Genomic DNA, 57,671 nt, shown 5'->3' with positions numbered 1-57,671 from the left:
ATGTTAAGCGGTATCTCAGGTAAAAAGTTCTCATAACGGTCACTGATAAAATGAGCGCATAAGCCCACCAATATCACCATTACCAGATCGAACCTTACTTTTTTAACTATGTATCCCAACGGAAATTTTTTTTCTAAAAGCATACCTGTTGATTTTTACACCTGATTTTCCGCATTGCAAACGGTGGGCCGGGGACAGCACTGGCGGGAAATGCTGAAAAATTTTCTTGTTCCATTGACAGGCCTGCAAATTTTTCACCCGGCAGTAATGTCATCCAACCCATCCTTTTTCAATGGCTTGTGTTTTGCATACTATATCCTGCCTCTACAATGTCCCCGTAAATAAATGCGATGAGAAACGGTACAATGATGCAATTCTTTTACTTCCACTGGCCGGCAGATGGAAGCTTGTGGAACCATGCCAGCGAAAAGGCTTCGGAACTAAAGGAGCTTGGCGTAACGGCTGTGTGGTTGCCGCCTGCCTGTAAAGGCAGTGAGGGTGCGTTCGCCAGCGGCTACGATGCATACGACCTGTACGATCTGGGCGAATTCGATCAAAAGGGTTCTGTACGTACAAGGTATGGCACCAAACAGGAATTACAGAACGCTATCCGCACGCTTAAAGAGAAAGGTATTGGCGTTTACGCCGATGTAGTATTAAATCACAAATCAGGCGCCGATGAAAAAGAAAGGATCAAGGTGTACAGAGTGAACCCTGAAAACCGGAAAGAGCTGCTGGGCGAACCCATCGAGATCGATGCCTATACCCGTTTCACTTTTCCCGGCCGCAAGGGCAAATATTCCGCTTTTATCTGGGATCACCGCTGCTTCTCAGGCGTTGACTACGCCGATAACCTGAATGAAGAGGCCATCTATAGTATAGCCAATGAATATGGAGATGGCTGGCAGCCGGTGGTGGCCAGGGAAAAAGGTAACTATGATTACCTGATGGGTGCGGATATCGAGTTCCGTAACCCGGCCGTGCGGGAAGAGCTCAGGAACTGGGGCGCCTGGTATTTCCGGGAGGCGCCCTTCGATGGGGTACGACTGGATGCAGTGAAACATATGACGCCCGGTTTCATTGCTGAATGGATCGATTATATGCGCACCCTGAAACCAGACCTTTTCGCCGTGGGCGAATACTGGGCGCCCGAAGACCTGTCCATTATGCTGCAATTCATGGAAGCAACGGGAGCCCGTTTGTCCTTGTTCGATGCGCCCCTTCAAAGAAACTTCTATCTGGCGGGAAACCAGGGAAAGGAGTATGACCTGCGTCAGGTGCTCACCAACTGCATCCTGGAGAAAAAACCGGAGCTGGCTGTTACCATTGTAAGCAATCATGATACACAACCTCTGGAACTGCTCGAAGCCCCTGTTCAAACCTGGTTCAAGCCGCTGGCTTACGCGTTGATCCTGCTGCGCGAACAAGGTTATCCCTGTGTGTTCTACGCCGATCTTTATGGGGGCCATTATTTCGGGAAAGCACCCGATGGCAGCGAGCACGAGATCTGGCTGGAAAAATGTGCCAACCTCGATAAATTACTTACCGCACGGCGCCGCTATGCCTACGGGTTTCAGCGTGACTACTTTGATGATCCTAATTGTATCGGCTTTACAAGAGCGGGGGATCCGGCGCATGCGGGATCAGGATGTGCGGTAATACTCAGCAACGGCGACGGCAAAACGAAGCGGATGGAAATGGGCGCTTCCCATGCCGGCCGGCAGTTTACAGACCTGCTGGGCAACCATCCGGCGTTAATTACGATCGGAGATGATGGGTGGGCTGAATTTCCCGTGAACCCGGGCTCGGTATCGGTTTGGGTGCAGGCTGACCAACAGCAGTAAATGTTTATTTAAAATTCCTGGCCTCGCCAAATAGTTTTCCTGGCGGCCGCTCATCACCGCGAGACAAGGTCAATAAAGCAGCCTGCTCTTTTTGGGAGGCAGTTAACTGTTTTAACAGCTTTGAAAAATTATAACAGGCGGAAACCACTACATGGATCACATCTCCTTCAATTTGTAATTTACCTTCCACCATAATAAGCCGCGATTGCAGGATCTCTTTTCGGTATTGATCGAACAGCTGTTGAAAGATCACCAGGTTCGCCCACCCTGTTTCATCTTCAATGGTCATAAAACAAACGCCACTTGCAGTTCCCGGCCGTTGCCGAACCAGTACTAATCCTGAAACTTTAACCAGGTCGCCATCTTTCAGACCCGCCAGCTGATCAACCGGCGTTATATGTAACTGGTCGAGTTTACTGCGGATGAAACTTACGGGATGGGCCTTCAATGAAAGTGATAAAGCAGCGTAATCCTGTACCACATGTTCCGAAATACTCATTTCCGGCAATTGTACATTTTCATTGGCGGCTTCCGCAGGTTGCTGGCCTTTGAACAATTGTATGGAAGTATCTTTTGCCGAAATTTCCCATAAGGCCTGGCGCCGGTCGAGCCCCAGCGAACGGAAGGCATCTGCATCAGCCAGCAATTCCAAACAGCTATTGGATAATCCGGTGTCCCTACACTCATGAATGCTTCTATAACCTCCGTTTCTTTTACTAACCAGTATGTGCACATCTTCTTTGCGCAACCCTTTTATCTGCCTGAAACCGAGCCGTAAAGCGCAATGGGCGCCTGCTTTCTCTTCGAGGGTATTATCCCAATCCGAAAAATTTATATCTACGGGTCTAACGTCTACCCCATGATTCCTGGCATCAATAACGATCTGCGCCGGCTGGTAAAAACCCATCGGCATACTGTTCAGTAAGGCACCGGCAAAAACATCGGGATAATAACATTTGAGCCAGCTGCTCACGTACACCAGCAAAGCGAAGCTGGCCGCATGGCTCTCGGGGAAACCATAGGAGCCAAAACCTTCCAGCTGTTTAAATACCCTTTGTGCAAATTCCAGCGGATAACCTCTTTCTGTCATACCCCTGACCAGTTTTTCCTGGAACTTCGTGATCATGCCCTGGGACTTGAAAGTAGCCATACTTCTGCGCAATGCGTCTGCTTCGGATGGCGTAAAACCTGCCGCAACTATGGCAATTTTCATAGCCTGTTCCTGGAATAAGGGAACGCCCAGGGTACGCCCTAATATTTCCTCGAGTTCTTTCGATGGATAAACCACCGGCTCTTCGCCATTCCGGCGGCGCAGATAAGGATGCACCATATCTCCCTGTATGGGTCCCGGCCGCACAATGGCCACCTCAATTACCAGGTCATAAAAGGTCTTTGGCTTTAAACGCGGCAGCATACTTTGCTGCGCCCTGCTTTCTATCTGGAATACGCCGATGGTATCGGCACGCGAGATCATTTCATAAACTGCCGGGTCATCCTGCGGAATATTGGCCAGCGTGAGATCCAGGTTATAATGCTGCTTTGCCAGATCAAACGCTTTACGAATGCAGGTCAGCATGCCTAATGCCAGTACATCCACCTTCATAAATCCAAGTGCGTCGATATCGTCTTTATTCCATTCTATACAGGTGCGGTTCTCCATCCGGGCATTGAGCACCGGGCACAGATCGGTCAATTTACCTTTGGTAATGACGAAGCCGCCTGTATGTTGTCCCAACTGCCGGGGAAAGCCCATGAATGCATTGGTGAGCTGCAATACCTTCAGCAAATGTTTATCACCGGGATCAAGTCCCTGCTGCCGGATCGTTCTTTCTTCTATCCGTTCGGTGACGGAATCCCAGATGGAACCGGATAACTGATTAATGGTATCAACAGAAATACCCATTGCCTTGGCAACATCCCGTAACGCCCCTTTCTGGTGTTGCTGGGTAACCGTGGCTACTATCGCTGCACGGTCGCGCCCGTACTTTTCATAAACATACTGGATCACTTCTTCCCTTCGTTCATGTTCAAAGTCCACATCAATATCAGGCGGCTCATTGCGGGCCGAACTGATAAACCGCTCAAACAACAGATCGAATTTCGTGGGGTTTACACTCGTAATGCCCAAACAATAACAAACGGTAGAATTGGCGGCAGAACCCCTGCCCTGGCACAGGATATTTTTCGAGCGTGCAAAACGAACGATATCATACACCGTTAAAAAATACGAGGCATAATTCATCTGCTCAATAAAGTCGAGCTCATACTTAATAGCAGCTATTGTTTTTTCGGGGATAACTTCCCCAAAACGTTCATGTGCTCCCTGCCAGGCAAGCAATGTAAGTTCTTCCTGTGGGGTGCGGCCCTCGCTGGTAATTTCCTGGGGGTATTCATAGGTAAGTGAATCAAGATTGAACTGACAGGCTTCGGCTATCTTTTGCGTATTAGCTATAGCTTCCGGGTATTGCCTGAACAGCCGCATCATTTCAGCAGCCGGTTTCAGGTACCGTTCTGCATTGGCATGTAACCTGTACCCTGCGGTATAGATCGTACATTTCTCCCTGATGCAGGTAACAATATCCTGGAGCTCCCGCCGGGCCGGTTCATGAAAATGTACATCATTCACAGCTACCAATGGCACCTGCACCTGTTGTGATACTTGCGCGAGCCTGAATATATATTTTGTATCGTGTGCATAATACTGGCGGGATACAGCTATATACAGTTGTTCTTTAAATACCTGTTTGTATTCTTCAAGCACCGCTATAAACAGCTCATCGAAACGGAACTGCTCATTTAATTTTTCCGGCGGAACAACAATCAACAGCATCCCTGCGGCCAGCTCATATACATCAGACCGGTATAAATGACATTCTCCTTTATCTGCACGCAGGTTACCACGGGTCAGTAACTGGCAAAGGCGGGCATAGGCTGCTTTATCGGTTGGATAAACCAACAGGGATGGGCCGTCCTGCAAGTCGAGCCGGCAACCAACGATCAATCGCACCCCGGATTTTTTAGCGGCAGCATGTGCGCGTACGATCCCGGCCAGTGTATTGCGATCGGTAATGGCGATCTCTTTATAACCCAAAGCCGCCGCATACTCCATCATTTCCTCCGGATGACTGGCGCCCCGTAAAAAACTAAAGTTACTGGTTACCTGTAGTTCCGTATACTCCATAACACCTGTTTTATCATGCAAAAAATCCATGCAGGAACCAACCAACCGTTTTATCCGCCTCATAATGACCGGCGCGGAACAGCCAGAAACGTTGCCCTTTCTCATCTTCAACGCAGTAATAATCGCGATGCTCTCCTTCTGTTATCCACCATTCCTGCTCGATCCGTTCCGGCCCATCGGCTTTTACTATTTTATGTAACTGGCCTTTATATCGAAACAACATGGGTGGGTAGTCTGGAATAGGTGCGGTTACCTGTATGGGTTGTGGTTGCGGAAGTAGATGTAAAGGCCTTGGCACATCTTTTCGCCAGGCAGTAGTTACTGGCTCTTCCAATGATTGTGACAACCTGATGCTTCGCTCGGGCCAGTAGTGCTCATCGGGCAGATACCGGTAGAAACAATGGGCGCCGAAGCGGTCGGTATAGCGGTCTAACAACTCAGCCAATGGGGTATCCTGCAAGCCGCTTCTTTTTTCCCATAACTTTTCCTGTACCGGTGAATGATCCTGTACTTTTACCGCTTCCAGCAAAAATAATTCAATGCCTGATGCAGGTTCAATTGTAGGTAGTTTGTTCTCAAATAATTTAAAAAGGTGTTCCCTGTTTCGCGAAGGTTGATTGGTTCCAATGCCCACAGTGAGAATTCTATCATCTACCCGGTGGCACTGCAGGCGAAGCGTTCTTATGCCTTTCTGTTCCAACTCGAGCCGCTTGCATAAATTATCCAGCAGCTGCTGTAAGGCGATCTCGATGCCGGCGAGGGTAACGATCGGCTCCAGGCAGGGCAATCGTTCCTGGTAAGGTTCTACCGGCTGAACCGGTTCTATAAATTCGGGTTCATTGCCAAGGGCCTGGTGCAGCCTTTGCAAAAAAGCGTGGCCGAAACGACGCCGCAAGGAGCTTTGCGGCATACTGATAAAATCCTTTATTTGATGTAAGCCTAATTTATACAACCGCTCCACCAGTTCCTGTTCAATGCGAAGCGAAGCGGGTGGCAAAGGGAGTAAAACGGTTGATTGCATACCCGGTTCAATCACCGGCGAAGATCTTCCATACCGCGCAATGGCCCAGGCGGCGCCAATGGTATCAGCCATTCCCACCCGAACCTGATAACCCCGGCCATTCAGCCGCTTTATAATGGTTGACAGGTAGTCTATATCGCCGCCCCATAAATAAGCACAACCCGTGGCATCGAAGATCAATCCATCCGGCGCATCGATAGCTATGCAGGGAGAGAAGCGGATACACCATTCAGCCAGCTTGAATAATAATTTTTCATGAAGGCCGGGAATATGGTCCAGCACTTCCAGTGAAGGCAGCAGCATCCGGGCGTCTGCTACTACCATCCCTTTTCTTATGCCCTGTTCTTCTGCCCGGGTGCTGGCGGCAGTAATTACCAACCGGCCATGGTCTTTCACGGCAAGCACAAAGGGAACCGTTCTTAATGCGGGCTGCCGCACGATAAACCAATCCGTTTCCAGGTGATGGAACCACACGGCCACAAAACGCTTTTTCATATCACCCTGTTTTTTTGTGCAATTCCTGAATCAATACCGGGGTATCATTGGCCACAGCAAACTGTCCGTTTATCCAGGCGATCTCCCAGGAGCCTGGCCGGCCGTTACGAACCTTTAACAGGTCTACCTTCCAACAGGGATAACCAATACCAGGCAGATCATCGATGGGGATACTGGGTGCAGCCGTTATCTGCCAACGGCAAAGAGCCGCGTTGGTGTTTGTTTTCTTTTTACTGTGATTAAGCAAGAATCCGGTGACGCGGCTTTTTTCTACAGCCAGCTGTAAACGTCTGCTCGTGATAAAATCCAGTTCGCGCATTTCACCGATCACTGCAGCAAGCCCCTGTAATTTCAACGCTTCCTCTACGGCCCAGGCTACCTCCCGCTGATTACGCGGATCAATAAAAATGATCCGGTGAGGATCGATGTTGAAAAAACCAAAGGCTGGCGGGAAAATGGCAGGCTCAGCACTGATCCATAAAACAACGCCTTCTTCTTTCATTAAAAAGGAGATGATACCAGCAATGAATCCTGATGTCGCCGCCTTTCCCTGCGCGCTGTTCACCATAAATTCATGTATAGCTCCCGTTGGAAATATGGCATTCGGGAATGCGGTATTAATGATATTGAGATCAATTTTCACAGCGGATTCACCCAATACAGATCTGTATCCCTGAAGGGGCAGGATCTCATGCTGAAGTTGCCTGATTATATCTGACGCTGGTTGTGCCATTCAGAGGCAAAACTACTAAATTACTTAGCATTGGAAACTAAATCAATTAGCCAGCAATATGAATTATTGATTAAGCGGATGATAAACTATTGGAAAATAAATTGCTTACAAAACAAAAAAAGGACATATCATCCTAAGAAAATGATGATCTGATACTAATAAAATTACGAACTGTACTTTTTACGTTAATTATTGTGTAAGCTCTTTTTTGATAGCGGCTACTTCTTTAAGCAACAAGGGAAAGGCGGGCTGTGCCATGCCGCCATGATCAAACCCGTCCAATTCATACAATCTTGTTTTGGTATGTCCGGCCAGTTTCATCATGCGCCACAGATAAGCGTTCTCTTCATACCGCCCCAGCAGTTCCTTCTCGCGGTCGCCGGTGATCAGCAGCATGGGCGGTGCATTGTTTCGAACATGGAACAAAGGCGCGTATTCATCGATAACAGGTTGTGTACCCTTGATGCCTCTTTCCGTACGGATAGTAAAGTGGGTGATCGCTTGACCACTGAAGGGAATAAGCCCGGCAATACTGTCTGCATCGATGCCGTACCTGTTCAAATATTTTTTATCAAGCCCGATCATCATGCCCAGGTAGGCGCCTGCCGAATGACCAGACACGAAAATAAGCCGGGTATTACCGCCATAGCTTTGAATGTGTTGGTATACCCATGCTACGGCAGCTGCTGCATCCTCAATATAAGCCGGGGCTTTAACCTTAGGCGACAACCGGTAACCGACGCCTACGACTGCATACCCTTTCTCCATCAGGGCAGCAGGAATTTCTTTTCGCCCGCCGGTTATACCGCCGCCATGAAACCACACGATCGTTGCAAAGTTTTTCGAGCCTTTTGGATAGTAAAGATCCAGTTTGCATTGTGAACTCAGGTACGCATCCTTTTCAGCCACCGGTGCAGGATAATAGGCAAGATCTTTTGCAGTAACATAGGTTTGCTGTGCCTGTATATAGGTTACCTGCAGAAGTAGGAAAATCAGTGATACGCTTATGCGATTATATATCATAGTGAAGCTTTGTTTTGCCATGGCAGGAACAATATTACTGATTTCAGCACATTGCTTCGCAAAAACGCCGTTTTTTCTCCGACCGGAGCTATCTAAAAAAGAGGTTAGCATTACCCTGAGGTTTATGTGGCCTTTGTTATTTATCTTTGAAACTGCGAAAAACCGGATAACTAATAATATGTCGAAATTATCATTAAATATACCGCATTCACAAACACAGGAAGAAGCATTACGCCGCATTAAACAACTGCTGGGCCGCCTACAGGAAGAACAAAAAGGCACAGTTACGAATGTTCAGGAAAACTGGGACGGTCCTAATGGCAGCTTCAGTTTCTCCGCCAAGGGTTTTAATATTGCCGGCACTATTGCCGTGAAAGATAAGGAAGTGAACCTGGAGTCGGACCTGCCTTTTGCCGTTGCGCTGTTCAAAGGACAAATTGCGTCGCTTATCACTGAAAAAGCAAAGACATTGCTGGCGTAGTTTATTCATTTACTGTAGACATTCTTCTACAAAGGAAGTGACAACGGATAACGGTTACCTATAGGGAGAGGGAATATTGCGAACGGATAATGTCATACCATCGGTATAATTATTTCTATACCTTATGTATGACCAACAGGCAATTATTGAAACCCGCACTTGTTTTAAGCACCGCCGTTCTTATAGTGGTGGTGCTGGTCTATGCCAAACCCTTTTTAATGCCATTGACCTTTGCGGGCCTGCTGGCAATGCTGCTGCTGCCGCTGGTTAAATGGCTGCAAAATAAAAACGTTCCGCACGTGCTGGCGATACTGCTTGCCATGTTGGCTTTGGTCGCTTTTTTTGCTGCGGTCATTTTTTTTACGAGCCTGCAACTGGCGAACATTGGAGAAGATAGCGCCAAACTGGAACAACAGGTTACCCAAAAGTTTAACAGTGTACGCCAGTACATTGCGCAACTCTTTAAGATCTCCCCGGATAAGCAGCAACAATTAATTGAAAAACAACAACAATCTTCTTCCGGTAATACCGGCTCCTTCCTGACAGGCCTGTTAACCGGTATATTTGGGTTTCTGACGAACGCCGTTCTGACCCTCGTTTATATTTTTCTCTTCTTATTTTTCCGGGGAAAGCTAAAAGGCTTTATTATAAAAATGGCACCACAGGACCGCGCAGCCGATGCCATGCAGGCCGTTAACGAAGCACAAAAAGTGTCGCAGCAATACCTCACTGGTCTTTTTCTCATGATCGTTTGCCTTTGGATCATGTACACTATTGGTTTTACAATTGCCGGCGTTAAGAATGCCTTGTTTTTTGCCATCATTTGTGGCTTGCTTGAAATAGTGCCGTTCGTAGGCAACCTGATAGGAACAGCCCTCACTTTAGCCATGTCGCTCGTACAGGGTGGAGGCTCAGGTGTGTTGATCGGCATTCTTGTTACCTATGCCGTTGTACAGTTTATCCAGTCGTACCTGCTGGAGCCATTGATCGTAGGCGCCGAGGTGCAGATCAATCCATTATTTACCATAATAGGATTGGTCGCCGGTGAAGTCCTTTGGGGAATTCCCGGAATGATCCTGGCCATACCGATGTTAGGAATAACAAAAATAATCTGCGAACATGTGCCGCCACTTAAACCTTATGCCTACCTGATCGGTAATGATAAAAAAGAGGATAAGGGTTTCAAAAAGAAAGTAAAGACCTTTATGCAAAAGGCAGCAGCTGCCATAAAAAATAAATAGGTGCTCCCCATAATGCCACCGGATGCCGCATGGCATCAATTTTTCAGTCCTTCAGTAATTTTTAATAACCAAAACGATCTCCATGACAAAGGCAGCACAACATGTATGGTGGCAGCACGGAATCATTTACCAGGTGTATCCCCGCTCTTTCCAGGATAGTAATGGAGATGGCGTAGGTGATATTAAAGGGATCATTCAAAGACTGGATTACCTGCAATGGCTGGGAATAACGGCCGTTTGGGTTTCACCGGTTTACCCCTCACCCATGGCCGACTTTGGTTATGATATTTCAGACTATACAAATATTCATCCCCTGTTTGGATCGATAGCCGATTTTGATGAACTGCTTAAAGAGGTTCATCAGCGCGGAATGAAACTGATCCTTGACCTGGTACCTAATCATACTTCTGATGAACATCCCTGGTTCCTTGAATCCCGGTCTTCGCGTACCAATCCAAAGCGCAACTGGTACATCTGGGAAGATGGAAAAAATGGCGGTCCACCTAATAACTGGCTGTCGGTTTTTGGCGGCCCTGCCTGGGAGTGGGACGAGCAAACAGGTCAGTATTACTACCATGCCTTTCTAAAAAAGCAGCCGGATCTCAACTGGCGCAACCCGGAAGTGCAAAAAGCAATGTTTGATGTCATGCGCTTCTGGCTCGAGAAAGGAGTGGATGGTTTCAGAGTGGATGTTATGTGGCATATGATAAAAGATGAACAGTTACGCGACAACCCACCTAATCCTTCCTATCAGGAATACATGGCCGAATACGAAAAACTGTTACCGATCTTTTCCACTGATCAGCCCGAAGTGCATTCCATTGTTCATCAAATGCGGGCGCTGACGGATGCTTATGATGAAAGAGTGATCATCGGCGAAATTTATCTGCCCATTGAAAAACTGATCATTTATTACGGCATTGATAACAAGGGAGCCCACTTACCGTTTAATTTTCAATTGATCACTTTGCCCTGGCATGCACAGCAGATCGCAGCTGCCATAAACGCCTATGAGGGCGCTCTTCCGGAAAACGGATGGCCTAACTGGGTGCTTGGCAATCATGATCAACCGCGGATAGCCAGCCGTATTGGTCTCTACCAGGCCCGGGTGGCGGCTATGTTGTTATTGACATTAAGGGGCACTCCTACCCTGTATTACGGCGATGAGATCGGCATGCGGGATGTTTCCATTCCATTGAATGAAGTGCAGGACCCACAGGGATTGAACATGCCCGGCAAACATTTAAGCAGAGATCCGGAACGTACACCCATGCAATGGGATAGCAGCCAGCACGCAGGTTTTACCACCGGTAAGCCATGGTTAAGACTATCGAGAGATTACCCTCACAGGAATGTTCAGAAGCAGATAAAGCAGGAAGACTCGATGCTCAACTTTTATCACCGCCTCATTCATTTCCGCCAACAGGAGCCGGCTTTGATGATTGGCACCTACCAGCCGGTGTATTCAGATCATAAATTGATCGCTTACCTGCGGCAATATGAGGACCAGCGCTTTTTAATTGTTTTGAACCTGAGCCATGGCGTTTGCTATTTTGAGCCGGAGCAGATCGCTGTAAACGGCAGGATCGAGATCTCTACCCATTACGACCTGGAAGGCACCCTGGTGAACGGCACCATAAGCCTGGAGGGCGATGAAGGGATCCTGGTTCGTTTGAATAACGAATAAGTTACCGGCCATGGTAACGCGGTAATGGCGGTGGTAATCAACGACAAACAAACTCCTTTGCATAGAAATCTTAAAAAAGGTTGCAAATCTCACTTAATTTATCTTTATTTGTTTTGCACTACAGCCAACCATTACAGCCCCGGTATAGTCAGTTTCCTAAGAGAAGCACCTAATTAAACCCTTACATACATTCGTATGAAAACCCTATTGCTTTGCCTTTTGCTCCCATGCATGCATGTGTTTGCGCAACCTGTTGTATACACTACCGCCAATGCGCATTCACATAATGATTACCAACAATCGGCTCCATTTTATTCGGCCTACAACCTGCAATACGGCTGCATTGAAGTAGACGTTTACTTAAGTGTAAACGACAATGAGCTGTATGTAGCACATACTTCAAAAGATATAGCGTTAAACCGCACTTTCGAAAAACTGTATCTGAGCCCGTTGGCAGACATCATTGAAAAAAACGGCGGCAATGTATATGCCGATACGTCCCGCAAACTGATATTGATGCTCGATGTAAAAACGGAAGCCATTACGAGCATCAATAAGCTGATAGACCTGTTCATGAAATACCCGGCCGTTACCAGGTGCCCTTCCCTGACAATACTGGTAACCGGCAGCAAGCCCCATCATACAACGTATAGCTCCTATCCTTCATTTTTGTGGTTCGATGGTTTGTTAAGCGCGAATTACAGCAAGGAAACACTTTCACGCATTGCCTTACTCGGCGAAAATTTCATTAATTATTCCAAATGGAACGGACATGAAGCCATGTTGCCCAATGACTGGGAAAAATTAAAGAAAGCTGTAGACAAAGGCCATGCGGCTGGCAAAAAAATAAGATTGTGGAATACGCCTGATTTCATTGAAGGATGGCGTAAGCTGATAGAGTTAGGGGTTGATTATATCAATACAGACAGTATAAAAGCCCTGGCTGAGTTTTTAAAAACGAATGGGGTGCGACAATCATAACATAGTTAAACCAGATCGCATAGCTCCTTCACTGTTATAAATACAGCGATGCCACCCCATTGATCCGGGATGGCATCGCTTGTTTATTATAGCTGATACTTATTGTTTATCGATCTTATACAGCCTGCCACCATCTGTTATGGCATACAACGCACCGTCCTTGCCTTGTGTAATATCCCTGAACCGTTGGTTTTCGGTTGCCAGCAGCCTTTCTTCGCCTACAACCTTGTTATCATCAATCACGAGGCGGGCAATATGAGTACCACTTAATGCACCGATGAACAGATCGTTCTCCCATTCAGGGATACGGTTGCCTTTATAGAATGTCATGCCACTGGGCGAAATAACCGGGTCCCAGTAATAAACCGGTTGTTCCATACCGTCCTGCTGCTGTATGGGCGGTGTGCCAATGGGTTGACCGCTATATTCGATACCATAAGTAATTACGGGCCAGCCGTAATTAGCACCTGCTTTAATCCGGTTGATCTCATCACCGCCGCGCGGGCCATGCTCACTCTGCCACAATTCGCCGGTGCGCGGGTGAATAGCTATCCCCTGCGGATTTCTATGGCCGATACTATATAATTCCGGCAACGCGCCTGACTGGCCAAAAGTTGGATTACCCGGCGCTGGTGTTCCGTTGGTGGTTATGCGGATTATTTTTCCCAATGCAGCTGTTACCGATTGGGCCAGGGGCCGCGTGGTTAAACTGGAACGTTCGCCGGTGCTCACGAACAAATGACCGGTATTATCGAAAAGAATACGGCCACCATAATGCAGGTTGCCGTTAAATGCGGGAATGGCGCGGTAGATCACCGTTGCATTCTCTATGCTGGCCTCATTGTCGGCCAGCCTGCCTTTGGCCACAGCGGTTACCGTACCACCGGTTACATTTTCAGAGAACACCCAGTATACCATTCGGTTCGAGGTGAACTGCGGATCAATACAAAGCCCTAACAAACCGCCCTGACCGGCTGCATTAACCGCCGGAATACCGGTAATGGGATTACCAACCGAGCCGGTATTGGTAACAATACGCATTCTGCCTGCTTTTTCAGTGATCAATAAACGACCATCAGGCAGGCTCGTGATACCCCAGGGAGCAACCAGTGCAGAAGTGAGCACCTTTGCCTCGTAAGCGGCGGCGGTTTTAACGCCATTGATGCGGGTTTGGCCGGTAAATGCGGGCGGGTAGTTCGTATTGGGCGGGTTGGTCTCCACAGGTTTGCCAGTAGATGGCGACTCAGGTTTGTTGTCTTTATCATCCTTGGAGCAGCCATTCAGCACTGTCAATGCAACTGCAAGGGTGATACACCAGGAAACAGATTTCATGTCCTTCATTTTTGTGGTGGATAATTAGAGTTTCCTTACCCGCTAAAAAATCGTTCCAGACAGCTTCGTTTTAACAAAAAAATTATTCACCTGTGCATAATCGTGAAAAAGAAACCCAGGCTGATGTATTACATATATTCCAGATCTTTTATATCAGGCACAAAAAAAGCGTCCCGATTAATCGGAACGCCCTATAAAACACTATTTTAGGATATTGACTGAAACTTATTATTTGATCTTGTTCACTTGTGTTTCTGCAACATAGCTGTGGCTTCTGTTGATGGTGTACACCTCAGTGGTGTTTCCTTTTTTAGACTTTACGGTTACATACAGGGCCGCATCACCGAACTCGTCTGATTTCAACATGAACTTTTTGGTAAGACCGGCGCCTTTGAATTTATCGTTGTAGAGTACGTTACCGTATTCATCGCGGAAAATTACCGTATACTCATCTTCTTCATTATTGGCCAGGTTCAATTCGAATACCGGTTGATTTTCCATGTTTCCGATGAACCTCAATTCCGTTTTGTGATCGCCTTTCTCTCCATCATTAGCCATTGAAGGTGTAGTAAATGCCAGGGTTAAAGCCAGCGCTACGATAGCCAATTTTCCGTAGTTCCTCGAATCAGTTTTCATAATTGTATGTTTTAAGAGTTTGTTTCGTTTGATGATGCAAACATACCGCGCGTTTTGGCCCCGCAAAAATCAACTCAGGGACGTTTTTAGGATACTAAAACCCCGTACAAAATGTTAAAACCCGCCATGGAAGCGGATTTCATAAAGAAGACAACATGATGCCCAAGGCTTGGAACAGGGTATAAATGTTTTTCGGATCTCGCATTATCACCTCAAATAGCCGTAACCGAACGAACGCCTGTTATCATTTCTGCAGGTAGCGGACAGTGCTTGTAAATAGTCACAAACTGCCCTCAGATTGGCGCAAACACCCCCGATGTGACAGACCTGCCCTTTCTATTTTTGTTCTGGCATTAAGCAAGTAAGTGGAGCAGCAACCACTACAAAAACGGGCGGAACCGAAAAGCCAGACGAGTAGGATCAAAAACAAATCTTATGTCGAACAACGCTGTTTCGTTACACCGGGTTCTTAAAGCATCACCCGAAAAAGTTTACCGGGCATTTACCGAAGCTCCCGCCATTGCATCATGGTTGCCTCCCTATGGCTTTATATGCACCGTTCATGAAATGAATGTAAAAACGGGCGGTTCTTTTAAAATGTCATTCCAGAACTTTACTACCGGCAATAGTCATTCATTCGGTGGAAATTACCTGGAACTTAAACCTAATGAGTATTTGAAATACAGTGATAAATTTGACGATCCAAACCTGCCGGGCGAAATGATCACCACCGTTTCGCTGCGCAAAACGATCGTCGGTACTGAAATAAAAATTAACCAGGAAGGCATACCTGAAGCAATACCTGCTGAAATGTGTTATTTAGGCTGGCAGGAGTCACTGGAAAAACTGGCAAAATTAGTGGAGCCTGAGATTCCCGATGCATAATGCGGGAATTTACACCATTGGCCATACTACAAAGCCGCGTAGATCCTTCGATGTACGCGGCTTTTATATGTTTGTCATCTCTTATGACTGCGTGCTGTATTTCAACCGATAACTTTCCGGACTGTTTCCTGTCCAGCGTTTAAAGGCTCTTGAAAACGCGCTTAATTCATTATATCCCATCATATAGGCAATCTCCTTAACAGAGTATTTCCCCTGCTTCAGCGTTTGTACCGCCAGATACTGACGGGCACTGTCAGCAAGCTGCTGAAAACTTACGTCCTCCTCTTTCAGCCGCCGTTGCAGGGTGCGAGGGCTCATATGAAAGTTAGCAGCTGTTTCTTCCAGCGACAATATACCCAGATACGCATTACTGATGAGGTAACGATTGATCTTATCGGAAAGCCGCTCGTTTTTCTTCACCTGATTCAACGCGGCACTCATTTTCTCTTTCAAAAAATGCTGGAGCTCATAATTTGCTGTGATGATGGGTTCATCCCAAAAGGAGCTGTCAAAGGTAATGGCGTTTTTCCTGCTTTTAGCAACAGGCCTGCAGCGGAACACGCGTTCATATTCATGCAGGTTGTCTATTCCAGGCATATAGCTCACCGTTAACGGCGCGATCTTATGTAACAAGAGGCCATCTAATTCATGGATGACCAGCACCATGAACACATCAAGCATTTGAACGGCTGGGACAAATGACTTCCAGTCCGCTTTCAGTGGATTGATATGTATGGTAAAGGAATTGCTATTCCTGGTGACCGTCATATTGAACCAGTCGGTCACATGCTCCACCAGCCCCGCAGCATTGGTTACCGCCTCACCAACCGTTTTACTGCTTTTAATGATCTCTCCCACTATTCCCAGCGCTGAGAGCTGCAGCGATTCTCCCAGGTGCAGGCCAAACTGTGCGTCCTTACTAAGATGCAGCACGTTTAACCAAAGATCGTTTACCTGTTTTTCGGATAACGGCCGCTTATTGGCCGACCGCAGCCAGGCCGGATCGATATGCGCCAGTTTGCAGAGTTGTTCGGGTGCAATGTCGCGCTGTGCAGCATAAGCCAGAAGACCCAATATAAAGTTGTTCGCAGGAGTTTCCATACTAATAAGCAATGATAATAACACTAAGATAAGTTCTTCATGGGAGATCAGGAGCGCCTGGCGCAATCAGTCAACACATTGTCGCGATTGACGAAATCAACAATGGCGCGATCTGACAACTCATGGTCGTCAAATGATAACAGCTGCAGGTTGTTTTTGCCTCAACTTTGAACTCAGAAACGAACAACAAACCTGTTCGACACTCAGGAGATCATTCGAGATAAAAATTGAAATCTATTCATCATTTATAAAAACGTTTAATATGGAAAATCAGGCAAAAACAATTGTGACCGAATTCTTAAAGGCTGTTCAAACCGGTAATAACGCACAACTCGCAGCGCTGTTAAGTCCAAACATTCGTTGGGAGCAACCAGGCGATAATCTGGTATCAGGGATCAAAAACTCAGCGGCCGAAGTTTTCGGTATGGTAGGAAAAATGTTTGAACTATCAGCAAACAGCCTCCGGCTGACGGATATTAAATCAGTTACCGTCAATGGAAACGAGGTAGCCTGTCTGTTGCAATGGCAGGCGACGAAACCGGATGGCGCTACACTCAACGTAGAAAATATAGACGTTTATACGGTTAACAATGGCGAAATTGTAAAAGCGAGGGTCTTTACTGCGGACATCGAAGCAGAAAACTCATTCTGGTCATAAGCTATAAAACCGGCAGCGATTAATGCGCTGCCGGTTTTTTTCCCAAACCGCTGCTGACAGCCTTTATTTAACTACATTGATCTTCCCGGTTTTAACCCATACCTGGCCCTTTGCCTTCACCGTAACGCGATAAAAATATAAACCTTTCTGGTGCAGACATACAATGCTGTCAGCGCTAAAACTGATAGGTATCGATAAACGGGATGGTTCCTGGTCTGGCAGAAGAGGAGCCTGTCTGTTTTTCATAAACGCCTACGTGGCAGAACCAGGAAGGATTTTTATAATAGTATGATCATCTGAACCTGTGCCATTTTCTTTTTGATCGTTGACAGCACCTGGCTGAATAAAGAAAATATTTATTTAATTGTAATAAAAACACTCAATTTACCGGTGGCGCGTTTCTTCCTCATTTTCCGGTAGCCGGTTGTGGCATGCTTGCTGACTCCTTTTTTTTCCGGTAAATGGGCTATTTTATGAACTTAAGTAAGCATAAACCCTTACCAACCCTTACCCAAATTTACTGACGCAGCTCATATGCTTCTTTTTTCTGGCTTTTAAGGCACCATAATTGTCAACTTAGGCGAAATACTCTTAGAAAAACACAAAAGGACCTATGTTAAACACCATTTTTAGTCAACTCATCCAGGTTGCGTCATCTATAGCAGCTGGAATTTCTCAACTGGGAGCTAAAACAAAGCAATCCGTGCCAGCCCCGGTAATATGCATGCCAGACAGTTTTTCCCAATTGCTGGAAAAATCCCATTTACAAAAGGAGCCATTTTTTATTGCCAGACGCTGATCAACCGGCCACACAAATTTGATAATTATTTCAAAAACGGTTTGAAGGCTGTTGTTATGGCAAAAAAAATGGTGCTGATACTTTGTGCAAGCAAAGCAAGAGAATTCATAGTTGAATTATCCCACTAAGAGTATTGTTAAAATGCATTGATACTAACTGAAAAGTTAGTAAGTCCTACCCTGTTGTCCCTTATGAAATTTAACTACAGCTTAAGCTAGATTTATCCGGTGCCAGTATTGGAAGCAGATTTATCCGACTTACAGAAAGCATAATAACACGAGCTCGTTACTTGGTTAAACTCGTACCTGTTAGTCAATAATCAAACAGTAAGGATCAACCGGTGTGCCATGTTCACAGTTGTGCACCAGGAGGTTGGTGTACTGCAAGTACGCCAAACAGAGAGAAATGTAAACTGAAAACAGTAATGAAGTGCCTTCGGGTTAACGGATCACAGCTCAAAAAAGGGCTTGTGATACGACAGGGAGATTTCTGTCCATACCGTTGACCATGACAGCAAAGTGAAATGCTGTATTTAAACAATTAATTAAAAAACTCAAATGAAAACATCGATGCGTAACTCAGGCAAACTATTTAACAACAAGCACCTGCTTGCGGTTCCTTTTTTGGTAGCGTCTTTATACTCTTGTCAGAAAGATGCAATGATATCTCCCGTTGAAAACGAAGTTGACAATACGGTGAACGAACAGGTCTCTATTAAATCTATTGGCAACGTGATCTGGCAGGAGAATGCCGATGGAAACTGGTTCAATAATTCTTATGCGAAATTGCAGGCAGCAGCACCCTATTCAATTACAGCTTCCCCCGATCAATACAGTAGTGGTAGTAAATCGATACGTTTTGAATTAAGGGATAGTGATCCCGAAGTACAGGGTGGAACAAGAGCTGAAATAACTTTCCCCATAGCAACAAGCAACAACCGCTGGTATTCTTATGCGATGTACATTCCCAGCGCAGATTATACACCTGATGCAGCAGATGAAGTGATCACCCAGTGGCACCAGGGCGGTGGCGTTTCACCAGCGCTCTGTCTGCGTACAAAAAACGACAGACTGTACCTGAGAGTGCTTAACAAAACCTGGATCGATCTTGGAGCACTGGACAAAGACAGATGGCATACGTATGTTATGCATGTGAATCACACAGCCGGATCAGACGGTTTGGTGGAGATCTGGCGGGATGGTGTGAAGATTCTGAATCATGCCGGCGCCAACAGCTACCCGCTCACCGGTAGTTTTCACCTCCCCTTCTGGAAATTCGGTATTTACAAATCATATTGGAATGGCAGCCGTACATCTTCTACGAACAGAAGAGTGATCTACTTTGATGATGTGAAGATGGGCGATGAAAATGCCAGCTATGCGACAATGGCCGGCATGTAGTACCTGGTTGGCCAGTGACTTTGTATGACATCAGAACCTCTAAAAGGATTGCACCATCCGCAGCTGTCGGATGGTGCAATTTTTTTTAATGAAAATTAACACCCGGGCGACCACTGCTTATATGCCTGCATTTTCTTATACAGGATATTTCATTACCTTTGCAGTGATGATCCAGGTAATACTCCATAATCGAACTTTCACGTTCACAAGATCCGGTTCCTTCGGATGTGGAATGATACGCCCATCATCATTTCAGGAGTTCATGCCTTTCTGCCACCATCTGTTCTATATCTCAAGCTTTAAAGACTTTGGGTTTATTCCCCAAGCCTGATCTTAAAAGCGCTTGGGAATTACACTCCGGTTGTATTAGGATAGCTTTTACCTATCAATTAAATCATTAGATCAGCTTCAGGGCTGTCTGCCAGCGTATGACCCGGCAGGTCGTGCACAGTAGCTGCATGTAATGGCAGAACGAAAATCAATCACTAAAAATTATTTATGATGCTAACGATAAACGAGGATCTGATACTGAGAAAAGACGATCATAAATTACTGACGTCGTATTTAAATGGAGTAAAACCAAAGACGGCATTTGACCGGCGGAACGCAGTAGTATTAAAAGCCGAATTAAAGCGGGCGAAAGTGGTGGAGAAAGAAGACTTTCCCAATGATGCTATAAGAATTAACTCAACAGTCCGGGTTAAAACCGAAGGAACGGATGACATCATGGAGATAACGATTGTCACCCCCGAAAAAGCGAATATCAGAGAAGGGAAGATCTCCGTGATGGCGCCAATTGGTACAGCCCTCATAGGATTCCGGCAGGGACAACAGGTGAGCTGGCAAATGCCATCAGGGAAAAAAACCTATCTCATTCTTGATGTAATCAACGAACAGTAAACAGTTTCATAAAGAGGCAGGCCATGTGGCTTGCCTCTTTAATTATCTTTTTTACTTCACCAAATGCTCATCATGCCTGCCAGGGATCACCGGCCTTTCTTACTGCTGAATTCAACTATGCGGTGCAGTTTCTCCGGGTCATACACCTGCCCGTCCTTGATCACTATGTGTACATTGCGTACGTCGCTGATATTGGTGAACGGGTTGCCGTCTACGATAAACAGATCCGCCTGTTTGTCTGGAGCAATAGAGCCCGATACAGCACTTTTACCCATGACCTGGGCTGGAATGATGGTAGCTGTTTTAAGCGCCTCGGCAGCAGTAAGGCCGCCTTCCACATACAATTCCAGTTCACGCGCTACACTGTAACCTGGGAAACACATATCCGTACCCGCTACAATAGGTACACCTGCCTGGTACAGCTTTTTTACCAATATACCCATGCTCTTAAGCGCAGGTTTATACAACGCTGCAGTGGCAGAATCCACTCCCATACTTTTAAACTGGATCTGCAGGGTGAGCGGCAAGGTATAAAAAGCGGGCTCTATCTTCGTAATATCTTCGTTAATATTTCTGGTCGACAGGGCATACACGCCGATAGTCGGGTCAATTACCGTACGATGCTTTACCACAAAATCGATGGCAGCCTGACTCGCAGTATCTTCAAAATCTATATTCCTGTATTTATCGGCTTTCATGAGGCCTATCAAATATGGAAGATGGTTCACCATATCCATGCCTGAGTCAACGGCTGCGCGAAGGTTCATCCCACGCGGTATATGTCCGGTAACAGTAAGCCCCAACCGGTGTGCTTCATCACAGATGACCCTGACAATTGCAGGTTTTACTGAACTGTACAGTTTGATCTGATCAAAACCCAGGGATTTGTAATGATGAACCGCTTTAATAGCAGTTGACGGTGTATCGGCCTGGATAACCCCAAGGGCTATAGGCCCTTTGCCGTCGATGATGCCGGCCATTAAGATACGAGGACCCACCCCTTTGCCGCTGTCTATTGCTTTCTTCGTAGCAGTAATAAAATCAAGTTCATTGCCACAATCGCGAACGGTGGTTACGCCGGCGGCAAGATAAGCCGGTCCCCATTCCGTTTGCTGAAAATGGGCGTGCATATCCCAAAGACCGGGCACAATACTTTTTCCCGTAGCATCGATGACTGGTATGTTGGCAGGCAGGGTTTCAGGAGTGCCTATTTGGGCGATAAGTCCGTCTTTGATCAGCAGCATCTTGTTGGGCACAGCAATGCCTTTCTCTACATCAATTAACTGGCCGCCTTTGATGGCCAGCATCTTTTCGCGGTGTTTATTCCCTTGTAAGGAAGCGGCAAAAGCAGCCATTCCATATTGAGCGCCCAGAGCAATGAAGGAAGGGAGCAGGGAAACATAGGCTTCCCGTACCATCTCGGTCTTATCTCCTTCTGCATCGATCGTCAGAATGCATACAACATTACCCTGCTGGTCAGTCCATACCATTTCGCTGCCCCAGATCAGTCCGCGGATGCCCATGCGGTTAAGGATAAACCGTTTTCCGTTCAGGGTTACCGTGTCGATGCCTTCGCGACGGATTTGCAGCGAGCCGGCAGGAAGTGTATGAATATGGGCTGGTTGCTTCTTTAGTAGCCAGTATTTCAGCAGCAACTGCTGAACGGTGGCCGGAGAATACCCCTCTATAGTAAACGTGTTCGGCAAAAGACGCTGCGTGAACGATGTATAGGCGGTATGAACAAATACCTGCTGACCGGTAATGCTAACTGAATCGTGCACCTGGGAAAAGCGGGAGGTTTTACCTTTCATAAAAAAAGACAATGGCTCGCCGGCAGCATTTACGCGGATGCTGGCAGTGAGTGGAACAGGACTGCCGCGGTCAACAAATTTAAAATCGATATCATATTTTGTACTACCATTCGCTTTGGTAGTGTGATACACTTCGCGTCCTATGGCCTGCTGAAACTTATGTAATATAAATACGCCGCTGTCTGAAGGAACCTGAGTGAACCGTTGAGCAACGCAAGGGAAAAGAAAGAGCAGTTGGCAGATGATTGATAAGGTATTTTTCGTCATATACTAAAGATACGCAAATCGCAACATTTACCAGACAACCAGCAGCCATCAGGATGATGAATAAAATACAACAAATGCAGGAAAGCATTCATGTATTCTGCTAAAGCTTTAACTTTATTTGTCTTGTTTTCATCAACCTAATAATATGAAAAAATCACTGCTCACACTCATGGCACTTGCATCGCTATTTCCTGTATTAAGCCAGCAGCCGTTGAAAGTAGGTGTTGCCGGACTTAGCCACGACCATGCAATGGGACTGATGCACCAGTACAAAGAAGGCAAAGTGATCATCCAGGGTATTGCGGAGGCCGATACTACCCTGAGCGGCCGTTATAAAAGAAGGTTTCAACTGCCCGACTCCATCTTCTACCCTTCCCTTGAAATGATGCTGCAAAAGATCCATCCTGAAGCGGTGCTCGCTTACAATCCCGTTTATCAGCATATCGATGTAGTAGAAGTTTGTGCGCCCAAAGGCATCCCGGTCATGGTGGAGAAACCGCTGGCAACAACCGTAGCACAGGCCAATCGTATGGCTGAACTGGCGCGAAAGTACCGCATTCATTTGTTGACTAATTATGAAACCACCTGGTATGCAAGCAACCAGCAACTGTATAACATGGTGCAGTCGAAAGTTATTGGCGATGTAAGAAGAATGGTGGTACACGATGGGCACGAAGGCCCCAAAGAGATTGGTTGCAGCAAAGACTTTCTGCAGTGGTTAACTGATCCGGTAAAAAATGGCGGCGGAGCAATTACTGATTTCGGCTGTTATGGCGCTAACTTAATGACCTGGTTGATGAACGGAAAGGCGCCGGTTGCTGTGACCGCAGTTACACATCAGATCAAACCCCACCTGTATCCCAAGGTAGATGACGACGCAACTATTGTACTGGATTATGGCAATGCTACTGGTATCATTGAAGCATCGTGGAACTGGCCATTTAGTATAAAGGACTTGGAAGTCTTTGGTAAATCCGGTTATCTGCACGCATTGAATCCAAATACACTTCAGCAGAGGTTGAAGAACAGTTATGAGTCTGTACCACTGCAACAACCTTTGTATACGGATAACCTGCAGTATCTGTCGGATGTACTGCATGGCAAAGTGCAGCCAGGCAATGATCTTTCTTCACTGGAGAACAATCTTATTGTAGTACGAATACTAGAAGCAGCAAAGAGATCGGCAAAGGAAGGGAAGCGGGTGATGTTGTAGCGTTCTCTGTCAAAACGCAGGTTGACCGGATTTTTACACCTAACGAAGCGCCAAGGAGGGACGCCTCGTTAAGCGATTTGAGATACGATTGCATCGAATCAGGCCATTGCCTTGTTTTATTTTAAACCGCCGCTTCCCTTGTATAAATCAAGCGGCTTATCGAGCTTCACTTTTAATACAGTTACGTACTTATCTGCAACGGACGCGGGTACATCAATATAAACCAGTCCGGGCACAGGGCTCCAGGAGATCTTTCCCACTACTTTCGATGGCAGCTTTGTTTCACTGCCCAACACGGTAACTTCTTCCACTTTATTTTTAAGCCCCTTGATCATTACCTGTCCATTCATTTTTCCGTGCAGGAATAAATATAAAGTTGTGGAATCTTTCGACAGCGTTGAAGGGCCGTAAAAATGCCCCTGAGGCAGCCCTCCTACTGTATTGAAAATGGCTTCGCCATGTTTACTGTTCCATGCGCCCAGTTCTTTCAATAAATTAACCTGTTCATCAGGAATGGTGCCGTCTTCTTTTGGTCCTATATCAAGGAGCAGGTTACCGCCGTTTGCGACAGCATCTACAAAAATGGTAATTATTTCATAAGGCGTTTTCCAGTTGTTGTCGTTGTGGAAACCCCAGTTGTCGTTACTGGTCATGCAAAGTTCCCACCAGTGATAATCAGGACGTGTTACCGGAAAATTCTGTTCGGGCGTTTCATAATCGCCATAGCCCTGGAGCCGTCCGTTGATAATAGCTTTGGAATTAGCTGACAGAATGATGGTTCTTACTTTCTGCGACTCCCATTCTTCGGCACTGTGTTCCCAGTCGCCATCAAACCACCATAGATCAGGATTGAACATTGTGGCGATCTCTTTGATCTGTCCCTGAAAAAAATTACGGAAGCGGTTCCAGCGATCATAATCTTTCGATATGACATACCGGGAACTGTCTTTCAGGAAGGCGGGATAATTATGATCGCTCCAGTCAATAAGCGAATAGTATGCTCCGCATTTGACATTGCGCTTACGTAACTCTTCAAATAAGGGTTTGATCATATCCCGTTTTGCCGGTGTTTTCTTTACAATACTGAGCGCATTCATGCGGGTATCGTACATAGCCACCCCATCGTGATGTTTGGTGGTAATGACAGCATACCGGGCGCCGCTTTGCTGGATGAGGCCTGCCCAAAAAGCAGGATCGTATTTTTTTAACGTAAAGCCGTTCAATTGCTTCATGTAATCAGCATAGCTGATCTTCTTGTTATAAAAGCTCCAGGACTCATCAACGCCATTAACTGCATAAATTCCGGCATGAATAAAGATGCCGAGTTTGGCATCGGCAAACCACTGCATCTTATCACGAATTTCTTTGGGATCGATATTTTTTTGGCTAAAGACAGCCGGGGCAACAGCAAACAGCCCAAGGGCAAACAATACGGACAATTTCTTCATTGGGTAAATATAATTAAGTTCATAAAACCAGCGCTGCAAATTCACCGGCGAACTTACAATATTTACATTACATTAGTTGACGAACCATGTGGAAGCATCGGATAGAAAGAAACATCTTTTTCACTGTTTGGTATGGGCTGTATAGATCAATTGCACCACACCGGATTTGAATACATTTGTTTTGATAAGCACCAGCGACAATCTGGCTGATATATCAAACAAGGGCTTGCCGGCGCCTAATACAGTTGGATGAACAGAGATCATATATTCATCCACCAGGCCGTTTTCTACAAAAGTGGTGATGAGTTTGGCGCCTCCATAGAGCCAGATATCTTTTCCCGGTTGGTTTTTGATCTTTTTTACCTGGGCTACTACGTCGGTGTTAATGAAAGTGGCTTTATCATCTGACCGTGGCTGCCTGGAGAATACGAATTTTTTCTTCGACTGTATGGCTGCATGGATCTGCTTCTCCATACCGGAGGCAGATGCCTCAGGCTGATAATTGCCCCATAAATCATAACTCACGCGGCCATAAAAGATGGTATCGATGGATTCGAGGAAGCTATCGAAACGCATATCCTCCTCGAGTAAGCACCAGTCCAACTCACCATTTACTCCTTCAATAAAGCCGTCTAATGTTGTGGCTAAATTCAGAATTACCTTTCTCATAGGGCAAAGGTAATAATGGAAAGTGCAAGGTAATTTGGAAAAAGGCGACAAAATTATAACCCTGAAGGAGGCAGGCCCGTGTACCGCTTTACCTCATTTGATGCGCGTGATCGTAGTACCCATGTTCAATGGCAAGAGCCAACAAGCTTTTATGCCCTTTATTACGGGTGATGTCTCGAAGGCATGTTGAAATTTGGTGATAGTAATGAAATGGAGGTCCCTAAGGCAGCAGTACCGTTGCTCCGGTTGTTTCCCTTGCTTCGAGCCGCCGGTGAGCTTCTGCCACTTCGGTCAGCGGTAAGCGTGTATGTACCGAAATTTTCACAGCGCCGCTGGCAACAACTTCAAAAAGTTCGCTGCTCATGGCCAGCACATCTTCCCGTTTTGCCAGGTGGTCGAACAACAACTGCCATGTGGCGAATACCGAACCTTTCTTCATTAACAGCATAATATCGAACGGCTCAATGGCGCCTGAGGCAGAGCCATAGCTAACGAAATAACCAAAAGGGCGAAGACAATCGAGCGAATGAGGAAAAGTTGCTTTGCCAATACCGTCATAAACGACATGGCAGCCTTCCCCGTTCGTAATTTCTTTTACCCGTTTGGCAAAATCTTCTTTATGATAATCGATCACAAAGTCACAACCATTCTTTAATGCCAATTCAGCCTTTTCCGGAGAACCTGTTGTACCAATAACAGTAGCGCCCAGATGCTTCGCCCATTGGGTAAGAATAAGCCCTACTCCGCCGGCTGCCGCATGAATGAGAACAGTATGCCCTGGTTCAACCCGGAATGTACGTCGAAGCAGGTATTGGGCGGTAAGTCCCTTCAGGAGCATCGCAGCGCCCGTTTCAAAATCAATGGCATCGGGCAGGTGTACTACATAGTGGGCCGGCACGAGGCTTTCTTCGGCATAAGCGCCCAACGTCATTACATACGCTACCCTGTCGCCTGGTGCAAAATCTGTTACGTTTTCTCCAACGGCCACCACGATGCCAGCACCTTCATTGCCTGGGACGAATGGCAGCGCCGGTGGCGTATATTCACCATTGCGGAAATAAATGTCAACGAAATTGAGCCCTACCGCCTTATTATGCACGCGTACTTCACCGGGACCGGGGTGACCGATAGCAATTTTTTCATAAGTAAGTGCAGCTGGCCCGCCATGGCGGTGAACACGGACCGCATTTATGGTGGAGGATCCGGCTGCCGGAAACATTTTTTCAGTTAAATGCATAGTAGTCAAATGATTTGTGGTCAAAATTAATAGCCCTGGCAAGGCCGGAACAGGGATAATAAAAGGTTTGTTCTGTAATTTTACAGGTTATGAAACAAAAAATGTTACAACGACCCTTTGAGTTGTATGTGTCAGACATGGAAGAGTGGCAGTCACGACCACTCATCTATCATTTCTTTGAGGTTGTGCAAATACTCGACGGCGAAGGCGTGCGGGTCGTCAACCGCAATCGGTTCCCTTATAACAAGGGCAGTATTTTTCTGTTTACGCCACTCGATTGCCGGGGTTTTGAAATGCAATCACCTACCCGGTTTTGCTCCATCCGGTTTTCAGAAGTGTTTCTAAGCAAATGTAAAAATGCGCAGGACCGTGAACGCATATCATCATGGTTACGGCAACTGGAACATATTTTCTACCATCACAACCGATTTGAACGGGTGTTGATCAAACAACCGGCCGACTGCCAAATGATTGCTACTTTGATCAATAATATGGTGCAGGAATATGATAGAAAAGAGCCTTATTATGAAGAGAACCTGCAGCATTTTATTACGCTGGTGCTGAATATAATTGCACGCAATGTCGCCGATGGAAAGTTAACTTCAAAAGAGGATCCCGAACCCGAACCATTGATCAATCGGATGTTGTTGCATGTGCATGAGAACATTAATAATCCCGATAAACTACGTATTCCTTACCTGGCTAAAAAATTTAATCTTTCGGCTACTTATGTGGGTGAATACTTCAGAAAGCTTACTGGTGAAAGTCTGCAACAATATATAACTCAATATAAAATACAATTGGTGCAACACCGGCTGGCGAACAGTACGCTTACCATCAGCCAAATTGCCGATGAATTGGGTTTTACCGACGAAAGCCATTTGAACAAACAGTTCAGGAAGCACAGCGGCGGTGTTAGTCCACTCGAATACCGGAAGAATAACAAGAGGACGATAGCAAAGCAAGATAATGGCTTTCTCACCATTAAGTGACCTCCGTTTTCCAGGTTTTGGTCCTTCATTTTTCAGTTTTACTTTGCCATTTTTTGATGTGCTGATTCTATTTTTTTGTTTTGACTATTCATTAGGCAGCTGAACGAGTCTTATTTTGAAATTCAATAGCACTTTTGGCGAATTGTATACCTGGTTTGTAGAATTGAAGTTTACTTTTGGCAAATTGAGTTTCTCATTTACTCATTTTGCCAGCTCTTTAGGCAAATGCAATGGGCACTTTGTTACATTGATCATTCAGTTTGTCAAATGTTCCAGGCCATTTGATTAAAGTTATCACTCATTCAGAGAAAGTTGCTATCAGATCGAAAATAGTTGCACCTCATTTGATCAACTGGGTTAAGCATTGAACAAAAGGAGTACTATATCTTGCAATTGAGTAAGTAAATTCATCCAATTGAATATTGAATTCAACTAAAGAAATATAGTATTCATAAAAAGACTCATTGAATTCTACAAAAGCATGATAGAAATTAACAAAAGGACAAATGAATTCGAAAAAAGGACTGGTGAATTCAACAAAAGTGATTCTATAACCCTGAAGGAGGCAGGCCCGTGTACCGTTTTACCTCATTTGTCAGATGCGCGTGATCATAGTATCCGTGTTCAATGGCAATATCCAATAAGCTTTTATGCCCTTTGTTACGGGTGATGTCTGAGAAGGCATGTTGAAATTTGGTGATATTGATGAATTCTTTAGGAGTAATGCCGATATGCTTATGAAAACTTCTTTCGAGTTGTCGTGGTGACGTGTGATTCTTTTTGGCCAGTGCGTCTACCGTAATTTGCCCTTTGGTTTCGTTTATACATTTTACAATGGAGGAAACGTCCTGTCTGGGTGGATTGAGCCGCTTGAGAAAAAAAGCGTTTAAGTCGGCAAACGACAGTTCCTGCATGTTGCTGGTGTCGGGCGCAAGCGCTTTTTCGAGTTGTACTGTCTGCTCCCTGATTTCGGCCAGCGGTAGATAATTATAAAAATGAGAGAAGGCGCCCGGTTTAAAGCACACGCCGATCAGGTGATGGTTTTCGTTAAGATAGGTTTCTTTATAAGAAGTCATGGCGCCTACCAAATAAGAACGGCCAGGATGCATGGTTACGAGGCCATTGTCGGTAATGCATTTTTCGCCCAGGTTTACTACCAGTCCCGGGCTCCCATCCGGAAAGATCCGCTCCACATGGATCCCACTTCCCTCGCCTTTTATTGACCAAAAGCAGTGAATATAAGCAGCCAGTGCCTGATGTGGTTTCGCGTGTTTATACATCATGATGCATGGTCCGGTTTTAGCGGTACAAGGTCTGACTTTTTGTGGTGATTTGGAAATGAAAAAGGGGCTTAAAGTATGAGTTTGAAGGGCCTAACGGCCGATCTTTACAACTTTATTGAAATCCCAAACTCATCAGGCATTCGCATAAAAAAAGGCGCCAACTGGTGACGCCCCGTAAATTTCTGGCCTGGACAATATAATCCCGATTTGAATTTCTTCAAACTGAAATGGTTTATTTAATAATATGCTTCGGCAAGTCATAGATCTGCTCACAGCAAACCTGCTCCATTACCTGCTGCAATTGTGTTTTCAGCATAGCGATCACATGATTACCGCCCTCATCCCCGAGTGCGGCCACGCTGTACATAAACGACCGGCCCATAAAGGTAAAATCGGCGCCACTGGCCATTACCCTGGCTACATCCGGGCCCGAACGCAGGCCACTGTCCATCATAATTTTAATTTTCCCTTTATAGCGATCGATGATCGGATGCATTGATTTTATAGCCGATTGACCGGCATCAAGCTGCCTGCCGCCGTGGTTAGAAACGATAATGCCATCTACGCCCAGCTTCATGCACATTTCGGTATCTGCCTCCGTGGCAATTCCTTTCACTACAATTTTTCCCTTCCATTTATCACGAATGGGTGCTATTTTATCAGCATTCAGCCTGCCGGCAAAAGTGCGATTCATAAAAAGCCCCAGCTGTTTCATGTTTAATCCTTTTGGCATATAGGGCTTCAGCGTGGCAAAATTAGGCGTACCGTACTTCAATGTTTTCAATGCCCATTCAGGCCGCGTCATGATCTGCAAAATATTTTTCAGGGTCATTCTGGGCGGCATGGCCAATCCATTGCGAATGTCTCTTGGCCTGAACCCGAACGAAGGTACATCGCTCAGCAACACCAGCACGGGGTATTGGGCGGCTTCGAGCCGCTTTAAAATATCATCGCGTACAGCGTCTTCGGCAGGATGGTACAGCTGGTACCAGGCCCTGCCTTCTGTTATCTGGCTGATGGTTTCAATATCGGCCGTAGTAACGGTGCTCAGTATAAAGGGGATATTATGATCCTTTGCAGCTTTGGCAAGGATCTGTGGCGAATTGGGCCAGATGAGTCCCTGTAGTCCAACGGGTGCAATACCAAAAGGCGCATCGTACACATGACCGAACAGTTCGGTTTGCAGGCTCGACCCTTTGTGTTTGCTCAGATAATAAGGGGCTAATTCCACCTCTCTGATCTCGGCCGTGTTTTTATACAGGTTCACATCTTCATTACATCCCCCGTCGAGGTATTCAAAGGCGAATTTTGGGATCTTTCTTCTGGCTTTGTTGCGCAGGTCTTCAATGGAAGGATAACTGGTATTATACTTAACTACTGGAACTTGTTTACTCATCGACTGTTTGATTTCAAATGCGCAAAAATAGTCCATTTGTTGTAGCCGGCATCCTGCTCTATAGGCATGGCCAAAAAAATTGAGCATTTTGCCCTTGGTAAACGCGCTGCTCAATGCTACCTGGTCACGCGTCGCCAGCGGCCATTTCTTCTGTACCAATAGCCCGCCGTGGCGATGCAGATATTACCGAAATGCGCCTGAATAGCGGAAATAAAACCAGCGAAACCAATAACGTCATCAAAAAATACGGCAAGCAACGGGCTATGTGGCGATAGCAGGAAGGGGTAGAAAGCCTGATGGTGGCGTGCATTACATAAGGAAGAACAGTTCGTTTGGCTTGCTGCAGCTCTCCCCTGGCATTTACCGCCATAACAATTCCATCGTTGGAAGACTTTACCAACGGAAGGTTGTTCTCAAGCGCGCGCAGCCGGCAAATGTTCATATATTGCCGTCGTCCGGTTTCCGACCCGCCAAAAAAGCTTTCGCTCGACAGCATTAGTATGGCATTGGTATTATCTTGTAAACTTTGAGCCATGAAGAGGCTGTTCACTACTTCATAACAAATGCCTATAAAATATTTTTTACCATCAATGTCGAAGTGATTGGTATTGTAAGGGTCTTTGGCAAAGCCATATGTTTTCAGGTGCAGGAAAGAAAGGTACGATGGCACATATTCTGCCAGCGGAACATATACTTTTTTCAGCTTGAGGCTAAAGGTATCAGACGCATTGATCAGCAATGCCGCGTTGTACCGGCTGTAATGTTGTTGTAGGGCCATGCGCTGTTCTACATGCAACCCTTCCGGATCGGGTACATTGAGCAGGGCACCCACAATTATATTATCAGTTTGCCACAACTGAAGGCCATGTTTGAGGCGGGCGTATACATCACCCAATGCAAACCGGCTGAGCCACACATCATTCGATAGCAACACTTCGGGCAATAAGGTTATTCCCTTTGACTTTTTATCACGTGTTGCCAGGGAGTCAATGATAAGTATCTTTTCCCTGTCACTTATCTCGTCGGTACCGCCCATGGTAGTAGCAATGGCGGTAATATCTTTTTCCGGTGAGTTAGTGTTTGGCTGTTGGAAAAACCAGCACCCTGCCGACAGCACCATTGGCAGTACGATAGCCATTAATGCTACTGACGCTTTCCTTATATGCCATGATCGTTTGCCCAGTTGGTAAAGCAGGTAATTACATACCAATATCCAGGCCGATCCGCCCATTACACCCACCCATGAATACCATAATACCAGTTGAGGCGCCTTTCCGAATACATTGCCTATTGTAAGCCAGGTCCAGGAAAAATCCCACAGGTGATGCACATATTCAAAAAGCAACCACCAAAGCAGCAAGGCCAGGGCTACCCCCTGCTTAATACGCCCATACCGTACATATAACTGCCATAACATTACGGGAAGCAAAAAGAGGACGCTGTTCGCCAACAGCGCCCCCGAACCTCTTATTACATCCAGTTGACATAACCAGTAAGTAACGGCTGCATTCCATGTAAGGTTCAGTATGAACAACTGCAGGTACCAGGCACCACGCACTTTGCACCGAAACAATATAATAAAGTAAGGCACAAAGCAACATAACGACAAAAGCGGATGCACAAACCACGAAGCTGATAGCAGTATACCAAAGGAGATCCAGCACAACAGGAATTGCGGCCAGCTTTGCTGATCATATAAACGGGATAATAATCGCATGTTCTTCCGGAATTATTTATTAACCAGTCACTCTTGGCCAGGGCCCCCAGTTTAGTACTATCAGTGTTTCCTGTGCGCTGCCGGCATAGATCGAATACTTTTGTAAGTTATCGGGGCTGTTAACGATGGCGTAGTTCGCCCGGCCAACCGTAAGGGTCACTACTGCATTGAATTGTTTATAGATATCCCTGCCCGGCCACATTTCATTGAGGTCGGTCAATTTTATAGTATAGCTTCCATTATCGGGCACACGGAATGCCTTATACCGTTTGGTACTATATGCAGGTGAAGTACTATAAAACTGTGAACTCAGTTCCTGGTCGTATTCGAACCCAATAACCACTCCTTTATCATTTTGGGCATCTGCATTCCAGGTGATCGTAAGGTCAAGCGGATTGAATATGGCCTGCCAATTCCATACATCAAAGTAGTTATTGCCTACCTGGGTTATGGCGCCGTTGGTGGCCAGACTCACCTTTTTGGGAATATAAAAGTAACCGGGGGCAAGGGCTGCCGGGCCAGGTACTACTCTTGCTGTTGTAGTTGTGGCAGGGTTAGGGTTGATCGAATAGGTAACGATTTGCCCCTCAAGTGAACTGTATTTTGTAGGATCCTTACTTGGACGGGCGGGAATGTAGCTGGAGGCAAAGCTGTAAAAATTATTCACGGGCGAAAACTCTATCCCGCTAAATACAACTTTCCCACCGGGGATCAGGTTGTTATTCGCATCGTAAAAAGCACCACTGAACCTGTAATTGTCATTTGCAGGCACGTTGCGTGAAGCGGTTGCCGGCCTTACGGAATGATGGATGGCGCCAAACATTCCATTGGTAGGTGTTTCCATAAAGGTATAAAAACCCATAATGTCGTTCACGTTCTCGGTGGTAGCCGTCCGGACATTTACTTTATCGAGCTTGCTACCGGTTTGCTCTTTGCTTTTGCCGCAACTGCATACCATCATCAGCACGCAGGCATATAAGTACAGGGAATTTTGTTTCATTAGAAAGGAGTAAAAGGTTAAGAAATGTAAACAGATTGATCTAACAGCCTCCCAGCACACCTGTAAAATTCAGGTTCACATTTACATTAGGCTGCCCTTTTTGTATCATATCTGTGCCGTGCCAGATAGGTCTGTTCATCTTGCCGTCTATGCAGTTGTTGCAATTCTCATAAAAATCTACAGTGATCTTGCCACCCACCTCTTTGGGTACTTTAATGTCAAGGTAAGAGCCGGCTTTCAACCAGGTAAACTTGTATGTAGAGGCGGCGTACATGTTTGTAGGTGCGTTTGGTTCAACGGTGACCTTGCAATAATAAGTGATCGGGCTGGCCAGGCTGCTGGCACCCGGATTCAATGCCGGGTTCGACTGATCGTTAGGCGTTTTACTACAGGTTCTGTTGCTGGGCACGAACCAGGAAAGCGTGAGTTTACTCGGTACCTGTGTGATCGTTACTGGCGGCTTTGGCGCTTTACGCATCGCTTTTCCCTCCGAAGGGGCACTGGATAATTGCCCGGGAAAGGACACAGTGATGAATCCAAGTACCAGTGGGATGATTACTTTTTTCATTGATAATATTTATGGTTAATAATAACAAAGTGCTTCCTGTTCGCCCCCTTTACAGCAGGCACAAACGATTGTTACCGGCAAGCCGGTGCGCTTTCCTTGAGAAGGTCATAAAAAACAACCGGAGCAATAGAATAGTAACAGTGATGTTTAATTGCATAGTTAATAAACCGGTTATGTTCGGTTACTTATGCAATTGAGTAAATTTATATAAAATGCTTTGGGAGTTACAGCAACAATTAACAAGTGCAGTGTTTAGGCAATAGCTGCGCTGATTCGGGAAATAAGTGATTTGCAAACCTGCTCTAAGAAATGAAAATACCGCTTAGGTTGTTCTACCGGAATAAATTAACTTAGCGCCTCAAAAAAATAATGACGTTTAATAAATTAATGTATGAGCAGTTCAAATGATAAAGTGTCGCACAATGTATATTTTGATGGAAAAGTTCAAAGCCTTGGTATCGAAACAGAGAAAGGGCCTGCAACTGTCGGCGTTATGAAAAAGGGGACTTATGTATTTAACACCTCTTCACTTGAGACCATGGTAGTTATTTCCGGCACTATGCGTACAAAGCTGAGCGGTGGCGACTGGCTCACGCACAAGCAGGGTGACAGCTTTGAAGTAGCCGCAAACTCATCGTTTGATGTAATGTGTGCTACGGATGTAGCATATATCTGTTACTATAGTTAAAAAAAATACTGGTGCTCTTATTAAGCCTCGTAAATCCCAAGATTTACAAGGCTTTTTTGTTGTAGCCGTTTTCGTCATTAAGCTGATGATTTTTAACAGGCCCGTTTCTTACTGCTTTGAAACCGTAAAACCAGTGATACTGGTACAGTGTCTTCCAGCAACTCGTCTTTCACAAGTCCCAATAAACTGCCCGACTTGTAAGTAATGCCCCATTTCGTACGGTCTATTGTGAGCGACGCTGTGGCAACAATATCCTCCCCATTTTTGACAATCGTGGCTGGAAAATGGATCTCTTGTGTAATGGCCCGCAAGGTCAGTTGCCCGGTAAGATAATACGAAGAATCGCCGGAGACTTTAGTCGCTTTAGTTAATTGAAACGTACACCTGGGATACTTCTTCACATCAAAGAAGTCAGGGTCTTTCAGATGCGATACCAGTCCGTTATCGCTGCTCGTGTCTTTCTTGTCGGTAGTGGTTATTGTATTCATATCCAGTTCAAAATAGCCTCCTGCAATAGAGCCGTTGGCATCGAAAGCCAGGTTGCCTTTCAGGGGTTTGATATAGCCCTGATGTCCAGCTCCTCCCATAACATGCATGCCTTTCCATTTGACAAAACTTTCTGGTATAACAAGGGAATAACCTACTACGCTTCCCACTGGGGTGGAAGATGCCGGCAATGTAATAGCAGGTGTAGAGGCGTCAATAGCCGCAACTGAACGATCCCGGCAGGCCACGGCACCGGCCAGGCACAGGGATGCGCAAACGAAAAATAAGATTGACCGCATAAGATGTTGATTTATGTGATGATGAAAGCGGAAAGAAACCCGGGTTGTTGATACAAACCTACGGTGTCCGTTTGCGGGAGGGGTAAAAGCGTAGTAAAAGCTTTGTAAACGAATGTAAAATCTGGCCGGAGGCACCGGAGCTCGCAGGGAATGCTGTAATTTTAAGTATGAACTGGAAAGCCTTGCTGGCAATAGGCACCGCCCTGATAGTCATCGTTTCATGGACTGCCATCCGTGACCGGGCTGCCCTGCCCGCTACAGATAAGGCGACTGAAAAGCTGGTGATCCGGCAGATCGGTCACCAATTGCTGTTACAGGCCGGCGATTCCTCCTCCCGTATCCTTCCTGTGGAAGACCGGGCGAACAGGGAATACCTGATCCGGTTTACGGCACCTTTTACCTTCTTAACCGATACTTTAGTGGCTACCGTACGCCGGGTAGTCGCGGCCAACCGCCTGCGCTCCAGTTACCTCGTGGAGGTGATCCGTTGCGCCCCATCGGCCGAAGTGATCTATGGATTCCGGATATATAAAAACAGTTCCCGTAATATAGTACCCTGCGGGGGTCGCCGGCAGGAAAGATCCTGTTACAATATCCGGATCAGGTTTACAGAAACCGAAGCCGCCGGTATGTACCCGTTTTCCATGGGCCTGCTGGCGGGTAGCCTGGTGGCCATTCTGGTAAGTTTATTATTCCGCTCACTATATTTAAGAAAAAGAAGAACCACCGACAAGGCAGACAATATGCCAGCCCTGGGTGCCTCAACCGGAATTACGATGGATAGTCCGGTACAGCAAAACACACAACCAGATCTGCCATCGTCAGCGATTAAACAGGAAATCCCGCGGTCATCGGGTATTGCTATTGGTAACCTGGTTTTCTTGCCGGAAAGTCAGCAACTGGTAGCCGGCTCTACCATCATTCTGCTCACAGCCAAAGAAGCCAAACTGTTGCACGTATTTGCCAACGCCCAGCAGGAATTGATAGATCGTGATCAGTTGATGAAAGAAGTGTGGGAAGATGAAGGCGTTATCGTTGGCCGGAGCCTGGATATGTTCGTCTCGAAATTGCGGAAAAAATTGCAGGCGGATCCGCGCATAAGCATCCTGAATGTGCATGGCAAAGGGTACAAGCTGGTCATTGGTCAAATGGCGTGCTGAGTGTTAGCATTCTATTTGCAAAGGTTTTCGCCATAAAAAAAGCTCCACATTGTTGTGAAGCTTTTTCGTGAACCGGATTGGATTCGAACCAATGACCTGCTGCTTAGCTTACCCGCTACAGGTTTCCCTGCTTCCAACCTGGGTCGGAATTTGTGGTCTGGACTATATCTTCACCATTTCAGGTGTGCCACGTGTAGTCTCTACGGAACCCCTTGCAGGTTTCCTCGGTATTGCCATCTGCATTGCTACAGGAAGGTTTCACCGATATAGTGGCATCCACTTATAAGGTTTCGTTTCCCCTATAAGGCTCCTAAGTTTGAAGGCAGCTGCTCTATCCAGCTGAGCTACCGGTCCTATTTTGAACCAATAATTGCTTACCGGTTCAAAACACACCTCCCGACTTTCATCGGGAGCGCAAAAATAGGTTTTTTATCGATATTTTTTCCTGTCGAATTAAACTATTTCCAGCAGGTTATGGCCATAACCTTCAGAAAATCACTATTTATGGCCACAACCATACTCGCCGTCAACAGAATACATGATTAAAAAGGCCCTTTTATTACATCGGTTCTATTTTCCTCACCCGGTTATTGCCCAGATCCGCCACATACACCGTACCGTTTCCATCGATCACCACATCCACCGGTGAGCTAAAACGCGCAGCCGAGCCAAGCCCATCGGTAAAGCCGCTGACCGTTCCTCCCAGTGTGCTCACCTTACCCTGCTCAATCATGCGCACCATGTTATTGTTTAAATCGGCCACGACGATCACGCCATTAGCGTTTACGTCTATCCCATAGGGATTGTTAAATTTCGCCGCGGCGGCATCTCCGTCCAGCGCACCTATCGTGCCGGCGCCTGCCAACGTAGTTACCGCGCCGGCGGGTGTGATCTTTCTAATGCGGTGGTTTGCCCGGTCGGCCACCAATATGTTACCATCCTTATCTACCGCTATCCCTGATGGATTGGCAAAAGCGGCTGCCGCACCAGTGCCGTCTTTGAAGCCACTGGCACTGCCTGCCAGCGTAGTAACCTCTCCTGAAGGTGTGATCTTCCGGATACGGTGATTCCTGTTGTCGGCCACGTACACGTTGCCGCTGCCATCGACGGCCACATCCAGCGGCTGGTCAAACTTCGCGGCCGTTCCCTGTCCATCGGCATAGCCTGCCGTACTTCCTGCCAGTGTGCTCACCGTTCCATCGGGCGCTATTTTCCGAACCTTATGGTTATCGCGGTCGGCCACATAAATATTTCCCTGTGCATCCATGGTAGAACGCCAGGGCAAATTGAATTTGGCCGCCGCTGCGGGTCCATCGGCGTATGCATTTTCACCGGTGCCAGCCACGGTGGTAACCGTTCTGTCGGGTGCAATTTTCCTGATGCGGTTATTGGTCCTGTCGGTTACAATAATATTTCCCTGCGCATCCAGGCATACGCCTTCGGGAGCAGCAAACAGGGCGTCAAAGCCGATCCCATCCTTATAGCCGGCAGTTCCATTTCCTGCCACCGTAGAAACGATGTATTCCTTTGCCGGCTCCTTATACGTATACACGGGCCCCTCGAGGGTTATGCCTCCTATCGTAATGGTTATTTTACCGGTCTGTCCGTTCGCCGGCGCCACTACTTTCAGTTCGCCTTTACTAGCATCCAGCACGATCGCGTCCTGTCCATTGAACTGTACTTTGTTCTCATCGGCTACCGCACTGAAGTTCCTTCCTAAAATGCTCACGATGGTAGCCCCTGTTCCACTTTCCGGCGATACCGACACGATCACCGGATCCACAGATTTATTGTTGGTATCGCTGTCTTTTTCGCAGGCGGCTGCCAGTAATAAAACGGGCAGCAGGAACAGCCTTTGACATTTTTTAACTGAGATCATATAGTTCACTATCTGATGTTTTTAATTGGTTGATACAATACTCCATCCATTGGCCACAGCCCGCGGCGCTCCGTCCGATGACCAGTTGCGCATCTGCATGATATTGCCGCGAGGGTTGTTGATCATATACGTTGAAGAGCCGCCCCCATCAATATTGATGGCTTCCACAGCGCCCAGGGCCAGCATCATTTGCCCCAGTTTTTGAAAAGTGGCTCCATTGGAATAATCGAACCGGCGCCCATCCACTACAATAAAATAAAGGATATTGTCTGCCGTAAAGCCTACACAGGTGCGCGGCTCTATCGACTGATCCGTTTGTGGCTCCAGCACCTTATTCCTTACCAGCCTTTGATGTCCGCCCAGCGCATGCAGGATCTCGCCTTTTCTTTTCGTGTAATCCAATGAATCGCCCAGCATCAACTGTCCGGTCTTGCTGATGCCGAAATAGCCCCAGCTGGCAGCCGGAATGGTCGTGCGTACCGCCTGCCCATTCAAATACACAACACCTCTGGGTTCGCCGGTATTGCCATTGAAGAAATCGGCATTGGTCGCAAACAGTGGTTTGCTATTCGGGCCCTGAATATACTTCAGCATATCGGGAACGGTTTGCCGTGCATACCCTGTACCTCCGAATGGCGTAAGGGGTCTTAATGCTATTCCGGACTGTTTCATATCCACCCCCATCACAAAAACGCGCATGGAATAACCTTCCCGGCTCAGGTAATGTATTTCGGTGCTTTGTACACCCGGGTGCACTTCGATCACCGTATCCGTAAACACCCGGGCCACCAGTTGTGTCTTTTCTAAAAAAGCTTTCGATACTTCGCTCAGGTTGTTATCGAGTATTGTTTCAACCGGCTCGTCTTTTTTACAGGCCACAAAGCCCAGCAGCGTTAATCCTATTGCAAATGCTTTACAATTTTTCAGCAGCATAGTGTCTCATTTTTTTCTTTAAAAAACATAACCGTCATTCTGACCCAGGTTCTCATTCACCAGTCTTTCATAATCAGGAACAGGGAATTTCGTGCGGAATGGTTCAATTCCCAACGCATCCACGGCTTTACCGGTACGTACGAGATCGTACCAGCGAAATCCTTCCGCCAACAGCTCACGCCTTCTTTCCAGCGCCACGGCCTGCTGATATTCGTCTACCGAGGACGGATTGAGGGCAGACAGATTTCTTGCAGCGCGTAATTCGTTCAGCCGGTTCAGGCCATTGAGGCCCTGTGCTTCGGCACTAATGAGATACATTTCGGCCAGCCGGATAATGATAACCGGATCTGTGCCTGCCTGGCCGCTGGGGTATTTGTTGATCACATCAAGATTGGTATAGGTGTCTATAGACATGGCCCTGCGGTTATCGCCGGCTTCATACATGTTCATCACCTCGTCTGTGGGCTTATACACATAAGAACCCTTCACCGGGTGGGCGTAAGTGTAGAATAGAGTACTGAGGGTAATACTCGATTCTTCGGTTAAATTTTCAAAAGCAAAAATCACTTCCTTGTTATCCTGCTTCCTGAATATTTTTTCGAAGCGGTCGAGCTGGAACAAACCTGACGTAATAAGCCTTTCTGCATATTCAGCTGCTTCGCTGTTTTTTCCCTGCGCCAGTTTCACGCGAGCCATGAGCGCCTGCGCCGCTTCCCTGGAAGCGAGATAATAATCTCCATTCAGTCCGGTAATAAAGCCGGGCGCCTGCGTCATCGCAGCGAGCAGGTCTTCTTCAATGAATTTCCAGATCTCAGCTTGTGCCGTGCGGGAAACCAACTCTGAAGTATTGACCCTTAACAGCGGTACATCGCCCCAGCGGGTAGTGAGGTTGTAATAGATATATGCCCTTAAAAAATGCGCTACACCTGCCACCTGGGTCTTTTTGTCCGTATCAGGCATTCTTTCCATGATCTGCAGCACATTGTTCACCTGGTACAAAGCGCGGAAATAACCGTTCCAGTCCTGCCTTACGAGGGAATAATCGGTGCGCATAATATTTTTAATAAAGGCCAGCACATTACCACCGGAGGCAGTGGTCAGGTTGCCGCCAACCAAATCGTACATGATGTAGGATTCCCTTCCCGGAAAGTTCTGCACCGCATTATACATACCTTTCATTAATGGGTCCAGGTCTTTTTCTGATACATTATCCGGTGAGGCGGCCGAGTGGGGATAAAAATCCAGTTTGGTACAGCCGGTAAAAACGATCGCACAAAAAACAACTGTAATAAATGTAAGCCGGTTCATTGTATTCCGATTTAACTATTAAAAACTAATGTTCAAGCCAAAGTTGATCACTCGCAGTTGCGGAAGGATCAGGTTGTCCTGTCCCAGGAACTGCGGATCAAAATTGCTGGTCACCTCTGGGTCCATGCCCGAGTAGTTGGTAAGCAGGAACAGGTTATCTGCCTGTGCAAATACGCGCACCCGGGTCATCTTCAACCGGCCAATAACATTTGCCGGCAACGTGTAACCGAGATTCAGTGAGCGCAGGCGGATATACGATCCGTCTTCAATGAAGCGGGACGAGTTCTGGGTATTCCAGGTAGAACCGTAAATGGCCCTTGGCGTGCTGTTGCTGGTGCCTGGTCCTGTCCATCTTTCATTCACTGCTCTTTCAGTTATGTTGGCGAAATTATTACCCAGGCGATCCACGGTGAGCCGGTAACTGGCATATACTTCTGAACCGGAAGAGTAAGTGAAGAAGATATTCAGATCGAAATTCTTATACCGGAAGCTGTTGTTCCAGCCGCCAAAGAAGTCAGGGTTGGAAGAACCCACGATCTGCCGGTCGTTGACATCGATGGCTCCGTTATTGTCGATATCCTCATAGATAACGTCGCCCGCTCTTACACCGTTCTTGTAGAAAGATTCCGGTACATCTTTATCATCCTGGTAAATGCCCAGTTGTTTATACAGGTAATGGCTGCCTACCTCCTCGCCTACTTTCAAGGTGCGGTTGTCGCCGATCAACAATGCATCATTGCCAATGAGTGAGGTGAGCTTATTTTTGATAAACGAGATATTAAAATCGGATGACCATTGTACTTTACCGATGTTCAGATTGGTACCTACCAGGAATTCCAATCCGGTGTTCCGCATAGAGCCTATATTGCTGATGATGCTGGTGAACCCGCTGGTAGCCGGCTCAGGTTTGCTGTACAACAGGTTGTCGGTATTCTTCAGGAAGTAATCGGCTGTGATATTCAGTTTGCCTTTCAGCAGGCTGAGGTCGATACCAACATCGAACTGGCGCGCGGTTTCCCAGGTAAGGTTCATATTACCATTGGTAGTTACGCCAATACCGCTGCTGAGGCCATAGTTCATGCCACCGCTCATTTGTGCCTGGTAGGCATAACTGCTGATGCCATCCTGGTTGCCCGTGGCGCCATAGCTGGCCCTGATCTTCGCCTGTGTATGCTGCCATCTCCAGAAGTTCTCATTCGAGATATTCCAACCCGCAGATACGGCGGGGAAATAACCCCAGCGGTTATTGGGTGCGAATTTTGAAGAACCATCGGCCCTCAGTGAAAGTGCCAGCAGGTATTTACCATCCCAGGAGAAATTGGTTCTGCCGAAAAGCGACAACAAAGCGCTTTCGGAAAGACCGGTAGAAGCATTTGTGATTTCAGAAGCTACCGACAATACATCGAAAGCGGGTGATGGGAAGCCCCGGCCTTCAATAGACGAAGTAGAGTTGTTCAGCTTCTGGTAAGAATAACCTGCCAGTGCGCCGAAATCGAGTTTATCGAAGGTCTTGTTATAATTCAGGGTATTTTCCCATAACAGGTTGGAGGCAAGGCGGCGGGCATCCGTTAAACTGCCCACGCCGGTTCCATAGGGATGTTTTTCGTTGTAGTGCACATTGTCTACCGTATACGTAAGATCGGCGCCAAACGCTGATTTGAACACCAGTCCTTTGGCAAGGGTCAGGTTGCCGTAAAAGTTACCCAACATGCGATATGAATTGATGAAGGTGTTCTCTTCATTCAGGATCTGCACCGGGTTGTGGTACACGAGGTCTTCCGTTCCGCCCACATAATATTCTCCATTGGGTTTATAAGGCCGGTCGAAAGGCCGCTGGGGCAGCGAACGGGCCATAATGGTAGAACCCAGGTTGGAACCGGGCACGCGGTCGTTCTTCGAATAGCTGAAATTGGTATTGGCGCCAAATTCCAGCCAGTTATTCAGCTTATGCGACAGGTTTAGCTTGCCCGTATATCTTTCAAATTTTTGTGTTTTTACAGCGCCTTCCTGGTTCAGGTAGTTGCCGGAAATATACAGTTTCGTTTTATCAGTACCGCTGGTTACCGAGAAGCCGGCGCTCTGTGTGCGGGCTGTACGTAACACCAGGTCCATCCAGTCTGTATCGGGCAAACCTGGATACGGATTCTCTTTCCGCAGCATATAATTGGTGCTGCCGGGCAGGTAATTATTTTGTGTATTGAAATTGTCGATGGCTTCATTGATCACCTGCAGGTATTGTTCAGAACTGGCCATTTTCACCTTGTGCAAATTGGGCACCTGCTGAATGCCGGTGGTATAATCAACAGTGAATTTCGATTTACCGGCGCGGCCTGATTTAGTGGTAATGATGATGACGCCATTGGTAGCTCTTGATCCATAGATGGCGGCAGAGGCAGCATCTTTCAATACTTCCACAGACTCGATATCATTGGGATTAAGCAGGGCCAGCGGATTCATGTTCTCGCCCATGTTAATGAGGGCGGCATTCTGCTGCACCACCGGAATTCCATCGATCACATACAGCGGTTCGTTGGTAGCGCTGAGGGAACCGATACCCCGGATGGCCACGCGGTTGCTGGAGCCGGGACTACCTGAGCCGGCGCTCACCTGTACGCCTGGCATTCTGCCCTGGATCATTTGGTCGGCACTGAGGGCCGGGCGGCTGTTCTCTTCAGTTGGTTTGAAGGATGCTACGGCTGCCGATACTTCCCTTCTCTTCTGAAATCCATAACCTATGACCACTACTTCGCTCATTTTTGATTCTTCTTTCTGAAGCGTGATCACCGGCATGCTGTTCTTTCCATCGAGCCTGATCTCGCGGGCAACAAAGCCTATGTAAGACACTTCCAGTACAGCACCTTCTTTCACATTTTTAAGACTGAAATTGCCTCCGGCGTCTGAACTGGTGACCTGGTTGGTGCCTTTCACTTTTACAGTGGCGCCCGAAAGCGGCGCCCCGCTCTCATCGGTCACCTTTCCATTTACGTCGATAGGCAGTGGCTGGGTTGGCTGCTGGGTGTTTGTCTCACCGGTGGGTGGTTCCGGTTTGCGTTTAATAATGATGGTCTTGTTGTGAATGCTGAAATCAAGCGATTGCCTGTTCAGCACCCGCTGCATAAAAGAGGGCAAGGGCTCATTCTGCACAGCAATGGTCACGGGTTTTGCATCACGGATCATTTTGTAATTGTACATCACCAGGTAACCGGTTTGGGACTTGATCTCGTTAAACAGTTTTTCGAGCCTGACCTCCTTACCCGAAAAGGTAATGGTTTGCGGACTGGCGGTGAGGCTTACCTGTAGACCGAACAGGACTAATAACAATGAAGTTAACTTCATAAATGCGCGTTTACATTTAATGCTAAGAGTGCAATAAAATCGGTGAAGAATAAAACAATAAAAAGGATAAGCTGGGTAATTTCCCTATGGCATAACGATCAGCCGGTTGCCGGCTTCTATTCTAAAATGAATTTCCATATCCTCAAAACCTTTCAGCACCTGCGCGAGTGTAAGATCGCGTCCCATCTCGCCGCCGAATTCCATGGCCGGAATTCCTTTTTCATAAATTACATCCACATTGTACCATCGCGACAATTGCCGCATCACCTCCTGCAGGCTGGCCCTGTGAAAATTAAAGATGCCGTTTTTCCAGGCCATTACTTTATCTATATCGGGCGAGTAGTTAATAGCCAGCGGCGAGTGCGGCTTCACCACCGCCTGCTGACCGGGTTTCAATATAGCTGAATGTTCAGCTTTATTTTCCCACTTCCGATTTCCGGCTTCTGAACTCACTTTCACGCTTCCTTCCAGCAGGGTCACTTTCAAATTCGCTTCATCTTCATACGCATTCACATTGAAATGCGTACCCAGCACCGTAACACTCGTAGTTCCTTTTTTTACAATAAAGGGACGTGCTGCATTTTTGGCAACTTCGAAATAGGCTTCGCCGGTAATGGTCACTACTCTCTCTTTTGCTGTGAATGCGGTGGGATAGGTTATGCTCGATGCAGCGTTGAGCCATACATTTGAACCATCGGGCAAAGTAAGTTTGTATTGTCCGCCGCGGGGCGTTGTCAATGTGTTGAAGGATGGAGAATGCCCGCCCGGATGATCCGTTCGGACGGGATCATTGGTCAATGGGTTACCGGTCTTCTCATCTTTCTGCGCATAAACCAGTTGCCCGTTATTCAACTTTACAATTTTAGCATTCCCCTGCTGGGCCAGCATGCCGTCAACGGCACTGTCTAACAGGATCACAGAACCATCGCTCAACGTAAGCTGCGCTCTGTTGCCACCCGGTGCAATATCTACAGGTGTTATTTCCTGCGCCAGTGGTTGCTGATCATTTTGATCCGGCGCTTTTTTCGTCAGCATCCAGATCACGGTACCAGCTACCAGTATCAGGATGGCCGCATAACGCAACCACGCAAAACCTGTTTGCATCCGGCGGTATTTTGGAGCTGGGCCGGTGTCGTGGCCGGTCATCAACTGCCTGAAGCTTTCAAAGGACTGTTCGGCCTGCCCTTCGGCGCTGCTTCCTGCTATTGTTGTCGATTGCAGGTCCCTGTCGAGGGCCGCTTTGAGAACCGGTTCAAATTCCGGCAATACAGCAGCATCGAGAAATTCTTTCAATTCCTCTTCTGTCATTTGCTGTAACAGATATTGCTGCAATAAGCGTTCGAACCGTTCTATAGTCATGTTTGATTGAAAAGGTGTTCCTATTTCTATATAAAGACACAGTAGTTAAAAAAAGGTAGGTATGTCTGATAAATTTTTTTTTTAAAAAAGTGGAAGTTGCTAAACGGGGGTATGACAGAGTAGATAAACGAGCAGTAGTAATAATTCGTCCTTATGTACTATTAAGGTAGTTCTGATATGGTGCAAGGCATGGGAAATATGTTCTTTCACAGTGGTTACTGAAACTTTCATAATGCCCGCTATTTCCTTATGCCGCAGGCCGCTTTCCCGGCTAAGGCGGAAAGCCTGCTGCTGGCGTTCGGGCAAGCGGCCGATGACCTGCTCGATCATTCCGGCTCTTTGTTTGAGGATCAGCAATTCTTCGGGAGAACCTGTTTCCTGCAGAAAACGTTCGCTTACAAGCGCCCGGTAAGTTATCTGCCTGGAGCTTTTGCGCAGGTTATTGAATATTTCATTGCGGGCGATAATAAAGATGAACGCGTTCATATCGTTCACCGCCACCAGCGAGCCGCGTTTTTCCCAAAGCTTCAGGAAGACCTGCTGGGTGCTGTCTTCCGCCAGTTCATGCACCTTCAGGTACATCAGCGCCACTGAATACACTTTATCATAGAAAGCAATATACAGTCTGGCAAACGCATCCTGGTCTCCCTCAGCTATTCGCTGCAACAATTCTTTATCGATATGCAAGAAATGATTTTCCAATAAATCGCTACTTGGTCCTGCAAGTTATCAATTTAATTTTCTATGTTTCCCTGGCGGGCATTGTTCTTAATATTTACTTAATATACGCAGAACGCTGAACGCAGAACGCTTAACGCGTAACGCAAAAATGCGAAACGATTACCGCACCTTTACAACTTTCAAAGCGTCGTTATTTACCCCGATCACGATCAGCCTGCTTCCATTGCGCAGTTTCATTAATGCCATATCCTTCACATCGCCCCGCACCACAAACCCACTTTGTGCCGGCGGTATCGCCAAAAAACTCCTGCGGGTGATCCCCTTTAAAAAGCAGCCATAACTCGCATCGTAGCGTCCCGTCATCACTTCATTCTGGTATTCATTGCCTGCCAGCAGCAGATCCGTCATGCCGTCGCCATCAATATCTTCACACAATATAGCATTCACTGGCGCAAATTGCGCTTCTTGCGGTAAATAATGTTGCCTGAAACGTCCACCACCTTGATTTTCAAACCAGCAGCTACGCGTTTCGGTGCAGATAAAACGCTGCAAACTGTCTTTTTTACCCTTAAATATATCATCGAACGTAGCCCTCGCATAATCTGCATGGTGCAGGAACTGCTTTTTGATGGCCGGCACCTGGTCGGCAAACTGCCGCCGGTTGATGCCGGGATATAATCGTTTAACGCCTGTATGGTCTTTAATATAATAAAAGGGAATCGGATCGATACTTCCATTGCCGTCGAGGTCAGCCGCATATAATTCCATGGGAGTGGTGTCGCTCACCTGGTAATCGCAGTTCAATCCCAGATTGCCCGCTACCAGGTCCACATCGCCATCGTGATCTATATCTGCTGCGGCCACACTTCGCCACATGCCGCTCAGGTTACTGATGCCGGTTGCTGCGGTCACTTCCCGTAAGCGGCCGCGATCATTGCGGAAGAACCGTACCGGCATCCACTCCCCTGCTATCACCAGGTCTGTCTGTTTATCATTATCGAGGTCGGTCCAGACGGCAGCTGTGATCATACCGGGTTGAACCAGCTCTTTGCACACGTTGGCCGTAACGTCGGTAAATACGCCTTTGTCGTTTTGCAAAATATAGCTGCGGCCCGGTAAAGGATATTGACGGGTAACGCGGCTGCCGATGAACAGGTCGGGATCGCCATCGTTATCATAATCGCCGCTCTGTACACATCCGGCTATGATGCGAATGTTCTGAGGAAAAGCATTCGGTTGATATTTGAAATGTCCTTTTCCATCATTGTGGTACAAGCGGGGCCTATTATATGGTGAGTTTTCTTCTACCTGTACATTACCGCTGGTCACCAGCAGATCGGGATCGCCATCGCCGTCGGCATCGAGGAAGATACAATCCTGGTCCTCTTCCATTTTAATGCTGTCGGTGAGGGCCTGGGATACAAACTGACCGTTCGGTTGTTGCAGGAACAGCCGACCGGAATAATTAAAGGCCCCACCTACAAAACAATCGGTGAGGCCGTCCTGGTTGACGTCGGCCATCGCTATATACGGACCCAACTGCGAAAATTTCTGCGGCAATAAGCGTTGAACCGCGAAGTCATTATAATTACTTTCCAGATGCCGGTAATGCATGTTGGCGGCTTGTGTTACATCGGAAAAAACAGCCGGCTGGCCGCTTAAGGCCAGTTCATTCCATACTCCTTCCGGCTGTTGTTTAATAACCAATAACGAATCCACTGTCACCTGCCGCAACACCTGGCAGCTATTGTCGGGCCAAATGGTAACAATGGAATCGATATATGTAGACTGGCCCAAACCAAACAGCAATTTTGTATCTGTGGTAGAAAAATATCCTCTCACCGGGTTCTGCTCCTGTACCTGCACCTGTCCCTGTGTATATACTTTTACTTTGGCGCCAAACGCATGCCGGTTCGCCCCTTTGCCTTTTAATTCAATACCAATGAAATGTTGCGTTGGCGGCTTCTTATTGTCATTCGTATTATTGATGAGTACAAATGCTTCTTTATTGATGTTATTAACCACGATGTCCAGGTCGCCATCATTATCCAGATCGGCCCAGGCCGCGCCATTCGACATAGACGCTTCATTTACCCCCGCCTGTTCACTAACATCTGTAAATGTATAGTTGCCATTGTTCCGGTATAAATAGTTGCCCAGCTCCACATGATGTAGTGATTCCAGCTTTTTATTGATCAGCTTTCGTTGTTCTTGCAGATCGGTTATGCGCCCCATTACAGTTGAACTGAACTCCAGGAAATCGGCATTGATAAAATCTCGGCCGATACCATTGGTCACATGAAGATCTTTCCAGCCATCGTTGTCGAAATCGGCCATCAGCACGCTCCAGCTCCAGTCGGTATTTGAAATGCCCGCCATTTGCCCGATCTCGCTGAAGAAGGGAATGGCGGTATCGCCCGCTTTCATCACGCCATTATTCAACTGAAGCATATTTCGCATATACTCCGGCTCGTAACCATAAGCTCTTTCTGCCTGGTAACGTTCATAATTCATGACCGACCAGGTTAACTTGCGGCGTTCGTTGTGCTCCGGCATCATATCCAGTGTCATTACATCCGGCCAGCCGTCATTGTTTATATCAGCCGCATCCGCGCCCATGCTGCTATAGCTCTGATGCTGCATGCTACTGGCAATACAATTGGTAAATGTGCCATTTTGATTGTTCAGCCACAATACATCGTTCGTTAAAAAATCATTGGCCACGTAGATATCGGGCCAGCTATCGTTATTAAAATCGCTTACTACTACGCCCAGGCCGTAACCGTCTTCCTTGATATTGGCGGCCAGCGTTACATCCGTAAATACAGGATGCCTGGCTTCTCTCCCACTCGGGGAGGCCGGGAGGGGGCTGCCGTCATTGCGGTACAATTTATCATTGGCCAGTGAGCGGCCGCTTTTGTCGCGTGGGTAAATCGTATTCGCATTGGCTGCGCTGAGCAGATAATTGGTGAGGTACATATCCAGGTCGCCGTCTTTGTCGTAATCAACAAAAACCGCCTGCGTGCTGTAACTGGTATCTGCGAGCCCGTATTCAGCCGCCAGTTCTTTGAACGTTCCATTGCGCTGATTGATGAACAAAAGATTGGGCGCGCGCTCGAGCAGGTTCTTCCCAAATACACAAACATAAATATCATCATAGCCATCGTTATTGATGTCTACTATGCTTACCCCTGTGGCCCAGGTACTGGTGCCGCAACCTGCAGTAGTGGTAATATCTTCAAACCGGTTATCGCCTTTATTGAGATACAGCTTTGAGCTTTGCTGATTGCCGGTAAAATAAATGTCTTTTAGTCCGTCATTGTTAAAATCACCAATGCCAACGCCACCGCCCATATAACCGAATTCATTGATAAAGGAATGGGTAGAATCGGTTTCATTCACCTGGTTAATAAAATGTATGTTGGTTGCTGATGAGGGCAGTGCCGTAAATAAGGTGTCCTGTTTTTTTGTTTTACAGCTTATTGAAAAAAGAAATGTCATTAATAGCGGTAACCAAAAAGCGATGCGCTTTTGTGATAAACCCATAATAAGAAATTTTTCGATTTCGGGATTTAGAGATCTCGGGATTTGCCTAAACACGAAAAACCAGATCAAATCAGAATCCCTGGATCTCAAAAATCAGAATTTCGGGATTTTGAGATCTGGGGATTTGCCTAAACGCGAAAAACCAGATCAAATCAGAATCCCTGGATCTCAAAAATCAGAATTTCGGGATTTTGAGATTTCGAGATTTGCCTAAACACGAAAAACCAGATCAAATCAGAATCTTTGGATCTCAAAAATCAGAATTTCAGGATTTAGAGATCTCGGGATTTGTTTGCCAGCCAAAAACTGATAAAATCTCGAAATCCCTAAATCTCGAAATCAGAATTTCAGGATTTAGAGATCTCGGGATTTGTTTGCCAGCCAAAAACTGATAAAATCTCGAAATCCCTAAATCTCAAAATCAGAAATGTTTTAGTACCCTCTGTTTTGCCTGGCTATACCCCTTGAGCCGAGTTCGGGGTTATTATCGATTTCAGCCTGGGGAATGGGGAGTAATTCATCGCGATTGGGCCTGAAATAAGAAACAGGATCAGTTGTAAAATATCCCTTCTTTCTCCAACGAATGATATCGCGGTTTCGAATCTCTTCACCACCCAGCTCTACCATTTTTTCGTGCATAATAGCTCTTGTGATCTGTTGCTTATTACCGGTTGGGAACTGGGCTGTTGGGTAATGCGGCATTTGCACGCCCGGCCGGTCGCGTACCTGGTTCAGATAACCTACAGCTGCACTGAAATTGCCCAGCTCATTTTCACATTCGGCCAGCATCAACAACACTTCCGCCAGCCGGATGATGCGTTGATTATTACCACCACCTGCCCGGTCGGCTATAGGATGTTTGTAAATGATGGTAAATTTCCGCCAGCTGATCTTGCGGGTGACGCCATGGACAACAGATGAATTTCCGTTCTGGTTATCGTCGGTGATCTGTGATTCATTATTATTAAAGAAGTCGCCGCTTTCATACACCGACATCTTGAAACGTGGATCGGTTTTGGCCGCGCCCTGGCTGGTCTTTTCAAATTCTTCGAGGTATTTGTTACTGGGAATTAAATTACGCCAGGCGATCGGCGAATACTCCTGGTTGCGCGTAGTTCCCTGCGACTGGCTGGGATCATCGCCGGTGCCGCCCCAGTTAAACTGATTGGGAATATTCTGAAAGTATACGGCTTCAAAAATTGATTCGGGGTTGAACTCCGTTTCTTCCAGGTAATTGTCGCCATAAGGAATATTCATCGAGTATTGATTGCTATTCACCACTGCCAGCAACACGGTTTTTGCGCTGTCATAATCTCCTTTTTGCATGTATACCCGTCCCAACATGGCATTGGCAGCGCCCCTCGTGGCCCTGCCCCGGTCTTCGGTACCATAAGAGACCGGCAACACAGCAGCTGCTTCTTTCAGATCTTTTATTACCTGGTTATATACTTCTGCTTCGGGTACTCTTGGTTGAAACTGGTTGGCAGCAGTTACCGGCTGCAGGTACATGGGTACAGGCCCCCATTTATACAACAATTCAAAATAGGCTACGCCCCGGAAGAATTTGGCTTCGGCCACACACCGGTCGCGCAACGATGTATTATCAGTTACATTCGGACCGTTGGCTATAACGGTATTCGCCCGGTGAATAACGGTATACCAGCCGCGCCATACATCACTCATCACCGCATTATCGGGTGTGGTATTTCCATTCAGGATCTGCGCCCGCGGTACTTCCAGCTGACCGCCACCGGCAGCAAATTCATCACTGCGCAGATCTTCTACAAAGAACCATTCGCGGCCTACCAGCCATCCCCCATGATACATAGAATATACGGAATTGGTTCCCCGCAACAACTCTTCGCTGTTCTTGAAATAGCCGCCCAGGTCGGGGTAGCTGGGATTGGTTTTGTCCAGCCTTTTTTCACACGCTACTATGACGCCCAGTAAAACCAGTACAATGGCAACGCTGAATTTATATAAAGTAGTTCGTTTCATAATAAGCAATTGTTAAAATGAGTCAAATAAGTCAAATGGGATTCACCTAAAAACCTGCCTGTATCCCAAACTGGAAAGAACGTGCAGCAGGATACTGTCCATAGTCTATCCCGTTGGTAAGGGTGGTGTTCTTGGTCCCGATCTCAGGATCCCATCCCTTGTATTTGGTAAAGGTTAACAGGTTCTGTGATGAAATGTATACTCTTATATTGCTTACGGCCCCTTTGGTCACAGATTGCAGCAGGTTGCCGGGAATCGTATACCCTATAACTATATTCTTTAACCGCAGATAAGAACCATCTTCAATCCAGCGTGTAGACGGACGCACATTCTGGTTAGGATCGCCACTGATGGCCCTGGGTATACTGGTATTGGTGTTGGTCGGTGTCCAGGCATTCAATACTTCGGTACCTGCACCAAATAAACGCGCCATTCCCTCGGTAATAATGCGGGTTGCATTAAAGATCTTGTTTCCCTGTACGCCCTGGAAAAACAACGAGGCATCGAAGTTCTTATAGGTACCTGAAAAGTTCAGGGAGTAAGTAAAATCAGGCAGATAACTGCCAATGAATGTTCTGTCATCTGCAGTGATCACTCCATCCGGTTTGCCGTCCGGACCGCTGATGTCTTTGAACTTCAGGTCACCTGGCCGTGTACCCGTAGTTTGAAAGGGACTGGCGTCCACTTCTGCCTGCGTTTGGAAAATGCCGTCAACGATATAACCCAGGTAAGATTGAATAGGTTGTCCGGCCATGGTTCTGGTAATGGGTGCACCACCGCCAAAATCCTGGTCGCCGCCCTGGTCGATCGTTGCATTGGGCGTATTCAGATGGATCACTTTATTGCTGATGAAACTGATATTGCCGGCAATATCCCATTTGAAATCACCCTGCTTTTGGCTATAGGTGAGTTGCAGGTCCAAACCATTATTTTCCATGGAGCCTACATTGGCCAATACGCCGCCACCGCCAAAACCGAACGAAGTGGGTGTTGGCACACTCAGCATCAGGTTATCTGTTTTACGGCGATAATAGTCGGCCGATACGCTGATGCGGTTGCCGAGCAATCCCAGATCAAGGCCGATGTTCAATTGTTTTGTTTTTTCCCATTCCAGGTCGGGGTTAGCCAATGCATTATAGAAGGAAGCGTTACCGCCTGTAGGTATCGTATTATTGAATGGATACAAGGCACCGTTCTGCAATACCACAGCCTGCCACGGATAATCGTTGGGCAGTTGCGAATTGGGTAATGCTGCAAATATGCCTATTCCATTCAGGCCGGTCTCACCATATCCGGCCCTGATCTTCAGTTCCGAGATATTCTTTGCATTTTTCATAAAGGATTCCTGGTTCACCCGCCAGCCTATGGATGCAGAGGGAAAGTTGGCGAATTTATTTCCGGGCGCCCATACACTTAAACCGTCGCGGCGGATGGCAGCACTAAGCAGGTATTTTCCGGCAAACTCATAATTCACCCTGCCTACATAAGAGATCAGCTCGTTTTCGCTTTGGGTAGAAAAGCTCGATGCGTTGATAGCTCCTACAAGCGTTTCTATGCCATTGGAAGTTTGATTACCGCCCTGCTGCGACCCCGCAGCTTTGGTGGTTTGTTGTTCGTATACGGCAGTAAGAGCCAGGTGATGATCGCCAAAGGTTTTGTCGAACGTAAGCTGTTCGGTGAAAAGCAACGTAGTGAAATTGGTGCGAACATCCTGGATATTGGCCAGAGAAGCAGATCTGCCTTTACTGGTATAAATGGGATCGTAATTATGTTGGTTAAGGGCCACATGATCTACGCCGAAAGTGGATTTGAATTTAAGCCAGGGCGTAAAATTCACTTCTGCATAGGCAGTACCCAGGATCTTCAGGTTCTTACGATAGGAATTGCCTAAGAGTATAGCTTCCATCACCGGGTTGACTGGGTCGGCGCCATCTACACTGTTCTCGGCGTCTCTGAAACCGCCTTGTGTGGTAGGATCATAAACGGGCATGTAAGGTAACTGGCGAATGACATTCATCAGTCGCGTTCTGTTATCGGGCGTAGCATCATAACGTTGCTTTGAATAAGCGGTGTACAGATTTTCGCCAAAGCTGAAGACCTTGCTGATCTTATGTTCTGAATTGATGCGGAAATTTCCTCTTTCGTAATACACGCCCTGTGCAATACCATCCTGTTTGAAATAACCGGCCGATGAATAAAAGCGCGACAGGTCGTTGCCGCCGCTCACTGCCAGGTTATGTTGTGTGATGATGCCGCTCTTGAAATAAGCGTCCTGCCAGTCGGTATTGGTTTGCGCATAAGTTTGCGTAGTACCATTATAAATAGGCTGGTTGAAGTTGGCGGGTTCCAAACGGGGTGGCAGATCAATTCCGGCCGCACCATTCAAAGCCCGTTCATAACGCAGGTATTGTTCTGTATTCAGCAGGTCGAGGGTGTTCCATGCTTTCTGGGTGCCTACATAGGAATCGAGCTGAACTTTCAGTTTGTTATCCTTCTTTCCTTTTTTAGTAGTAATGATGATTACGCCGTTAGTGGCTCGTGAACCGTAGATAGCGGCTGCACTCGCATCCTTCAACACTTCAACCGTTTCAATATCGCGACTGTCGAAATGCACCAGGTTGCCGGTAGGAAATCCATCAATCACATACAATGGGTCAGAAGCAAAACTAATGGAACTCACACCGCGGATGCGCACGAGTGGTGAAGTGCCTGGCGTTCCGTTGTTGGTTACAGAAAGGCCGGCTACCCTGCCTTGCAGCGCCTGCTCTACACTGGCCACCGGCAGTTCGGTAATTGTCTTGTTGTTCACCGAAGCAATGGCGCCGGTTAATGTGCTCCGCCGCTGGGTACCATAACCCACAATGATCACTTCGTTCATATTGGTTTGTTCGGCCTGCAGCTGGATGGTGACATTGTCTTCGTTGCCAACTTTAACCGCGTATTCGCGATAGCCTACCATGGAAAAGATGAGTGTTTCACCCACATCGGCCGTGATGACGAAAACGCCTTTTTCATTGGTGCTGGTACCCCTGTTGGTTCCCCGCACCAATACCGAGACACCGTTCAACGGTTCTCCGTTTTCGTTAGTCACTTTACCGGTGATGGGCCGGGGCGGTGTTTCCTCTTCCATCAATAGTTGACGGGGATCGTCGGTGAAGAACATGGCTACATTGTAGGTTTCACCTTTCCGCATCAGCACGATCTGGTTGCCTGAAACAAAATACAGGATGTTCAGAGGCGATAATAAGATGTTCAGCACATCACCAAGGCGCTGGTTGCGGGCTATACAGGATATTTTCTGTTTGGCTGGTATACGCTGGGAGCTGTATACAAATTTTATGTCGGCCAACCGGCTGATCTCACTGAGCACCGATTTCATTTCCTTATTGTCTGCAACCAGGTTAATACGCTGATTCAGAACTTCCTGCCCGTGTACCGGACGGGCATACATCATGCCGGCAAAGCCGGTTATCAATAGTAATGGCAGCAATCCTATTCTCATAAACCGGTAGATTAACTGGTTAACGAGTACTTTTTTCATAAGTTTGTACTATTAGTTGGTTAAAGCAATCAGTTTTAATCAATATTTGTCCCGCTGCATAATTCCTGCAGGACAAATCATCTAAAGCCCTGATATTGGTGCGAACAATGTCGGGGCTCTTTTTTTGCCTGTTCTTTATGGAGGTAACTTGATCATATTACTGGGTTTATTACATAATCATTATATAGGTTCTCTTACTAATTTCATCCTCGCTTTATATGCTTAACGCATAACGCGTAACGCGAATACAGTTCCCCCAATCATGCTCAACGCCTAATGCATAACGTTTATCTCAAATACAGTTCCTATAGCGTTCCTGCGTTTGGCCGTTGCGCATTTAGCGTTCCGCGTTTGGCGTTCAGCGTTCAGCGTTCAGCGTCATCTACATCCATTCGCTTCAATCACTACCTGTCCGTCGATCAGTTCATACTGCGCATCTATGGCGCTGCAGATCAGGTTCAGCTGCTGGTAGAACGACTCATTGGTAAGATCGGCGGTCACCGTGCATTTTTTCAATACTTCGCTGTCGAAAACAATGCTGATGCCGTAGGCTTTACTGAGATCACTGAATACTTTATCGAGCGGTGCATCGTCATAGATCATGGTTCGCGTTATACTGGCCGGTACAATCGGGGCAGGGTTGTTGAGCAATATCTTCTGAAATTTTTGCGCTGCTCTTTCATACAACAGCTGCTGGTTCGGCGTCAAAATGATCTCACTCATTTTGGCGGAAGCCGGCGTGGCTGCCTGTGCATATACGCTCACTTTCCCGGTTCGAACCGTTACCTGTATGGTAGTGTCTTTTTCAAATGAGCGCACGGTAAAACTGGTGCCCAGCACTTTGGTCACAATTTCGTTGGCAAACACCCGGAATGGCCGGTTTGGATTTTTGGTCACTTCGAAAAAAGCCTCGCCCAGCAAATACACATCGCGGCTCGCGCCGTAGCGGGTAGTATCATCGGAACCAAATGTATGCGCATAACTTACGCGGCTTTTGGAGGCCAGGGTAAGCCGGCTGCCGTCGGGCAGGGCTAACACCAGCGGCTGATCGGATGTATTCGTATGTTCTATCAGTTGTTTGGAGGCTACCATGGAAGCATAGGCGAAAGGCCGGCTGGATGTATTGCGAAAATAAAAATACCAGCCGCCGGTTAAACTCAACAATAATACTGCCGCTGCATACCACCATTTAAAAGCAATGACCCTTGCTGTTCGGGGCGCTGCTGGTGTTTGCTGGGTACTGATCGTATGCAACAACCTGCTGATCTCCTGCTCCACTTCCGGCGCAGCTATGGTGGTTTGCTGGAACTGTATGGAACTAACGATCCGCCTGGCGGTAGCGATCACCAGGTGTTTGTCGGGATGTTGTTGCAGCCAGGTATTCCAGAACAGATTGTCTTCTTCACGCTGTTCATGTACCCAGCGGATAAAGTCTTCATCTATTACAAAATCTGCTATATCATAAAGCCGGAAGTCCTTCATATAGCTCGGTTATACGTATAAGTTCCCGTTACCTCGATTTCCTACTGGGTAAAATGGCATATTGTTAAAAAAATACCAACATAGAGCATAAAAGTATCAAAAAGGGCGCAAGGCTGAAGGCGCAAGGCTGAAGGCAAAACGTAAAACGCTAAACGCTGAACGCTGAACGCTGAAAGCAGAACCTGCCTGCGGGCAGGCAGACGCTAAATGCTGAAGGCAGTGGGCAGTGACAACCGGTGCAAACTGCAAACTGGTAATTCGGGGCTGGGGAGCATCATTGATTAAAGATCTCAGCCTGGTACAGATTACGTAATTTTTGAATGGCTTCGTGCAGGAGATTGTATACCGATTGCCGGCTGAGATTCATCAATCCGGCTATCTGGGCATGATCGAGGTGCTGGTAGAATTTTAGATAAATGAGCTCATGCTGGCGTTTCGACAATTGCGCCATGGTCTTGCGTAAGATGGTAGCCTGTTCTTCCGACATCTGTCTGTCGATGATCAGTTTTTCTACGGAGAACTCCTGTAAAAAATCATAGGCGTCTTCGCTTTCCATGGAACCGGTGCGGATGTTATGCTGGTGCAATGATTTCAGCACCTTGTTCTTTACAGCACGCAATAAATAATAACGGGGCGATAAAATGGAAGTGGCATTTTCTCTTCTTTGCCATAAACTGATAAACACCTCCTGGATACAATCTTTAATGAGGGCTTCGTCATTGGTAAAACGTGCCGCATAATTGTATAAGGCAGTATAATATTTTCTCATGATGGCAGCCAGGGCCTGCTCGTCATTGTGTTGCAATCGTTGCAGCCATGTGGCTTCCAACTGTGTGTCATTATTATTCAACATCAGCAGTAAGGATAAGTTAATGTACGCTTAACGCTCAACGCGTAACGCTTAACGCCTGAGTCCGGTTATTCCGCGCTTTCATGTTGCCTCCGCGGGTTCGCCTTTGGCGGATTTTGCGTTGAG

Annotated in this window: 42 protein-coding genes (1 of these 42 cut by a window edge); 13 read left to right on the top strand and 29 right to left on the bottom strand. The window is 46.9% G+C overall.

Features of this window, described 5'->3' with window-relative positions; translation table 11 throughout:
- Nucleotides 1–143, bottom strand: partial view of a bestrophin family protein gene (locus tag JUB15_RS03700; RefSeq protein ID WP_207510964.1) — the 5' portion only. Its footprint begins 751 nt before the window's first position; 143 of the gene's 894 nt are visible here — the first part of the coding sequence; it begins with the start codon at nt 141–143; its stop codon lies beyond the left edge, outside the window.
- A gap of 207 nt (nt 144–350) precedes the next feature.
- Between JUB15_RS03700 and JUB15_RS03695 the strand changes: the two genes are divergently transcribed.
- On the top strand, nt 351–1,844 hold the full coding sequence (locus JUB15_RS03695) for an alpha-amylase (protein ID WP_242696175.1): 1,494 nt from the start codon (nt 351–353) through the stop codon (nt 1,842–1,844).
- Between the two features lie 4 nt (nt 1,845–1,848).
- Here the strand turns inward: JUB15_RS03695 and JUB15_RS03690 are convergent, their stop codons facing one another.
- The 4 genes from JUB15_RS03690 to JUB15_RS03675 form a co-directional block, all read right to left on the bottom strand.
- Nucleotides 1,849–5,025, bottom strand: a complete 3,177-nt coding sequence (locus JUB15_RS03690) for an error-prone DNA polymerase (protein WP_207510963.1) — start codon at nt 5,023–5,025, stop codon at nt 1,849–1,851.
- A 13-nt stretch (nt 5,026–5,038) separates the two neighbouring features.
- Nucleotides 5,039–6,541, bottom strand: coding sequence for a Y-family DNA polymerase (locus JUB15_RS03685; protein WP_207510962.1), 1,503 nt, complete (start codon nt 6,539–6,541; stop codon nt 5,039–5,041).
- Nucleotide 6,542: 1 nt separating this feature from the next.
- Nucleotides 6,543–7,274: an ImuA family protein gene (locus tag JUB15_RS03680; RefSeq protein ID WP_207510961.1), complete on the bottom strand. Its 732-nt coding sequence runs from the start codon at nt 7,272–7,274 to the stop codon at nt 6,543–6,545.
- Between the two features lie 189 nt (nt 7,275–7,463).
- Nucleotides 7,464–8,297 carry an alpha/beta hydrolase gene (locus JUB15_RS03675; protein ID WP_207510960.1) on the bottom strand — a complete coding sequence of 278 codons (834 nt, stop codon included), beginning with the start codon at nt 8,295–8,297 and terminating at the stop codon, nt 7,464–7,466.
- Nucleotides 8,298–8,475: 178 nt separating this feature from the next.
- Between JUB15_RS03675 and JUB15_RS03670 the strand changes: the two genes are divergently transcribed.
- From JUB15_RS03670 to JUB15_RS03655, 4 genes are all read left to right on the top strand, one after another.
- A complete protein-coding gene (locus JUB15_RS03670; RefSeq protein ID WP_207510959.1) occupies nt 8,476–8,778 on the top strand; it encodes a polyhydroxyalkanoic acid system family protein in 303 nt (100 codons plus the stop codon).
- 89 nt (nt 8,779–8,867) lie between these two features.
- The gene (locus JUB15_RS03665; RefSeq protein ID WP_242696174.1) at nt 8,868–10,019 is read left to right on the top strand and encodes an AI-2E family transporter; all 1,152 of its coding nucleotides are present in this window, start codon (nt 8,868–8,870) and stop codon (nt 10,017–10,019) included.
- A gap of 82 nt (nt 10,020–10,101) precedes the next feature.
- Nucleotides 10,102–11,706: an alpha-amylase family glycosyl hydrolase gene (locus JUB15_RS03660; RefSeq protein ID WP_207510958.1), complete on the top strand. Its 1,605-nt coding sequence runs from the start codon at nt 10,102–10,104 to the stop codon at nt 11,704–11,706.
- A gap of 195 nt (nt 11,707–11,901) precedes the next feature.
- Nucleotides 11,902–12,687, top strand: a complete 786-nt coding sequence (locus tag JUB15_RS03655) for a PI-PLC domain-containing protein (protein WP_207510957.1) — start codon at nt 11,902–11,904, stop codon at nt 12,685–12,687.
- 99 nt (nt 12,688–12,786) lie between these two features.
- On the opposite strand, the gene JUB15_RS03650 is transcribed toward JUB15_RS03655, so the two are convergent.
- Nucleotides 12,787–14,019, bottom strand: coding sequence for a PQQ-dependent sugar dehydrogenase (locus JUB15_RS03650; RefSeq protein WP_207510956.1), 1,233 nt, complete (start codon nt 14,017–14,019; stop codon nt 12,787–12,789).
- Nucleotides 14,020–14,247: 228 nt separating this feature from the next.
- Nucleotides 14,248–14,655, bottom strand: a complete 408-nt coding sequence (locus tag JUB15_RS03645; RefSeq protein ID WP_207510955.1) for a hypothetical protein — start codon at nt 14,653–14,655, stop codon at nt 14,248–14,250.
- A gap of 435 nt (nt 14,656–15,090) precedes the next feature.
- Between JUB15_RS03645 and JUB15_RS03640 the strand changes: the two genes are divergently transcribed.
- Complete coding sequence (locus tag JUB15_RS03640; protein WP_207510954.1) at nt 15,091–15,540, top strand: SRPBCC family protein; 450 nt, start codon at nt 15,091–15,093, stop codon at nt 15,538–15,540.
- Between the two features lie 81 nt (nt 15,541–15,621).
- Here the strand turns inward: JUB15_RS03640 and JUB15_RS03635 are convergent, their stop codons facing one another.
- Nucleotides 15,622–16,641, bottom strand: a complete 1,020-nt coding sequence (locus JUB15_RS03635) for an AraC family transcriptional regulator (RefSeq protein ID WP_207510953.1) — start codon at nt 16,639–16,641, stop codon at nt 15,622–15,624.
- A gap of 262 nt (nt 16,642–16,903) precedes the next feature.
- On the opposite strand from JUB15_RS03635, the gene JUB15_RS03630 reads away from it, so the two are divergent.
- The 3 genes from JUB15_RS03630 to JUB15_RS03620 all read left to right on the top strand — a co-directional run bounded on the left by JUB15_RS03630 (nt 16,904) and on the right by JUB15_RS03620 (nt 20,398).
- On the top strand, nt 16,904–17,299 hold the full coding sequence (locus JUB15_RS03630) for a nuclear transport factor 2 family protein (protein ID WP_207510952.1): 396 nt from the start codon (nt 16,904–16,906) through the stop codon (nt 17,297–17,299).
- 1,356 nt (nt 17,300–18,655) lie between these two features.
- Nucleotides 18,656–19,498, top strand: coding sequence for a polysaccharide lyase family 20 protein (locus JUB15_RS03625; protein WP_207510951.1), 843 nt, complete (start codon nt 18,656–18,658; stop codon nt 19,496–19,498).
- A gap of 498 nt (nt 19,499–19,996) precedes the next feature.
- Nucleotides 19,997–20,398 carry a GreA/GreB family elongation factor gene (locus JUB15_RS03620; protein ID WP_207510950.1) on the top strand — a complete coding sequence of 134 codons (402 nt, stop codon included), beginning with the start codon at nt 19,997–19,999 and terminating at the stop codon, nt 20,396–20,398.
- An 86-nt stretch (nt 20,399–20,484) separates the two neighbouring features.
- Here JUB15_RS03620 and JUB15_RS03615 read toward each other — a convergent pair whose 3' ends face one another.
- Nucleotides 20,485–22,476: an amidohydrolase family protein gene (locus JUB15_RS03615; RefSeq protein WP_207510949.1), complete on the bottom strand. Its 1,992-nt coding sequence runs from the start codon at nt 22,474–22,476 to the stop codon at nt 20,485–20,487.
- Nucleotides 22,477–22,621: 145 nt separating this feature from the next.
- Here JUB15_RS03615 and JUB15_RS03610 point away from each other — a divergent pair, with 145 nt between their 5' ends.
- Nucleotides 22,622–23,689 carry a Gfo/Idh/MocA family protein gene (locus JUB15_RS03610; RefSeq protein WP_207510948.1) on the top strand — a complete coding sequence of 356 codons (1,068 nt, stop codon included), beginning with the start codon at nt 22,622–22,624 and terminating at the stop codon, nt 23,687–23,689.
- 116 nt (nt 23,690–23,805) lie between these two features.
- Here the strand turns inward: JUB15_RS03610 and JUB15_RS03605 are convergent, their stop codons facing one another.
- From JUB15_RS03605 to JUB15_RS03595, 3 genes are all read right to left on the bottom strand, one after another.
- Nucleotides 23,806–25,137: an alpha-L-fucosidase gene (locus tag JUB15_RS03605; RefSeq protein ID WP_207510947.1), complete on the bottom strand. Its 1,332-nt coding sequence runs from the start codon at nt 25,135–25,137 to the stop codon at nt 23,806–23,808.
- Nucleotides 25,138–25,257: 120 nt separating this feature from the next.
- Nucleotides 25,258–25,806, bottom strand: coding sequence for a dihydrofolate reductase family protein (locus JUB15_RS03600; protein ID WP_207510946.1), 549 nt, complete (start codon nt 25,804–25,806; stop codon nt 25,258–25,260).
- 220 nt (nt 25,807–26,026) lie between these two features.
- Nucleotides 26,027–27,043 carry a quinone oxidoreductase family protein gene (locus tag JUB15_RS03595; protein WP_207510945.1) on the bottom strand — a complete coding sequence of 339 codons (1,017 nt, stop codon included), beginning with the start codon at nt 27,041–27,043 and terminating at the stop codon, nt 26,027–26,029.
- Nucleotides 27,044–27,132: 89 nt separating this feature from the next.
- Between JUB15_RS03595 and JUB15_RS03590 the strand changes: the two genes are divergently transcribed.
- A complete protein-coding gene (locus tag JUB15_RS03590; RefSeq protein ID WP_207510944.1) occupies nt 27,133–28,035 on the top strand; it encodes a helix-turn-helix domain-containing protein in 903 nt (300 codons plus the stop codon).
- Between the two features lie 548 nt (nt 28,036–28,583).
- Here JUB15_RS03590 and JUB15_RS03585 read toward each other — a convergent pair.
- The 5 genes from JUB15_RS03585 to JUB15_RS03565 all read right to left on the bottom strand — a co-directional run bounded on the left by JUB15_RS03585 (nt 28,584) and on the right by JUB15_RS03565 (nt 33,999).
- Entirely contained in the window at nt 28,584–29,318 is a 735-nt protein-coding gene (locus JUB15_RS03585; protein WP_207510943.1) for a helix-turn-helix transcriptional regulator, read from the bottom strand.
- Between the two features lie 232 nt (nt 29,319–29,550).
- Nucleotides 29,551–30,714, bottom strand: a complete 1,164-nt coding sequence (locus JUB15_RS03580; RefSeq protein ID WP_207510942.1) for an alpha-hydroxy acid oxidase — start codon at nt 30,712–30,714, stop codon at nt 29,551–29,553.
- 124 nt (nt 30,715–30,838) lie between these two features.
- Entirely contained in the window at nt 30,839–32,431 is a 1,593-nt protein-coding gene (locus JUB15_RS03575) for a hypothetical protein (RefSeq protein ID WP_207510941.1), read from the bottom strand.
- 19 nt (nt 32,432–32,450) lie between these two features.
- Complete coding sequence (locus JUB15_RS03570; RefSeq protein WP_207510940.1) at nt 32,451–33,431, bottom strand: hypothetical protein; 981 nt, start codon at nt 33,429–33,431, stop codon at nt 32,451–32,453.
- A 40-nt stretch (nt 33,432–33,471) separates the two neighbouring features.
- Nucleotides 33,472–33,999 (bottom strand): hypothetical protein, encoded by a 528-nt coding sequence (locus tag JUB15_RS03565; protein ID WP_207510939.1) that lies wholly within the window; start codon nt 33,997–33,999, stop codon nt 33,472–33,474.
- 391 nt (nt 34,000–34,390) lie between these two features.
- Here JUB15_RS03565 and ppnP point away from each other — a divergent pair, with 391 nt between their 5' ends.
- Complete coding sequence (gene ppnP, locus JUB15_RS03560; protein WP_207510938.1) at nt 34,391–34,687, top strand: pyrimidine/purine nucleoside phosphorylase; 297 nt, start codon at nt 34,391–34,393, stop codon at nt 34,685–34,687.
- Between the two features lie 92 nt (nt 34,688–34,779).
- On the opposite strand, the gene JUB15_RS03555 is transcribed toward ppnP, so the two are convergent.
- A complete protein-coding gene (locus tag JUB15_RS03555; RefSeq protein ID WP_207510937.1) occupies nt 34,780–35,472 on the bottom strand; it encodes a YceI family protein in 693 nt (230 codons plus the stop codon).
- Nucleotides 35,473–35,639: 167 nt separating this feature from the next.
- Between JUB15_RS03555 and JUB15_RS03550 the strand changes: the two genes are divergently transcribed.
- Nucleotides 35,640–36,632, top strand: coding sequence for a winged helix-turn-helix domain-containing protein (locus tag JUB15_RS03550; protein ID WP_207510936.1), 993 nt, complete (start codon nt 35,640–35,642; stop codon nt 36,630–36,632).
- A 559-nt stretch (nt 36,633–37,191) separates the two neighbouring features.
- On the opposite strand, the gene JUB15_RS03545 is transcribed toward JUB15_RS03550, so the two are convergent.
- The 11 genes from JUB15_RS03545 to JUB15_RS03495 form a co-directional block, all read right to left on the bottom strand.
- Nucleotides 37,192–38,511, bottom strand: a complete 1,320-nt coding sequence (locus JUB15_RS03545) for an IPT/TIG domain-containing protein (RefSeq protein ID WP_242696197.1) — start codon at nt 38,509–38,511, stop codon at nt 37,192–37,194.
- 21 nt (nt 38,512–38,532) lie between these two features.
- Nucleotides 38,533–39,444 (bottom strand): phosphodiester glycosidase family protein, encoded by a 912-nt coding sequence (locus JUB15_RS03540; RefSeq protein ID WP_207510934.1) that lies wholly within the window; start codon nt 39,442–39,444, stop codon nt 38,533–38,535.
- A gap of 18 nt (nt 39,445–39,462) precedes the next feature.
- Complete coding sequence (locus JUB15_RS03535; RefSeq protein WP_207510933.1) at nt 39,463–40,752, bottom strand: RagB/SusD family nutrient uptake outer membrane protein; 1,290 nt, start codon at nt 40,750–40,752, stop codon at nt 39,463–39,465.
- Between the two features lie 18 nt (nt 40,753–40,770).
- Nucleotides 40,771–44,088 carry a SusC/RagA family TonB-linked outer membrane protein gene (locus JUB15_RS03530; protein ID WP_207510932.1) on the bottom strand — a complete coding sequence of 1,106 codons (3,318 nt, stop codon included), beginning with the start codon at nt 44,086–44,088 and terminating at the stop codon, nt 40,771–40,773.
- Between the two features lie 84 nt (nt 44,089–44,172).
- Complete coding sequence (locus tag JUB15_RS03525) at nt 44,173–45,447, bottom strand: FecR family protein (RefSeq protein ID WP_207510931.1); 1,275 nt, start codon at nt 45,445–45,447, stop codon at nt 44,173–44,175.
- A gap of 99 nt (nt 45,448–45,546) precedes the next feature.
- Nucleotides 45,547–46,149: an RNA polymerase sigma factor gene (locus tag JUB15_RS03520; RefSeq protein ID WP_207510930.1), complete on the bottom strand. Its 603-nt coding sequence runs from the start codon at nt 46,147–46,149 to the stop codon at nt 45,547–45,549.
- A 138-nt stretch (nt 46,150–46,287) separates the two neighbouring features.
- Entirely contained in the window at nt 46,288–49,674 is a 3,387-nt protein-coding gene (locus JUB15_RS03515) for a VCBS repeat-containing protein (RefSeq protein ID WP_207510929.1), read from the bottom strand.
- A gap of 432 nt (nt 49,675–50,106) precedes the next feature.
- Nucleotides 50,107–51,672 carry a RagB/SusD family nutrient uptake outer membrane protein gene (locus JUB15_RS03510; RefSeq protein WP_207510928.1) on the bottom strand — a complete coding sequence of 522 codons (1,566 nt, stop codon included), beginning with the start codon at nt 51,670–51,672 and terminating at the stop codon, nt 50,107–50,109.
- 46 nt (nt 51,673–51,718) lie between these two features.
- Complete coding sequence (locus JUB15_RS03505; protein WP_207510927.1) at nt 51,719–55,213, bottom strand: TonB-dependent receptor; 3,495 nt, start codon at nt 55,211–55,213, stop codon at nt 51,719–51,721.
- Nucleotides 55,214–55,591: 378 nt separating this feature from the next.
- Nucleotides 55,592–56,695 carry a FecR family protein gene (locus JUB15_RS03500; RefSeq protein ID WP_207510926.1) on the bottom strand — a complete coding sequence of 368 codons (1,104 nt, stop codon included), beginning with the start codon at nt 56,693–56,695 and terminating at the stop codon, nt 55,592–55,594.
- 274 nt (nt 56,696–56,969) lie between these two features.
- Nucleotides 56,970–57,548 carry an RNA polymerase sigma factor gene (locus JUB15_RS03495; protein WP_207510925.1) on the bottom strand — a complete coding sequence of 193 codons (579 nt, stop codon included), beginning with the start codon at nt 57,546–57,548 and terminating at the stop codon, nt 56,970–56,972.
- Between the last annotated feature and the right edge of the window lie 123 nt (nt 57,549–57,671).

It is taken from the genome of Longitalea luteola (assembly GCF_017356035.1).
GTDB lineage: Bacteria > Bacteroidota > Bacteroidia > Chitinophagales > Chitinophagaceae > Niastella > Niastella luteola.
The sequence above is the reverse complement of the archived record's forward strand: the minus strand, read 5'-3'. Positions and strand labels throughout refer to the sequence as shown.

Bases quoted from the DNA above. Each gene is read 5' to 3' on its own strand.
- JUB15_RS03540 (WP_207510934.1), bottom strand. From the start codon at position 39,444: ATGCTGCTGAAAAATTGTAAAGCATTTGCAATAGGATTAACGCTGCTG.
- JUB15_RS03550 (WP_207510936.1), top strand. From the start codon at position 35,640: ATGAACTGGAAAGCCTTGCTGGCAATAGGCACCGCCCTGATAGTCATC.
- JUB15_RS03510 (WP_207510928.1), bottom strand. From the start codon at position 51,672: ATGAAACGAACTACTTTATATAAATTCAGCGTTGCCATTGTACTGGTT.
- JUB15_RS03505 (WP_207510927.1), bottom strand. From the start codon at position 55,213: ATGAAAAAAGTACTCGTTAACCAGTTAATCTACCGGTTTATGAGAATA.
- JUB15_RS03525 (WP_207510931.1), bottom strand. From the start codon at position 45,447: ATGACTATAGAACGGTTCGAACGCTTATTGCAGCAATATCTGTTACAG.
- JUB15_RS03680 (WP_207510961.1), bottom strand. From the start codon at position 7,274: ATGGCACAACCAGCGTCAGATATAATCAGGCAACTTCAGCATGAGATC.
- JUB15_RS03695 (WP_242696175.1), top strand. From the start codon at position 351: ATGAGAAACGGTACAATGATGCAATTCTTTTACTTCCACTGGCCGGCA.
- JUB15_RS03495 (WP_207510925.1), bottom strand. From the start codon at position 57,548: ATGTTGAATAATAATGACACACAGTTGGAAGCCACATGGCTGCAACGA.
- JUB15_RS03555 (WP_207510937.1), bottom strand. From the start codon at position 35,472: ATGCGGTCAATCTTATTTTTCGTTTGCGCATCCCTGTGCCTGGCCGGT.
- JUB15_RS03590 (WP_207510944.1), top strand. From the start codon at position 27,133: ATGAAACAAAAAATGTTACAACGACCCTTTGAGTTGTATGTGTCAGAC.
- ppnP (WP_207510938.1), top strand. From the start codon at position 34,391: ATGAGCAGTTCAAATGATAAAGTGTCGCACAATGTATATTTTGATGGA.
- JUB15_RS03570 (WP_207510940.1), bottom strand. From the start codon at position 33,431: ATGAAACAAAATTCCCTGTACTTATATGCCTGCGTGCTGATGATGGTA.
- JUB15_RS03580 (WP_207510942.1), bottom strand. From the start codon at position 30,714: ATGAGTAAACAAGTTCCAGTAGTTAAGTATAATACCAGTTATCCTTCC.
- JUB15_RS03660 (WP_207510958.1), top strand. From the start codon at position 10,102: ATGACAAAGGCAGCACAACATGTATGGTGGCAGCACGGAATCATTTAC.
- JUB15_RS03675 (WP_207510960.1), bottom strand. From the start codon at position 8,297: ATGATATATAATCGCATAAGCGTATCACTGATTTTCCTACTTCTGCAG.
- JUB15_RS03645 (WP_207510955.1), bottom strand. From the start codon at position 14,655: ATGAAAACTGATTCGAGGAACTACGGAAAATTGGCTATCGTAGCGCTG.
- JUB15_RS03565 (WP_207510939.1), bottom strand. From the start codon at position 33,999: ATGAAAAAAGTAATCATCCCACTGGTACTTGGATTCATCACTGTGTCC.
- JUB15_RS03605 (WP_207510947.1), bottom strand. From the start codon at position 25,137: ATGAAGAAATTGTCCGTATTGTTTGCCCTTGGGCTGTTTGCTGTTGCC.
- JUB15_RS03685 (WP_207510962.1), bottom strand. From the start codon at position 6,541: ATGAAAAAGCGTTTTGTGGCCGTGTGGTTCCATCACCTGGAAACGGAT.
- JUB15_RS03545 (WP_242696197.1), bottom strand. From the start codon at position 38,511: ATGATCTCAGTTAAAAAATGTCAAAGGCTGTTCCTGCTGCCCGTTTTA.
- JUB15_RS03670 (WP_207510959.1), top strand. From the start codon at position 8,476: ATGTCGAAATTATCATTAAATATACCGCATTCACAAACACAGGAAGAA.
- JUB15_RS03530 (WP_207510932.1), bottom strand. From the start codon at position 44,088: ATGAAGTTAACTTCATTGTTATTAGTCCTGTTCGGTCTACAGGTAAGC.
- JUB15_RS03640 (WP_207510954.1), top strand. From the start codon at position 15,091: ATGTCGAACAACGCTGTTTCGTTACACCGGGTTCTTAAAGCATCACCC.
- JUB15_RS03690 (WP_207510963.1), bottom strand. From the start codon at position 5,025: ATGGAGTATACGGAACTACAGGTAACCAGTAACTTTAGTTTTTTACGG.
- JUB15_RS03655 (WP_207510957.1), top strand. From the start codon at position 11,902: ATGAAAACCCTATTGCTTTGCCTTTTGCTCCCATGCATGCATGTGTTT.
- JUB15_RS03610 (WP_207510948.1), top strand. From the start codon at position 22,622: ATGAAAAAATCACTGCTCACACTCATGGCACTTGCATCGCTATTTCCT.
- JUB15_RS03650 (WP_207510956.1), bottom strand. From the start codon at position 14,019: ATGAAATCTGTTTCCTGGTGTATCACCCTTGCAGTTGCATTGACAGTG.
- JUB15_RS03630 (WP_207510952.1), top strand. From the start codon at position 16,904: ATGGAAAATCAGGCAAAAACAATTGTGACCGAATTCTTAAAGGCTGTT.
- JUB15_RS03620 (WP_207510950.1), top strand. From the start codon at position 19,997: ATGATGCTAACGATAAACGAGGATCTGATACTGAGAAAAGACGATCAT.
- JUB15_RS03585 (WP_207510943.1), bottom strand. From the start codon at position 29,318: ATGATGTATAAACACGCGAAACCACATCAGGCACTGGCTGCTTATATT.
- JUB15_RS03500 (WP_207510926.1), bottom strand. From the start codon at position 56,695: ATGAAGGACTTCCGGCTTTATGATATAGCAGATTTTGTAATAGATGAA.
- JUB15_RS03625 (WP_207510951.1), top strand. From the start codon at position 18,656: ATGAAAACATCGATGCGTAACTCAGGCAAACTATTTAACAACAAGCAC.
- JUB15_RS03515 (WP_207510929.1), bottom strand. From the start codon at position 49,674: ATGGGTTTATCACAAAAGCGCATCGCTTTTTGGTTACCGCTATTAATG.
- JUB15_RS03615 (WP_207510949.1), bottom strand. From the start codon at position 22,476: ATGACGAAAAATACCTTATCAATCATCTGCCAACTGCTCTTTCTTTTC.
- JUB15_RS03600 (WP_207510946.1), bottom strand. From the start codon at position 25,806: ATGAGAAAGGTAATTCTGAATTTAGCCACAACATTAGACGGCTTTATT.
- JUB15_RS03665 (WP_242696174.1), top strand. From the start codon at position 8,868: ATGTCATACCATCGGTATAATTATTTCTATACCTTATGTATGACCAAC.
- JUB15_RS03635 (WP_207510953.1), bottom strand. From the start codon at position 16,641: ATGGAAACTCCTGCGAACAACTTTATATTGGGTCTTCTGGCTTATGCT.
- JUB15_RS03595 (WP_207510945.1), bottom strand. From the start codon at position 27,043: ATGCATTTAACTGAAAAAATGTTTCCGGCAGCCGGATCCTCCACCATA.
- JUB15_RS03535 (WP_207510933.1), bottom strand. From the start codon at position 40,752: ATGAACCGGCTTACATTTATTACAGTTGTTTTTTGTGCGATCGTTTTT.
- JUB15_RS03575 (WP_207510941.1), bottom strand. From the start codon at position 32,431: ATGCGATTATTATCCCGTTTATATGATCAGCAAAGCTGGCCGCAATTC.